Origin of the sequence: Salipiger bermudensis (genome assembly GCF_017309175.1) — a bacterium.
Taxonomy (GTDB): domain Bacteria; phylum Pseudomonadota; class Alphaproteobacteria; order Rhodobacterales; family Rhodobacteraceae; genus Salipiger; species Salipiger bermudensis.
Window position 1 is genome coordinate 53,157 of sequence record NZ_JAEKJV010000016.1, and the last position, 56,032, is coordinate 109,188.

Annotated in this window: 54 protein-coding genes (2 of these 54 only partly in view); 40 read left to right on the forward strand and 14 right to left on the reverse strand. The window is 66.5% G+C overall.

Going from position 1 to position 56,032, the window contains the following annotated elements:
- Positions 1 to 919 carry the 5' portion of a hypothetical protein gene (locus JF542_RS18875; protein WP_207076982.1) on the reverse strand. It extends 125 nt beyond the left edge of the window, so 919 of the gene's 1,044 nt are visible here — the first part of the coding sequence; its start codon is at positions 917 to 919; its stop codon lies off the left edge, out of view.
- Between the two features lie 135 nt (positions 920 to 1,054).
- Between JF542_RS18875 and motA the strand changes: the two genes are divergently transcribed.
- From motA to repC, 6 genes are all read left to right on the forward strand, one after another.
- On the forward strand, positions 1,055 to 1,921 hold the full coding sequence (gene motA, locus JF542_RS18880; protein ID WP_040546128.1) for a flagellar motor stator protein MotA: 867 nt from the start codon (positions 1,055 to 1,057) through the stop codon (positions 1,919 to 1,921).
- A complete protein-coding gene (locus tag JF542_RS18885; protein WP_007803931.1) occupies positions 1,918 to 2,187 on the forward strand; it encodes a hypothetical protein in 270 nt (89 codons plus the stop codon). The genes motA and JF542_RS18885 overlap by 4 nt, the downstream gene beginning before the upstream one ends.
- On the forward strand, positions 2,177 to 2,605 hold the full coding sequence (locus JF542_RS18890; RefSeq protein ID WP_007803929.1) for a flagellar export protein FliJ: 429 nt from the start codon (positions 2,177 to 2,179) through the stop codon (positions 2,603 to 2,605). Before JF542_RS18885 ends, JF542_RS18890 begins: the two co-directional genes overlap by 11 nt.
- 157 nt (positions 2,606 to 2,762) lie before the next feature.
- The gene (repA, locus tag JF542_RS18895) at positions 2,763 to 3,938 is read left to right on the forward strand and encodes a plasmid partitioning protein RepA (protein ID WP_207076983.1); all 1,176 of its coding nucleotides are present in this window, start codon (positions 2,763 to 2,765) and stop codon (positions 3,936 to 3,938) included.
- Positions 3,938 to 4,885, forward strand: a complete 948-nt coding sequence (gene repB, locus JF542_RS18900; RefSeq protein ID WP_207076984.1) for a plasmid partitioning protein RepB — start codon at positions 3,938 to 3,940, stop codon at positions 4,883 to 4,885. Before repA ends, repB begins: the two co-directional genes overlap by 1 nt.
- Before the next feature lie 192 nt (positions 4,886 to 5,077).
- Entirely contained in the window at positions 5,078 to 6,244 is a 1,167-nt protein-coding gene (repC, locus tag JF542_RS18905; protein WP_207076985.1) for a plasmid replication protein RepC, read from the forward strand.
- Between the two features lie 55 nt (positions 6,245 to 6,299).
- On the opposite strand, the gene fliI is transcribed toward repC, so the two are convergent.
- Positions 6,300 to 7,646: a flagellar protein export ATPase FliI gene (gene fliI / locus JF542_RS18910; protein WP_207076986.1), complete on the reverse strand. Its 1,347-nt coding sequence runs from the start codon at positions 7,644 to 7,646 to the stop codon at positions 6,300 to 6,302.
- A gap of 66 nt (positions 7,647 to 7,712) precedes the next feature.
- On the opposite strand from fliI, the gene flgB reads away from it, so the two are divergent.
- The 9 genes from flgB to JF542_RS18955 are packed head-to-tail and all read left to right on the forward strand — an operon-like array spanning position 7,713 to position 14,894.
- Positions 7,713 to 8,114, forward strand: a complete 402-nt coding sequence (flgB, locus tag JF542_RS18915) for a flagellar basal body rod protein FlgB (protein ID WP_207076987.1) — start codon at positions 7,713 to 7,715, stop codon at positions 8,112 to 8,114.
- Positions 8,115 to 8,125: 11 nt separating this feature from the next.
- Positions 8,126 to 8,536 carry a flagellar basal body rod protein FlgC gene (gene flgC / locus JF542_RS18920; protein WP_007803917.1) on the forward strand — a complete coding sequence of 137 codons (411 nt, stop codon included), beginning with the start codon at positions 8,126 to 8,128 and terminating at the stop codon, positions 8,534 to 8,536.
- 12 nt (positions 8,537 to 8,548) lie between these two features.
- A complete protein-coding gene (fliE, locus tag JF542_RS18925; RefSeq protein WP_207076988.1) occupies positions 8,549 to 8,878 on the forward strand; it encodes a flagellar hook-basal body complex protein FliE in 330 nt (109 codons plus the stop codon).
- Positions 8,879 to 8,895: 17 nt separating this feature from the next.
- Complete coding sequence (locus tag JF542_RS18930; protein ID WP_007803913.1) at positions 8,896 to 9,165, forward strand: flagellar biosynthetic protein FliQ; 270 nt, start codon at positions 8,896 to 8,898, stop codon at positions 9,163 to 9,165.
- Entirely contained in the window at positions 9,165 to 9,989 is an 825-nt protein-coding gene (locus tag JF542_RS18935; protein ID WP_207076989.1) for a lytic transglycosylase domain-containing protein, read from the forward strand. The genes JF542_RS18930 and JF542_RS18935 overlap by 1 nt, the downstream gene beginning before the upstream one ends.
- On the forward strand, positions 9,989 to 12,082 hold the full coding sequence (gene flhA / locus JF542_RS18940) for a flagellar biosynthesis protein FlhA (protein WP_207076990.1): 2,094 nt from the start codon (positions 9,989 to 9,991) through the stop codon (positions 12,080 to 12,082). Before JF542_RS18935 ends, flhA begins: the two co-directional genes overlap by 1 nt.
- 1 nt (position 12,083) lies before the next feature.
- The gene (locus tag JF542_RS18945; RefSeq protein WP_207076991.1) at positions 12,084 to 12,839 is read left to right on the forward strand and encodes a flagellar biosynthetic protein FliR; all 756 of its coding nucleotides are present in this window, start codon (positions 12,084 to 12,086) and stop codon (positions 12,837 to 12,839) included.
- 3 nt (positions 12,840 to 12,842) lie between these two features.
- Positions 12,843 to 13,970 (forward strand): flagellar biosynthesis protein FlhB, encoded by a 1,128-nt coding sequence (gene flhB, locus JF542_RS18950; RefSeq protein ID WP_207076992.1) that lies wholly within the window; start codon positions 12,843 to 12,845, stop codon positions 13,968 to 13,970.
- Positions 13,971 to 14,003: 33 nt separating this feature from the next.
- Positions 14,004 to 14,894, forward strand: coding sequence for an alpha/beta fold hydrolase (locus JF542_RS18955; RefSeq protein ID WP_207076993.1), 891 nt, complete (start codon positions 14,004 to 14,006; stop codon positions 14,892 to 14,894).
- 4 nt (positions 14,895 to 14,898) lie between these two features.
- Here JF542_RS18955 and JF542_RS18960 read toward each other — a convergent pair whose 3' ends face one another.
- Positions 14,899 to 15,801: a LysR family transcriptional regulator gene (locus JF542_RS18960; RefSeq protein WP_207076994.1), complete on the reverse strand. Its 903-nt coding sequence runs from the start codon at positions 15,799 to 15,801 to the stop codon at positions 14,899 to 14,901.
- Between the two features lie 60 nt (positions 15,802 to 15,861).
- Between JF542_RS18960 and JF542_RS18965 the strand changes: the two genes are divergently transcribed.
- The 3 genes from JF542_RS18965 (at position 15,862) to JF542_RS18975 (ending at position 19,424) form a co-directional block, all read left to right on the forward strand.
- The gene (locus JF542_RS18965; protein ID WP_207076995.1) at positions 15,862 to 18,702 is read left to right on the forward strand and encodes an FAD-binding and (Fe-S)-binding domain-containing protein; all 2,841 of its coding nucleotides are present in this window, start codon (positions 15,862 to 15,864) and stop codon (positions 18,700 to 18,702) included.
- A gap of 109 nt (positions 18,703 to 18,811) precedes the next feature.
- Positions 18,812 to 19,039 carry an AbrB/MazE/SpoVT family DNA-binding domain-containing protein gene (locus tag JF542_RS18970; RefSeq protein WP_007803897.1) on the forward strand — a complete coding sequence of 76 codons (228 nt, stop codon included), beginning with the start codon at positions 18,812 to 18,814 and terminating at the stop codon, positions 19,037 to 19,039.
- Positions 19,029 to 19,424 (forward strand): PIN domain-containing protein, encoded by a 396-nt coding sequence (locus JF542_RS18975; protein ID WP_207076996.1) that lies wholly within the window; start codon positions 19,029 to 19,031, stop codon positions 19,422 to 19,424. The genes JF542_RS18970 and JF542_RS18975 overlap by 11 nt, the downstream gene beginning before the upstream one ends.
- 15 nt (positions 19,425 to 19,439) lie before the next feature.
- On the opposite strand, the gene JF542_RS18980 is transcribed toward JF542_RS18975, so the two are convergent.
- A complete protein-coding gene (locus JF542_RS18980; RefSeq protein WP_242533835.1) occupies positions 19,440 to 20,195 on the reverse strand; it encodes an IclR family transcriptional regulator in 756 nt (251 codons plus the stop codon).
- Positions 20,196 to 20,344: 149 nt separating this feature from the next.
- Between JF542_RS18980 and JF542_RS18985 the strand changes: the two genes are divergently transcribed.
- From JF542_RS18985 to JF542_RS19020, 8 genes are all read left to right on the forward strand, one after another.
- A complete protein-coding gene (locus tag JF542_RS18985; protein ID WP_224888112.1) occupies positions 20,345 to 21,865 on the forward strand; it encodes an ABC transporter substrate-binding protein in 1,521 nt (506 codons plus the stop codon).
- Between the two features lie 95 nt (positions 21,866 to 21,960).
- Complete coding sequence (locus JF542_RS18990) at positions 21,961 to 22,878, forward strand: ABC transporter permease (protein WP_207076998.1); 918 nt, start codon at positions 21,961 to 21,963, stop codon at positions 22,876 to 22,878.
- 1 nt (position 22,879) lies between these two features.
- Positions 22,880 to 23,776 carry an ABC transporter permease gene (locus JF542_RS18995; RefSeq protein WP_007804114.1) on the forward strand — a complete coding sequence of 299 codons (897 nt, stop codon included), beginning with the start codon at positions 22,880 to 22,882 and terminating at the stop codon, positions 23,774 to 23,776.
- Between the two features lie 3 nt (positions 23,777 to 23,779).
- Positions 23,780 to 24,775 (forward strand): ABC transporter ATP-binding protein, encoded by a 996-nt coding sequence (locus tag JF542_RS19000; protein ID WP_207076999.1) that lies wholly within the window; start codon positions 23,780 to 23,782, stop codon positions 24,773 to 24,775.
- The gene (locus JF542_RS19005; RefSeq protein WP_007804110.1) at positions 24,772 to 25,755 is read left to right on the forward strand and encodes an ABC transporter ATP-binding protein; all 984 of its coding nucleotides are present in this window, start codon (positions 24,772 to 24,774) and stop codon (positions 25,753 to 25,755) included. The genes JF542_RS19000 and JF542_RS19005 overlap by 4 nt, the downstream gene beginning before the upstream one ends.
- Positions 25,752 to 27,317, forward strand: a complete 1,566-nt coding sequence (locus tag JF542_RS19010; protein WP_207077000.1) for a gamma-glutamyltransferase — start codon at positions 25,752 to 25,754, stop codon at positions 27,315 to 27,317. The genes JF542_RS19005 and JF542_RS19010 overlap by 4 nt, the downstream gene beginning before the upstream one ends.
- Positions 27,314 to 28,705: a M20 family metallopeptidase gene (locus tag JF542_RS19015; RefSeq protein ID WP_207077001.1), complete on the forward strand. Its 1,392-nt coding sequence runs from the start codon at positions 27,314 to 27,316 to the stop codon at positions 28,703 to 28,705. The genes JF542_RS19010 and JF542_RS19015 overlap by 4 nt, the downstream gene beginning before the upstream one ends.
- Positions 28,706 to 28,830: 125 nt before the next feature.
- Positions 28,831 to 29,655, forward strand: coding sequence for an SH3 domain-containing protein (locus JF542_RS19020; RefSeq protein ID WP_207077002.1), 825 nt, complete (start codon positions 28,831 to 28,833; stop codon positions 29,653 to 29,655).
- A 143-nt stretch (positions 29,656 to 29,798) separates the two neighbouring features.
- On the opposite strand, the gene JF542_RS19025 is transcribed toward JF542_RS19020, so the two are convergent.
- Genes JF542_RS19025 through JF542_RS19045 form a run of 5 tightly spaced genes read right to left on the reverse strand, consistent with a single transcriptional unit; the run spans position 29,799 to position 35,472 of the window.
- Entirely contained in the window at positions 29,799 to 30,734 is a 936-nt protein-coding gene (locus tag JF542_RS19025; protein WP_007804103.1) for an ABC transporter substrate-binding protein, read from the reverse strand.
- Positions 30,735 to 30,782: 48 nt separating this feature from the next.
- The gene (locus JF542_RS19030) at positions 30,783 to 31,790 is read right to left on the reverse strand and encodes an ABC transporter permease (RefSeq protein ID WP_007804101.1); all 1,008 of its coding nucleotides are present in this window, start codon (positions 31,788 to 31,790) and stop codon (positions 30,783 to 30,785) included.
- Positions 31,787 to 33,292, reverse strand: coding sequence for a sugar ABC transporter ATP-binding protein (locus JF542_RS19035; protein ID WP_207077003.1), 1,506 nt, complete (start codon positions 33,290 to 33,292; stop codon positions 31,787 to 31,789). The genes JF542_RS19030 and JF542_RS19035 overlap by 4 nt, the downstream gene beginning before the upstream one ends.
- Entirely contained in the window at positions 33,285 to 34,409 is a 1,125-nt protein-coding gene (locus JF542_RS19040) for a Gfo/Idh/MocA family protein (RefSeq protein ID WP_207077004.1), read from the reverse strand. The genes JF542_RS19035 and JF542_RS19040 overlap by 8 nt, the downstream gene beginning before the upstream one ends.
- A gap of 4 nt (positions 34,410 to 34,413) precedes the next feature.
- Positions 34,414 to 35,472, reverse strand: coding sequence for a sugar phosphate isomerase/epimerase family protein (locus JF542_RS19045; RefSeq protein WP_007804095.1), 1,059 nt, complete (start codon positions 35,470 to 35,472; stop codon positions 34,414 to 34,416).
- Positions 35,473 to 35,594: 122 nt separating this feature from the next.
- Here JF542_RS19045 and JF542_RS19050 point away from each other — a divergent pair, with 122 nt between their 5' ends.
- Positions 35,595 to 36,611, forward strand: a complete 1,017-nt coding sequence (locus tag JF542_RS19050) for a LacI family DNA-binding transcriptional regulator (protein ID WP_207077005.1) — start codon at positions 35,595 to 35,597, stop codon at positions 36,609 to 36,611.
- Positions 36,612 to 36,719: 108 nt separating this feature from the next.
- Here JF542_RS19050 and JF542_RS19055 read toward each other — a convergent pair whose 3' ends face one another.
- Together JF542_RS19055 and JF542_RS19060 are read right to left on the reverse strand one after the other, a co-directional pair.
- Complete coding sequence (locus JF542_RS19055) at positions 36,720 to 39,143, reverse strand: sensor histidine kinase (RefSeq protein ID WP_207077006.1); 2,424 nt, start codon at positions 39,141 to 39,143, stop codon at positions 36,720 to 36,722.
- A complete protein-coding gene (locus JF542_RS19060) occupies positions 39,124 to 39,798 on the reverse strand; it encodes a response regulator transcription factor (RefSeq protein WP_040546119.1) in 675 nt (224 codons plus the stop codon). The genes JF542_RS19055 and JF542_RS19060 overlap by 20 nt, the downstream gene beginning before the upstream one ends.
- A gap of 157 nt (positions 39,799 to 39,955) precedes the next feature.
- Between JF542_RS19060 and JF542_RS19065 the strand changes: the two genes are divergently transcribed.
- The 4 genes from JF542_RS19065 (at position 39,956) to JF542_RS19080 (ending at position 44,097) form a co-directional block, all read left to right on the forward strand.
- The gene (locus JF542_RS19065; protein WP_207077007.1) at positions 39,956 to 40,927 is read left to right on the forward strand and encodes a Bug family tripartite tricarboxylate transporter substrate binding protein; all 972 of its coding nucleotides are present in this window, start codon (positions 39,956 to 39,958) and stop codon (positions 40,925 to 40,927) included.
- A 139-nt stretch (positions 40,928 to 41,066) separates the two neighbouring features.
- Positions 41,067 to 41,546, forward strand: a complete 480-nt coding sequence (locus tag JF542_RS19070; RefSeq protein WP_207077008.1) for a tripartite tricarboxylate transporter TctB family protein — start codon at positions 41,067 to 41,069, stop codon at positions 41,544 to 41,546.
- Positions 41,546 to 43,063 carry a tripartite tricarboxylate transporter permease gene (locus tag JF542_RS19075; protein WP_007804083.1) on the forward strand — a complete coding sequence of 506 codons (1,518 nt, stop codon included), beginning with the start codon at positions 41,546 to 41,548 and terminating at the stop codon, positions 43,061 to 43,063. Before JF542_RS19070 ends, JF542_RS19075 begins: the two co-directional genes overlap by 1 nt.
- Before the next feature lie 8 nt (positions 43,064 to 43,071).
- Positions 43,072 to 44,097, forward strand: a complete 1,026-nt coding sequence (locus tag JF542_RS19080; RefSeq protein ID WP_207077009.1) for an AbrB family transcriptional regulator — start codon at positions 43,072 to 43,074, stop codon at positions 44,095 to 44,097.
- Positions 44,098 to 44,565: 468 nt separating this feature from the next.
- Here the strand turns inward: JF542_RS19080 and JF542_RS19085 are convergent, their stop codons facing one another.
- On the reverse strand, positions 44,566 to 45,543 hold the full coding sequence (locus JF542_RS19085) for a penicillin acylase family protein (protein ID WP_242533836.1): 978 nt from the start codon (positions 45,541 to 45,543) through the stop codon (positions 44,566 to 44,568).
- 42 nt (positions 45,544 to 45,585) lie between these two features.
- Between JF542_RS19085 and JF542_RS19090 the strand changes: the two genes are divergently transcribed.
- The 6 genes from JF542_RS19090 (at position 45,586) to JF542_RS19115 (ending at position 50,765) form a co-directional block, all read left to right on the forward strand.
- Entirely contained in the window at positions 45,586 to 45,969 is a 384-nt protein-coding gene (locus JF542_RS19090) for a GntR family transcriptional regulator (protein ID WP_207077011.1), read from the forward strand.
- A gap of 415 nt (positions 45,970 to 46,384) precedes the next feature.
- Complete coding sequence (locus JF542_RS19095; protein WP_207077012.1) at positions 46,385 to 47,374, forward strand: TRAP transporter substrate-binding protein; 990 nt, start codon at positions 46,385 to 46,387, stop codon at positions 47,372 to 47,374.
- Positions 47,371 to 47,745 carry a cupin domain-containing protein gene (locus JF542_RS19100; protein WP_207077013.1) on the forward strand — a complete coding sequence of 125 codons (375 nt, stop codon included), beginning with the start codon at positions 47,371 to 47,373 and terminating at the stop codon, positions 47,743 to 47,745. The genes JF542_RS19095 and JF542_RS19100 overlap by 4 nt, the downstream gene beginning before the upstream one ends.
- A complete protein-coding gene (locus JF542_RS19105; RefSeq protein ID WP_207077014.1) occupies positions 47,742 to 48,215 on the forward strand; it encodes a TRAP transporter small permease in 474 nt (157 codons plus the stop codon). Before JF542_RS19100 ends, JF542_RS19105 begins: the two co-directional genes overlap by 4 nt.
- Positions 48,212 to 49,495 (forward strand): TRAP transporter large permease, encoded by a 1,284-nt coding sequence (locus tag JF542_RS19110; protein ID WP_207077015.1) that lies wholly within the window; start codon positions 48,212 to 48,214, stop codon positions 49,493 to 49,495. The genes JF542_RS19105 and JF542_RS19110 overlap by 4 nt, the downstream gene beginning before the upstream one ends.
- Before the next feature lie 25 nt (positions 49,496 to 49,520).
- Positions 49,521 to 50,765, forward strand: coding sequence for a Zn-dependent hydrolase (locus JF542_RS19115; protein ID WP_207077016.1), 1,245 nt, complete (start codon positions 49,521 to 49,523; stop codon positions 50,763 to 50,765).
- Positions 50,766 to 50,837: 72 nt separating this feature from the next.
- Here the strand turns inward: JF542_RS19115 and JF542_RS19120 are convergent, their stop codons facing one another.
- On the reverse strand, positions 50,838 to 51,770 hold the full coding sequence (locus JF542_RS19120; protein WP_207077017.1) for a LysR family transcriptional regulator: 933 nt from the start codon (positions 51,768 to 51,770) through the stop codon (positions 50,838 to 50,840).
- Positions 51,771 to 51,937: 167 nt separating this feature from the next.
- Here JF542_RS19120 and JF542_RS19125 point away from each other — a divergent pair, with 167 nt between their 5' ends.
- Entirely contained in the window at positions 51,938 to 52,282 is a 345-nt protein-coding gene (locus JF542_RS19125) for a RidA family protein (RefSeq protein ID WP_207077018.1), read from the forward strand.
- Between the two features lie 267 nt (positions 52,283 to 52,549).
- Here JF542_RS19125 and JF542_RS19130 read toward each other — a convergent pair whose 3' ends face one another.
- Positions 52,550 to 53,245, reverse strand: a complete 696-nt coding sequence (locus JF542_RS19130) for a TetR family transcriptional regulator (protein ID WP_242533837.1) — start codon at positions 53,243 to 53,245, stop codon at positions 52,550 to 52,552.
- Between the two features lie 133 nt (positions 53,246 to 53,378).
- Between JF542_RS19130 and JF542_RS19135 the strand changes: the two genes are divergently transcribed.
- Both JF542_RS19135 and JF542_RS19140 read left to right on the forward strand, forming a co-directional pair.
- Positions 53,379 to 55,478 carry a hydantoinase/oxoprolinase family protein gene (locus JF542_RS19135; RefSeq protein WP_242533838.1) on the forward strand — a complete coding sequence of 700 codons (2,100 nt, stop codon included), beginning with the start codon at positions 53,379 to 53,381 and terminating at the stop codon, positions 55,476 to 55,478.
- On the forward strand, positions 55,475 to 56,032 hold the start of the coding sequence (locus tag JF542_RS19140) for a hydantoinase B/oxoprolinase family protein (RefSeq protein ID WP_207077019.1). 1,020 nt of this gene lie beyond the right edge of the window; the window shows 558 of its 1,578 coding nt (coding positions 1-558); the start codon lies at positions 55,475 to 55,477; the stop codon falls past the right edge of the window. The genes JF542_RS19135 and JF542_RS19140 overlap by 4 nt, the downstream gene beginning before the upstream one ends.

Genomic DNA, 56,032 nt, shown 5'->3' on the forward strand with positions numbered 1-56,032 from the left:
GCACCGGGGTGAGGAACCGCCGACGCTTGCGCACCGGCGCCTTGAGCTCCGCCTCCGGCACCGGCTCCGGTTCGGGGATCACCGCGCCCGGAGCGACAAACACCCCCTGCGCCGTGATGGTGACCTCAGCCACCCGCGCCGCGCCCGAGAAGCGGGCCCGCAGACCGGCGGGGAACCGTTCCTCGGGAATGTCGATCACCAGAGGCTCGCCCGGCTGCCACCCCTCGACGGCCTTGCGCGGCAGAACGAACCGCGACAGGTCATCGCGAAAGCCGACCTCCTGAACCAGACGGGTGCAGGTCTTGATGTCGACAAGCTCTGGCGCCAGCGCCAGACGGACACCGCGGCGCCCGATCCGCAACTCGCCTTCGGCAAAGAAGCATTCGACTTCCGAGATCGCCTCGGCCGGGACATAGCCCTGCGGGATCTCGGGCGCCTTCGGCCTGGGCTGCCGCTTTGCGCGCACCTCGGAGAGATGCAGCCGCGGGCGCCAGAAGAACGGCTCGGAACTGCGCGCCGGGCTCTTCTGGACGGCCGCGCGTGCGGCCTCCTTCTCGCGGCGTTCACGCGCCTTGCGGTCCTTCTCGAAGTGGTAGTTGATCAGGTAGTCTGCGGCCATCTCGGCGAGATCGTCCTCATCCTCGACCAATGCGAGCAGTTTCTGCTCGTCCGAGAACAAGACGCGGCGGGTCGGGTAGCCCTCGACCGCCGGCACCACGGCGAACTCGCCGGGCCCGCGATCCAGCAAGGCGCCGGCCTTGCGCAGGACCGTGCGGCCTTCCTCGCGATGGTGGAGCAGCATCTCGCAGGTGCCGGCATCATCCAGACACAGCACCAGACCGACCTCCTCGGGCCAGTCCTCGAACACACTGCCGAGGTCGGAAGCATCGAAAAAGTAAGCCAGCTTCTCGGCGATCATGGTCTGCTGTCCCAACTGTCCTTATAATTGCCAATCTATCCTTGTTTATACTTGAAAGAAAGTCAAATTTACTTATGAATTGACATAGATTGCCGGTGTGCCGGCATGGTGACCACAGAGCAGAGACCGCACCCGATGACGATGATACTGGGACTTGCCCTTGTGTTCGGCCTTGTTTTTGGAGGCTTCATGCTCTCCGGCGGCAAGATGGACATTGTCCTGCACGCCCTGCCCTTCGAAGGCATGATGATCGGCGGCGCGGCGATCGGGGCGTTCGTCATCGCCAACAGCGTCGACGTGATCAAGAAATCCGCGGGCGGCATCGTCAAGGTGCTGAAGGGCCCGCGTTGGAAGGCCAAGGATTACGGCGACCTGCTCAACCTGATGTACGAGCTCACCCGCATCTACAAGGCCAAGGGCATCCTGGCGCTCGACAGCCATATCGAGTCGCCGTCCGACAGCGACATCTTCAACCGCTACCCGCGCATCGCGGCGGATCACTTCGCCATCGACCTGATCCGCGACAGCTTCCGCATGCTGTCGATGCAGTTCGACGACAAGTACGCGACCGAGGACGTGATCAACCGCAAGATCAAGAAGCACCATCACGAGTCGCTGGCCTCGGTGCACGCGATCCAGCAGGTCGCCGACGGCCTGCCGGCGATCGGCATCGTTGCCGCCGTGCTCGGGGTGATCAAGACCATGTCCTCGATCGATCAGCCCCCCGAGATCCTCGGCAAGATGATCGGCGGCGCGCTGGTCGGCACCTTCCTCGGCGTGTTCCTGGCCTATTGCATGGTGCAGCCGATCTCGGGCCGGCTGAAGCAGATCGAAGAAGAGGACGGCGCCTTCTACATGATCATCCGCGACATCTTTGTCGCCATGGTCGCGGACCATCCGCCCAGCATCTGCGTCGAGATCGGCCGCGGCAATATTCCGACCCGGATGCAGCCCGATTTCTACGAGGTCGAGGCGGCGCAGAAAGAGTTGCCGGCGGCATGATCCGCCGGGCCCCCCTGCCCTGCCTGCTGGTCTTCGCCGGGATCGCCTCGGCGGCGGACGCCCCCGAGCCGGAAGCGAGCGACGAAGAAGAGACGAGCTTTACCTCCGCCGCGATCGGCGGTCGCTTCGATGCCCTGCCGCCGTCGGAATACGGCTTTCCCGTCGAGATCCTCGCAAGGATGCGCATTCGTCTGGGCGGCGAGCCGCCCGCACCGGAACCGGTGGTCGAGCAGACGCCGGAGCCCGAGCCCTCCGATGGCCACTGACGCCGCCCGGCGCCGCCTCAAGGCGCTCGACGTGATGGAGCGTCTCAAGCGGCTCGACACCGAGCGCGAGGCCCGCAGCACCGCCCAGCTGCGCGACCGGATGAACCGGCTCGATTCGGAAAAACAGGCTCTATTGCACCGTCTTTCTGGTGAATCGCGGATCGACGGCCTCGAGGGTGCCCCCTATCTGGGCCGGTTTATTCGCTCGATCCGTGCCGAGGTCGACCGGATTTCGCACGAAGCCTCCAAGCTCGCGCCCGAGGTTGCCGCCGCCGAGGACCGGCTGCGCGCCGCCTTGGCGGAACAGAAAACCTATGAAATTCTGAGGCTTAAACGTCTCACCGAAGAGCGCGACGCACAGAAGAAGCGCGAAGCGAAGGATCTCGACGAGCTGTCGCTCCTGCGCTGGAAGCGCTGAGACCCCTGTCTGGGAGCTAGTGTCTAACGGTTTTGCAGACACTAGATCTTGCAGAAAAATCTTGCCCGAATCCGTAAACGAAGGCATTCAATTACGGAGAAAAGCCAACAATACTAAAATAAGCGTAACAAACGCTTATGGCACGAGGGCAGAATTGATGACACGACAGGACCGGATCGACCTTCTTGTGGGCGATCACGCGGCCAGATTGTCGGAACGGCTGCAAGCGCACCGCGCCCAGCTGTTTCCCCCGCACGCGCGCAAGGAGCTGCGCAAGTTCACCTCCGGCGAGGTCGCGGCCCTGCTTGGCGTCAAGGATGCCTACCTGCGCAAGCTGCATCTCGACGGCAAGGGCCCCGAGGTCGAGATCCGCGGCAATGGCCGCCGGTTCTACGCGCCCTCCGACATCGCCGAGCTGCGCAAGTTCCTCGAGAAAGGCGCCAAGGCGCCGGGCACGTACCTGCCGGGGCGGCGCGAGGACGACCATCTTCAGGTCATCACGGTGATCAACTTCAAGGGCGGCTCGGGCAAGACCACGACAGCCGCCCATCTTGCACAGAAGGCCGCGCTTGACGGTTACCGCGTGCTGGCCATCGATCTCGACCCGCAGGCCTCGCTTTCGGCCCTGCACGGCTACCAGCCCGAGTTCGACATGCTCGACGGTGGCACGCTTTACGACGCGATCCGCTACGACGATCCGGTCGCCATGTCAGACGTGATCCAGAAGACCTATTTCCACGACCTCGACATCGTGCCGGGCAATCTCGACCTGATGGAGTTCGAGCATGAAACACCGCGCGCGCTGGCCGAGCGCTCGGGCGAGATGTTCTTCACCCGCGTCGGCGACAAGCTCGCCGAGGTGCAGGACGATTACGACCTCGTCATCATGGACTGCCCGCCGCAGCTGGGCTTCCTGACCATGTCGGCTCTGTCGGCCGCGACCGCCGTGCTCGTCACCGTGCACCCGCAGATGCTCGACGTCATGTCGATGTGCCAGTTCCTGCTGATGACCTCGAACCTTCTGGGCGTGGTCAGCGAAGCCGGCGGCGACATGAGCTATGACTGGATGCGCTATGTCGTGACCCGCTACGAGCCGGGCGACGGTCCGCAGAACCAGATGGTCAGCTTCATGCGCTCTATGTTCGGCGAATATGTGCTGAACCACCCGGTGCTGAAATCGACCGCGATCTCCGACGCCGGCATCACCAAGCAGACACTCTACGAGGTGGAAAAAAGCCAGTTCACCCGCTCGACCTATGAGCGGGCGATGGAGAGCCTCGATTCCGCGAATGGCGAGATCCTCGATCTCGTTCAGAAAAGCTGGGGGCGCTGATGGCACGCAAGGATCTTCTCAAGAGCCTGATGGGAGATGCGCCCGCACCGGCGGCAGAGGCATCCGACCCTGCCGCGCCGCGTCAGGCCCGCTACCAGAAAGGGGCCATCGGCGCGGTCAGCCAGTCCATCGCGCAGCTTAAGAGCCGGGCGATGGTCGAGGTCCCCGCGAACCAGATCGAGGATGGCGGCTTGCAAGACCGTCTCGGCGAGGATCCGGCCGAGCATGAACGGCTCAAGGCGTCGCTGGCGGAGTACGGCCAGCAGGTGCCGGTGCTTCTACGCCATATCGAGGGCAGCGACGACCGCTTCCAGGTTGTCTATGGCCGCCGCCGGGTCGCCGCGCTGCGCGATCTCGGCCTGCCGGTCAAGGCGATGGTCCGCGAGCTGTCGGACCGGGACCTGATCATCGCGCAGGGGCAGGAAAACGCCGCCCGGCGGGATCTCAGCTTCATCGAGAAAGCCAACTTCGCGCGCCAGATGCGCGACGAGGGCTTCGAGCGCAAGATCATCTGCGACGCGCTGCATATCGACAAGACCGTGATCAGCCGAATGCTGAGCGTGGCCGACACCGTGCCGCAGGTGCTGATCGAGGCCATCGGACCGGCGCCCTCCGCCGGGCGCGACCGCTGGCGCAAGCTGGCCGACCAGCTGACCGCGGGCGGGTTCTCCCCGGACCGTGTCGCCGGCGCCCTGACCGGCGAAAGCTCGGACGCGCGGTTCGAAGATGCGCTGCGCATCGTCAGCCGCCGGTCCGCGAAGCTTGCCCCTGCCCCGGCTCCCGATCGCGAGCTACGTGGCGAGAGCGGTCGCATCGGGCGGGCGAAGAAAACCGGTAAGAAAACGGTGCTGACCTTTGATGCCGCCGAAGCCCAGGGCTTCGAGGACTGGCTCATCGACAACATCGAAGAGATTCACCGCAACTGGCGCAGCCAGACCGGCGAATAAGGGCGCAAGCCCCAAGACATCGAGCAGAAACAAGGAGGCACGACACGGCAGGACCAAAGAAAAAGCCCCTCAGGACATAACATCCCAAGAGGCCTGATCTCGTTTTCGCACCTCGAATCTAGCCCCTTTTGTTGACAGCTGTCAACGCCGTGTGAGTCCGGCGGCCGGAAAAGTTTTGCCCAGTGAAACGATATGCAGAGACTGACAACGACGTCCTTCGGGCGGCGGCCGCTATCGGCAGCCCAGCTGGAGGCGGTGACCCGGCTCGACCGCCCTGCCCCGGTCGCTTCCATGGACAAATGGGAACTTCTGACGCAACTGACCGCCGCGCGCGAGAGCTACGAGCTTTCGGACCGGACACTGCGGGTTCTCGCGGTGCTGCTTGGCGTGCATCGCGAGCGCGAGCTGACCGACGGGGCGCCGCTGATCGTCTACGCCTCGAACGCCACGCTTTGCGAACGCGCCCACGGAATGCCCGAAAGCACCCTGCGGCGGCACCTCGCAGCGCTGGTGGCAAGCGGCCTCATCGCCCGCCACGACAGCCCCAACGGCAAGCGCTACCAGCGCCGTGATGCCTCGGGCGCCGTTGTGCGTGCTTACGGGTTCGACCTCCGGCCCCTGCTCCTGCGCGCCGGAGAGATCGCCCACCACGCCCGCGCCGCCGAGATCCGCAGCAACGAGATCGCCCTGCTGCGAGAAGAGGTTGTCTTGCTGATCCGCGATGCCTCCGAGCTGGCGCAGCTTGGCCATACCTCCGAGCTCGACGAAGGGCTCGATGCCATTGAAGACGCCGTGATCCTCGCCAAGCGCCAGTTGCGTCGCAAGCTTGGTCTTGAGGATCTCTCGACGATCCGTGACCGCCTGCAGCCGCTGGTCGCCACGCTTGTGGAAAAGCTCACTCCAGAGGTCGAACCGACCGACCCCGTGACGCCTGAACTGATCGCCTCGGACAGCCAAAATGAGCGGCACATACAGGTTTCAGATAAAACTCTTATTGATCTGAAAGAGCGCGTTCCCGAGCCTCACAAGGCACAGTCGGTACAGAAGGCGCTGAACCCGATCCTCACCGCCTGCCCCGATGTCCTGCCATATGCTGAGAAGCGCGTGAGCGACTGGACGAGCTTTGTCCAATTGATGGCCCGTATCGCCCCGATGACCGGGATCGACCCGTCGACATGGCAAGAGGCCTGCCGGGCTATGGGTCCGGAGAATGCCGCGACAACACTCGCGGGTATCGTTCAGAATGTTGGGACGATCCGCTCGCCGGGGGCGTATCTGCGAAGCCTGTCGCGGAAAGCCCGGGAGGGAAGTTTCACGCCGGATGCGATGATCTCGAGCCTTCAGAGGAAAGCCGCGTGAGCGGGGTGACGGGGGCCGAGTTGACAGCTGTCAACTTCACGGCCCCCTCCAGATCTCATTCCGTCGGAACGGAGATACCGGCCTCGGTCAGGCAGGCATGGATGCGGGCGAAGGTCTCGTTCGGTTCCATCGCGTCCCGCTTGCTCTGGCGCAGAAGATCTTCGAGCGGCTGGAACAGCTTGATCGCGGCGTCGACCTCGGCATCGCTGCCGGGCCGATAAGCGCCGATGCGGATCAGCTCTTCCATGTCGGCATAGCGCGCCATGGCGCGGCGGGCGGCGCGGTAGATCGCGTATTCCTCGGGGCCGTGACAGTCCGGCAGCATCCGCGAAATCGAACGCAGCAGGTTCACCGCCGGAAAACGGCCCGTTTCCGCGATGCGCCGGTCGAGCACGATGTGGCCATCCATGATGCCGCGCACCGCATCGGCGATGGGATCGTCCATATCGTCACCATCGACGAGAACGGTGTAGAGCGCGGTGATGTCGCCGCCCTCGCCGCTGCCCGGTCCGGCACGCTCCATCATCCGCGGAAGCTCTGCAAACGTGGTCGGCGGGTAGCCCTTGGCGGTGGGCGGCTCGCCGCCAGCAAGGCCGATCTCGCGCTGTGCCATGGCGAAGCGCGTGACGCTGTCGAGCAGCAGCAGAACCTGCTTGCCCTGATCGCGGAAATGCTCGGCAACGGTGGTGGCGGTCCAGGCAGCCTGCCGGCGCATCAGCGGCGGTTCGTCACCGGTCGAGACCACGACGACGGCGCGGGCCAGGCCCTCTTCTCCAAGATCGTCCTGCAGGAAGTCCTGCACCTCGCGGCCACGTTCGCCGACCAGCCCCACGACAATCACATCCGCCTGGGCGTTGCGTGCCAGCATCGCCATCATCGTCGACTTGCCGACCCCAGAGCCGGAGAACACGCCCATGCGCTGGCCACGGCAGAGCGGTGCGAACACGTCCATCACCTTGAGGCGTGTTGCCAGCCGATCGCCCACGCGGCGGCGGGTGAAGGCCGGGGGCGGGGCGGCGCGCAGTGGGCGCGGCCTGTCGCCCTCGGGCAGGCGACCCTTGCCGTCGAGCGGTTGCCCGAGCGCGTTCACCACGCGGCCGATCCAGGCGTCATCGGGGCGCAGCTCGGCGCCGGACTGGGTGACGGCCACTGGATCGCCGGTGCGCACGCCATCCCAGCTTCCGAAGGGCAGGAGCCTTGTCCCGCTTTCGTCGATGCCCACCACCTCGGCCAGAACCGGGCCATTGGCACCTTGGACGACGCAATGCGCGCCGATGCCCACGGCGCGCTCAAGACCCGAGACGGTGAGCACCAGCCCAAGCGCCGACGTGACCTGCCCGGTTATGCTTGCCCGTTCTATGGTCCGCGTAAGGCTAGAAAGCTCTGAAAAGGCTGTATGCATGGTTCTATCCATTGCTAAGCAAGATTTAATCATGCTATCTTTGATTGAGACAAAAGGAAACTGTTCATGAAGCTTGGTGGAATGTCCTTTTTTCAGCTGGCCTCGCAGCGCATGACATGGCTGGGAGCCCGTCAGGCTGTGATCTCTGAAAACGTCGCGAATGCCGATACGCCGGACTACAAGGCGAAGAAGGTCAGCGGGTTCGGCGCCATGCTCGAGAACGCCGACGCGATGCAGGGGCTCAAGGTCACCGACACGCGGCACATCACGAGCAGCGGCGAGACGCCGAACGGCGTGCGCGTGACCGCGGATGAGGACGCCTGGGAGGGCAGCATCGACGGCAATACCGTGGCGCTCGAACAGCAGACCATCGACGCGGCAGAAGTTGCCGGCAGCTACCGGCTCGCGGCCGAGCTTTACCGCCGTGGACACAGCCTGCTGACCATCGCGGTCACCGGCGTCAGATAAGAGGGCAGGGCATGGACACGCTCAAGACAGTTCTTTCCGTCGCCGCAAGCGGCATGCGCGCTCAGGGCGAGCGGCTCAAGGTGGTGTCGGAGAACGTCGCCAATGCCAGCTCGACCGGCAACAGCAACGGCGAGGATCCGTACCGCCGCAAGATCATCTCGTTCCAGGAGATGGTCGACCGCGACAGTGGTGCTTCGATGGTCGAGGTCGATGGCGTGCGTCGCGACGATGCCGATTTCCAGCTGAACTACGACCCCTCGCACCCGGCCGCCGATGAGGATGGCTTCGTGAAGGTGTCGAACGTCAACACCATCCTCGAGATGAGCAACATGCGCGAAGCATCGCGCAGCTACCAGGCCAACCTGAACATGTTCGAGACCGGGCGGAGCATGCGCTCGCAGCTTCTCGATCTGCTGAAATAAGACTGAAGATCCATGGCGACCGATACCAACTCCTTCCTTTCGATCAATGCCGCATCGGGGGCCTACCGGGCCTCGCAGGACATGACGGCCGCGCCCGTCGCCAACCTCGGTTCCGATGAGAGCAAGCCGAGCTTTGCCGACATGGTGGCGCAGGCCGGCTCGGACGCGGTGCAGACGATCCGCGAAGCTGAGGTGACGGCGCAGACCGGGCTGCGCGGCAATGCCGATACCCAGGCGGTGGTCGAGGCCACGCTCGAGCTCGACTCGACGGTCAAGACTGCGGTGGCGGTGCGCGACAAGCTGGTCGAGGCCTACCAGGAAATCATCCGCATGCCGATCTGATCGGAGGGGAGGCGGTCGTGACCGAAAGCGATACCTACACGATCCTGTCCGACGCCTTCCTCGCCGTGCTCTACGGTTCCGGCCCGATCATGGCCATCGCGCTGGTGGTGGGGCTGATCATCGCGTTCTTCCAGGCCCTGACCCAGGTGCAGGAAATGACCCTGACCTTCGTGCCCAAGATCGTCGCGATCTTCATCGGTCTGCTGGCCTTCACACCGCTGATGTACACCGTGGTCAAGCGGCTCTCGGACCGTGCCTTCGACCTGATCGTGAGCGGCGGTCTGTGATGCGCGCGCTGCGGATTCTTCTGACGGTTCTGGCGCTGATTGCAGGGCAGGGGGCCCTGGCCGACTGGAGCAATTTCTACCGCCCCTCCGAGCGCGTCTCGCAGGCGCCGCAGGCGATGGGGCCGCGCTCTACCGGCAACCCGGCGGGGGTCTGCATTCACGAGATCCTGCGCGCCCAGCTGCGTCACCAGATCCCGGGCAATCTTCTTCTTGGCATCGGGCTTCAGGAAAGCGGCATGATGCACGAGGGAGAGTTGACGATCTGGCCCTGGGTCGCCAATGCCGATGGTGACGGGCGCTTCTTCGAGACGCCGCAATCGGCGGCGAGCTGGGTGCGCGCGCGGCAGTCAGCCGGGGTCGAGTCCATCGATGTTGGCTGCATGCAGGTGAATCTGCGCTGGCACCCGGATGCCTTTCTCCAACTCGAAGAGGGGTTCGACCCAGCGCGCAACGTCGACTACGCGGCGCGGTTTCTGGTGCAGCTCTATGAAAAGACCGGCGACTGGATCAAGGCGGCCGGGCATTACCACTCGGCCACCGAGGTGCATCAGGGCGTCTATCTCGACCGGCTGAAACAGAATGTCTCCATCGCCAACGAGCGACTCGACATCTTCCGCCAGCTTGCGGCCTCGGGCAGCGGCGGCGGGGCAGGGGGGCTCGGTCTTGCCGCGGTGGCGGCGGTCACCTCCGAGCCGCTTCCCTCGGGCCATTTCTGGACCTCCGACATGACCCTCCGTTCCGGCGCCGCCAACAGCGGCGCCCGCAGCCTGTTCGGGCGCGAGACGCTCTCGCCGGTGCTGCCAGCCTTCCGAAAGATGTTCTGATGTCGATGTCCGATCCTTCCACGAATTCCCTTCCGGGCTGGCTGGGCCGGGGCCACGGCAACCGCGACATCGGCTTCGCCATCGCGGTGACGCTGATCCTCGCGGTGCTGTTCGTGCCGCTTCCTGCGGCAGTGCTCGATTTCGGGCTGGCGGTCTCGCTCTCGGTGTCGGTGCTCGTGCTGATGGTGGCTTTGTGGATTCCCAAGCCACTGGAATTCAACAGTTTTCCGACCCTCTTGCTCGTCGTCACCATGCTGCGCCTGTCGCTCAACGTGGCCTCGACACGGCTGATCCTGTCGGAAGGGCATACCGGCCCCAGCGCCGCCGGCGGGGTGATCGAGGGCTTCTCGCGCTTCATCGTCTCGGGCAATTTCATCATCGGGATCGTGGTCTTCGCGATCCTCGTGGTGATCAACTTCGTGGTGATCACCAAGGGCTCGACCCGGATCGCCGAGGTCTCGGCCCGCTTCTCGCTCGACTCGATGCCCGGCAAGCAGATGGCCATCGACGCCGATCTCGGCGCCGGCATCATCGACGAGGAGCAGGCGCGCTCCCGCCGCAAGGAGCTCGAGGACGAGAGCGGCTTCTTCGGGGCGATGGACGGTGCCTCGAAATTCGTCCGCGGTGACGCGGTGGCGGGTCTCATCATCACCCTGATCAACGTTATCGGTGGCATCCTCATCGGCGTGGCGCAGCACGGGCTGTCGCTTTCCGAGGCGGCGGATTTCTACACCGTTCTGACCATCGGCGACGGGCTCGTGACGCAGGTGCCGGCGCTGATCGTGTCGCTGGCTGCGGGCCTCATCGTCACCAAGGGCGGCACCGAGGGCGCCGCGAACGAGGCGGTGCTGGGGCAACTCTCGAAGTTCCCCAAGGCGCTGTTCATGGCGTCGGTCCTGCTTTTCGGCATTGGCCTCCTGCCGGGCTTCCCGAGCCTGATCTTTACCGCGCTGGCGGCGATCATGACCTTCCTCGGAATGATGGTGATGCGCCAGGCCGAAGCGGCGCGGGTCAGCGCCGACCGGGTCGAGGCGGCCAAGCAGCGGGCCGAGACCGCCGCCCCCGAGGACAACATCAAGGACACCCTCAAGCTTGACGGTCTGCGGCTCGAGCTGGGGCAGTCTCTCGTGCCGCTGATCTCGAACAGCGACGCAGCGCTGGCGGGCAAGATCAAGAGCCTGCGCAACCTGTTTGCCCGTGAGTTCGGCTTCGTGCTGCCCTCGGTGCGGATCAAGGACGAGCCGATGCTGCCGGGCCAGACCTATGCCATCATGGTGCAGGGGGTCGAGGTGGCGCGCGGCGAGATCCGCCCGAACGGGCTCATGGTGGTCAATCCCGGCGAGTGCGGCCTGTCGGGCGAGCGCGGCAAGGACCCGACCTTCGGGCTCGAGGCGCTCTGGGTCGATCCCGAGACCGGCGCCCGGGCCGAGGCCATGGGCCTGACGGTGGTCGATCCCGAAAGCGTCATCATCACCCACCTGACCGAGGTGGTGAAGGAGCACCTGCCCGAGCTGATGACCTACGGCGCGACGCAGACCCTGATCGAGGGGCTCGACCGCGAGTACCAGAAGCTGGTCAGCGACATCCCCGGCAACGCGCCGATGGTGCTGGTGCAGCACGTGCTGCAGACCCTGCTGGCCGAGCGCGTCTCGGTCCGCAACCTGCCGCTGATCGTCGAATCCATCGCCGAGGCCAAGCGCACCACATCGAGTGTGACACAGATCACCGAGGCGGTGCGGCGGCGGCTGTCGAACCAGATCTGCAAGTCGCTGGTCGATGACAACGGCTTCATCTCGGTGATCTCGATGTCGCCCGCATGGGAGAAGGAATTCCTCGAGGCGCTGCGGGTCAACGGCGACGAGCGCAACTTCGTGATGTCGCCGCAGCGGGTGCAGGAATTCGTGCTGCAGGCCCGCCGCGAGATCCAGAAATTCGCCGAACAGGACCAGTGGCCGGCGCTGCTTGTCAGCCCCGAGGTGCGCAGCTTCGTGCGCTCCATGCTCGAGCGCGTCAGCCCGATGACCGTGGTGCTGTCGCACAACGAAATCCACCGCAAGACCGCGCTGCGCACCGTGGCGACCGTGGGCCAGTAGGGTGAACCTCGCGGCGCTCCTCACCGTCGAGTTCCTCGGCGTGGCGCTGGTCTTCGCCCGCATCGGCGGGATGCTGATGTTCGTGCCGGCGCTTGGCGAGACCGTCATCCCGGTGCGCCACCGGCTGGCCTTTGGGGTGCTGCTGTCGCTGGCGCTCTACCCGGCGGTGCCGCAGGGGCCGGTCTCGCTCGACGCGCCGGGGCCGCTGGTCGGAGCGCTGGCCATCGAGCTGACGCTGGGGCTGTGGATCGGCGTCACCGCCCGCATCCTGCTCAGCGCACTGGAATTCGCGGGCTACCAGATCGGGCTGGTTTCGGGCCTGTCGAACGCGTTCTCGCCCAGCCTTGGCTCGTTCCAAGGCTCGACGCTGATCTCGACCGGGCTGATGCTGGGCGGCGTGGCGATGATCTTTGCCACGGACCTGCATCACCTGATCATCGGCGCCATGGTCAGCAGCTACGACCTGTTCCCGCCGGGCCAGATCCTGCCTTCGGATCTGGCCCAGCAGATCGTCAAGGCGGTGTCGCAGAGCTTCTATCTCGGCCTGTCGATCGTGGCGCCGTTCTACGTCATGGGGCTGCTGGTCAATCTCGGCATGGGGCTTGTGGCGCGTATGATGCCGTCTTTGCCGGTGTTCTTCGTCGCGGCCCCGGTGCTGATCATGGCGGGTCTTCTGGTGCTGGTCATGGCCACGCCGGTGATGCTGCGCGAATTCGCCGAACGGTTCGGCGAATGGCTTGGCCTGCTGGTGTTCTAGACCATGGCGGATCAGGACGAGGACAAGGACAACAAGACCGAAGAGCCAACAGAGCGAAAGCTCCGAAAGGCGCGCGAGAAAGGCGACGTTGCCTCCTCCAAGGAGGCTGGAAACGTCATGGCGGTGCTGTCGCTTTTCGCGATCACCGCCTTCGTGCTGCCGTCGGTCTCGGCGCCGTTGGCGGGGGTGTTCCGCAACGTGCTCGAGAGCGCCGGACAGATTCATGTCGGCACCGATCTGAGCGGGTTGCGCGATCTGGGCGCGGTGAGCTGGAAGGTGCTGCGCGGCGTGGGCATTCTGCTCGGGCCGCTGATGGCGCTGATGGTGATCGGCGCTCTGGCGGGTGTCGCGCTGCAGGGCGAGGTGGTCGTGGCCTCCGAGCGTCTGAAGCCGAAATGGTCCAAGATCTCACCGATCTCGGGCTTCAAGCGCCTGTTCTCGCTCGCCGCCTTCGTCGAGTTCTTCAAGAGCGTTACCAAGGTGCTGCTGGTCGGTGTGATCGCGGGCTGGGTGGTGCTGAACGCGGTGGGGCAGATCTGGCAGACGCAAGGCCTCGTGCCCGAGATGGTGACCGATTTCATTCGCGCCGAGGCGGCGCGGATGCTGCTCATCACGCTGGCACTGGTGAGCGTGATCGCGGTGGCCGACATTCTGTGGAAGCGCTTCGATCACCGCCGCAAGCAGCGCATGTCGATGAAAGAGATCAAGGACGAGGTCAAGGAGACCGAGGGCGATCCGCTGATCCGATCCAAGCGCATGAACATCCGCCGGGAGCGGGCGCGACAGCGCCTCGCGCAGGCGGTGCCGCGCGCCACGGTGGTGCTGACCAACCCGACCCATTTCGCGGTGGCTCTGAAATACGAGAACGGCGTCGACATGGCGCCGGTCTGCGTGGCCAAGGGGGCCGACCTGCTGGCGGCGCGGATCCGTGAGCTGGCCAAGGAGAACGAGATCCCCATGGTCGAGAACCGGCCCTTGGCGCGCGCCCTGCATGACGTGGCCGAGCTCGACCGCCCGATCCCGGTCGAGCATTGGGAGGCGGTCGCCGCGATCATCGGCTACATCATGGATCTCGAGCGCAACATCCGGCGGACCCCGCCGGAGGGCTCGAGCCTGCGTGAAGACGCGTAGGGCAGGGCGGCAGGTAGGACCGGGAGAGGGCAGATGACGGACGGCACGATCGAGGCGGCGCAGGACTGTGTCTGGGAGGTGGACGGGCTGCGGTTTGCCGGGCGCGTATGGGGGCCGGCGGACGGCACGCCGGTGCTGGCCCTGCATGGTTGGATGGATCACGCCGACAGCTTTCAGGAGCTGGCGCCGAGGCTCGCTGGCTGCCGCGTGGTGGCGCTTGATCTGAGCGGGCAGGGGCTCAGCGGCCATCGTGCGGCGCATGCCACCTACAACATCTGGGATGACCTGCCGCAGATCGCCGAGCTGCTCGACCTGCTGGGCTGGCAGGACTGCGTCCTGCTCGGCCATTCGCGCGGTGCCAATATCGCGGGGCTGTTCGCGGCGGCGCAGCCAGACCGGGTGCGGGCGCTGATCGCGCTCGACTCGCTGGCGCCCGAGACCGATCCCGACGAGACCATCGTCAGCACGCTCAGGGCCTTCATCGAGCAGACCCGCAAGCAGAAGGTCCGTCCGCCACGTCTCTTTGCCTCTCCCGAGGCCTATATCGAGCGTCGCGCGGGGCAGGGCAACGCCCGCCGCACGTCCGAGGCGCTGGCGGCGCGGGCGCTCGAGCCGCATCCCGAAGGGGTGCGGATGCGCGGCGACCCCCGGCTCTTCGCGCGCTCGGCGGTGAAGCTGAAACAGGCGGATGTGGAGGCCGTGATGCGGGCGTGGCGCTGCCCGGTGCTGAACATCTGGGCCACGGACGGCATCAAGAGCAAGCGCCCGGCTGTGGCGCAGCTCGCGGCGCGGGCGGAGGCGCTGGTGGCGAGGTATGAGACCGCCGAGATCGCCGGCGACCACCATTTCCACCTCGACCCCGGCGCAGCGGGGGCGATCGCCGAGGTGGTGCGCGCGTTTCTCGACCGGCTCGGTTGTCGCTGACCGGTCACCCGAGGAAGAGCGCTCGGAAGCGCTCGGCGGTGGGGGACAGCGCCCGGCGCGCCGGGCTCAGCAGGTAGAGCTTGCGCTCAAGTACCAGGTCGCTGACCGGCACGAAGACGATGCCCGGGTCGTTGAACAGCCCCACCGCGTTGCGCGGCAGCAGCGCCACGCCAATGCCTGCGCGCACGAGGCAGAGCTGGGCGATGGTGGAATGGCTGCGCAGGGGGCCTGTCTTCAGCGTCTCTGGCAGGCCGGGATGCGCGGCAAGCAGGCGCGACGAGCCGGTCTCGGTGCCAAGGTGAATGAGTTCCTGCGGGTCGATATCGGCCAGTCGCACCGGTGCGCGCTTGCGCGCCAGCGGGTGATCGGCACGGCAGGCGAGGCCGAAGGGATCGGCTGCGATCTCGGTCTGGACGAGATCGGGCGAGCTGCGGGCGCGACCGGCCACCGCCAGATCGAGCCGCCCGTCGGCGACCATGGCGGCCAGCGTCTCGGCGACGTCGTCATGCAGGGTGAGGATGACCCGCGGATGCTCGGCGCGGAAGGCTGCTATGGCCGGGGCGATGAGCGGGGTGATCGCCGAGGGCGCGGCGCCGAGGCGCAGCGCGCCGTGCAAACCGCGCGCCTGCGCCCGCAGCCGGGTCAGGGACTGGTCGAGCGCATCGAGCAGTGGCGCGGTGTCCTTCAGGAAATCCAGCCCCAGCGGCGTCGGCACCGGCGGGCGGCTGCGCCGGTCGAACAGAGATCCGCCGGCGATCTCTTCGATCTGCCGCACCGTCTCGGTCAGTGCCGAGGGCACCACGCCCAGCCGGTCGGCGGCGCGGGCAAAGCTGCCCTCGGCCCAGATCGCGTGGATCGCCCGCAGGTGCCGCAGATTGAAATTCGTATTTTCTGCATCAATCTTCATATCTTTCAATTTTAAAGAACGCCACGCTTCGGTCAATATGCGCCCGCACAGGAGACCCGCATGACCGCCACCGACAGCCGCTTCGCCGACGCCATCGCCAAACTTCCCGCCGCCCTGCGCGCCGCGGGCTTCAGGGGAGAGGTCGAGCGCGACAGCGCCCTGCGCGCGGCCATGTCGACCGACAACTCGGTCTATCGCATCCTGCCCGACCTGATCGTGGCGCCGCGCGATGCCGAGGACGTGGTGACGGCCATGTCGGTGTTTGAGCTTCCCGAGTTCGCGCATCTCGCGCTCACCGCGCGCGGCGGGGGCACCGGCACCAACGGGCAGAGCCTCAACCGGGGCGTCATTCTCGACATGCGCCGCCACATGCACCGGCTGCTCGAGGTCGATCCCGAAGGCCAGTGGGCCGATGTCGAGCCCGGTATCGTGCTTGACGACCTCAACGCGCAGCTGCGCCCGAGGGGCCTGTTCTTCGCGCCAGAGACCTCGACCTCGACGCGCTGCGTGGTGGGGGGCATGGTCTCGACCGACGCCTCGGGCAAGGGCTCGCGGATCTATGGCAAGACCTCGGACAACCTCGTCGGCGTCGAGATCGCGCGGGGGCAGGGGCTGGTCTCGAGCTTTGACGCCGCACCGGGCTGGGCGCAACCAATGCTGGAGGCCGCCGAGCGCGCGGCGCGGGCGGGGCGGGCGGCTTTCATCGCCAACACACCGCGGCTCAACCGCCGCTTTACCGGCTACGATCTCGAACGCGCCTGTCCCGAAGACGGCGGCTTCGACTGGTGGCGGCTGTTCCCCGGCTCCGAGGGCACGCTGGGGCCGATCACCCGCATCCGGGTGAAGCTCCGTCCGCTGCCGAAGGAAAAGCGCCTCGTGGTGGCGGGCTTCGCCAGCTTCCGCGACTCGCTCGCCGCGGCGCTGCCGCTGATGCAGGACGATCCCACCGCCATCGAGGTGATGGACGAACGGGTGCAAGCACTGGCCAGCGAGGCGGGGCTCCTGGGGCGTCTGCCCGAGGCGCTGCGTCCCAAGGGCGGCGAGGCGCTTGCCTATACCTTCGTGGAGTTCAACGGCGACAGCGCCGAGGCGCTCGAGGCCGGGCTTGCCGCCTGCGAGGCGCGGCTGCGCGGTCTGCCGAGCATCCGGGCAGTGCACGTGGCCTCGGGCGCCGACGAGATCCGCGAGCTGTGGGCGATCCGCTCGGCGGGCGTCGGGCTGCTCGGCAAGGTCGAGGGGCGGGCGCGGCCGGTGGCCTTCGTCGAGGATTGCGTGGTGCCCCCCGAGGAGCTGCCGGCCTTCCTTGACGGCTTTCTCGAGATCCTCACCCGGCATGGGCTGAGCTTTGGCATTTACGGCCATGTCGACGTGGGTTGCCTGCACATCCGACCGGCGCTCGACATCGACGCCGAGGAAGACCGCGCCCGGCTGGTCGAGGTCTCGGACGAGATCTATGCGCTGGTGAATCGCCATGGCGGCATCTTCTGGGGCGAGCACGGCAAGGGCGTGCGCGGGGCCTATCTCGAGGGCTGGATCGGGCCCGAGGCCTATACCGCGCTGCAGGGCGTGAAGGCGGCCTTCGACCCGGCGGGCCGGTACAACCCGGGCAAACTGGTGGCCACCGACACGCCGGTGATGGGCATCGCGACGACGCCGTTCCGCCCGTTCAACGCGCCCGAGGGCGACGCGCTGGAAAAGGCCTTCCGCTGCAACGGTAACGCGCAGTGCCTGAGCTATGCGGCGACCACGCCAATGTGCCCCTCGTTCAAGGCGACCGAGGACTTGCGTCATTCGCCCAAGGGCCGGGCCGACGCGATGCGGGCGTGGCAGGAGGGCAAGCGGACCGGCGTGCAGACCGTCGAGGAGGCCGACCTGCTCGGCACGCTCGACACCTGCCTCGGCTGCAAGGCCTGCGCCTCGACCTGCCCGGTGCAGGTCGACATCCCTTCGATGCGTGCGGCGGTCTATGCCGATGTCTACGCCCGCAAGGCGCGCCCGCTGACCGACCGCGCCATGCTTCTGGCCGAGCGGCTGAGCCCGTGGCTGCTGCGCGCGGCACCGCTGACGCGGCCGTTCTGGCCGCTGGCGCGCAGGATCACCGAGCGCGTGCTTGGCGTCACCGACCTGCCGGGCAGTCTCGCCCGGCCGCTGCCGCGCGCGGCGCGGATCTCGGTGCGGGAGCTCGAGAGCGAGACCTTGCCGGAGCGCACCGTGCTGGTCTGGATGGACTGGTTCTCGGCGCTTTATGACGAGGCGACCCAGCGCGACGTGCTGCGCGGGCTCACTGCGCTCGGCTATGCGCCGCGCTTCGTCGAGATGCTGCCGGCGGGCAAGGTGGCGGGCGATCTGGGCGATGCGGCGGGTTTCCGGGCGATGGCCGACCGGCTTTCGGACGCGCTGCGGAAGGGGGCTGCCACCGGCGCCCCGATGATCGGGCTCGACCCGGCCTTCGTGATGGCGTTGCGGCAGGACTACCGCAAGGCGGGGCTCGACGTTCCCGCGCTGCTGCTGCCGCAGGAGTTCCTCGCGTCGGAAGTGCGCTCGGGCGTGCGCCTGCCGCAGGCGAAGGGTGGGGGGCTCAGCCTGTTTACCCATTGCACCGAGAGCACCGGTGCGCCGGCGGCCCGCAAGGACTGGCAGGCGGTCTTCGCCGGGATCGGGCTCGAGATCGAGACGCCCGCGACCGGCTGCTGCGGCATGGCGGGCATGTTCGGTCACAAGGACCGCCATCAGGAGATGTCGCGCAAGCTCTTCGACCTGTCCTGGGCCGGGCCCGTGGCCGAGGCCGAGGAGGCGGCGGCGACCGGCTTTTCCTGTCGCTGCCAGAGCGAACGGCTCGGCGGCAAGGCGCTGCGCCATCCGCTGGGGCTGATCGCCGACCGGTTGGGTGATCCCGGCTGATCGGCGGCTACCTCAGGCCCGGGTCCCGTCGATTCCTGCCGGGCGGTTGCCATATTGCCCCGTTGGATATACATATGGTGGAGTATATCCAACTCCGGAGGAGGCCGCCATGCAGGTCGCGAAATGGGGCAACTCGCTTGCCGTGAGGCTGCCCGCCGAGCTGGTCCGCAAGCTTGGGCTGAAAGAAGGCGACGAGATCGACCTCACCGCCGGTGACGACGGTTTCGCGGTGACGCGCCACGCGCGCCCCGACGAGGTGCTGGCCGGGCTGCGGCGGTTCCGTGGCCGGCTTTCGGCGCAGGATCGGCTGAGTCGCGACGCCGCGCATGAGCGCTGAGTTTCTCGACACCAACGTCATCCTCTACCTGCTCGACGACGGACCGAAGGCGGACCGCGCCGAGGCTCTGCTGCTGCGCGCGCCGCGGATCAGCGTGCAGGTGCTGAACGAGGCGCTGGTGAACTGCCGTCGCAAGGCCGGGATGGACTGGGATGAGGCCGGCGCCTTCCTGTCTGGAATCGAAGAGCTGTGCGAGGTCGAGGATCTCACGCCGCGCACCCACGCGGTTGGCCGCGCCCTGGCCGAGCGCTACCGGCTCTCGGTCTACGACTCGATGATCGTCGCCGCGGCGCTGCTGGCGGGATGCACGGTGCTGCATTCCGAGGACATGCAGTCCGGCCTGCTGATCGAAGGGCAGCTTCGGATCACGAACCCCTTCCTCTGACCCGCCGGAGGGCTGTCAGCCCTGGATACTGGCAGTGGTGTCGAGCAGGACCGGCAGGATCTCGTGCCGCACGCGGTCGAAATCGTAGGTCAGGCTCGACAGCGACACCTGCACGGCGGCATCGGCGCGGCCATCGGTGCCGATGATCGGCACCGCCAGACTGATCTCGTTCAGCAGGACCTGCGCTTCGGTGATGGTGTAGCCGTTGCGTCTCGCGGCAATCACGTCATCTTCGACGACCGCGCGGTCGGTGATCGTGAGCGGCGTCGCGGCAGGCAGGGGCCAGGTGGCGCAGGCCTCGCGGTACTCTGCTTCGCTCCGCGTCGCGAGCATCACCCGTCCCGACGCGGTGGCCAGCGCCGGCACCCGACGTCCGACGATGCTCGCGGCAAAGTGGGTGCGGTGATTGGGCAGGCGCAGGGCATAGATGATGTGATCTCCCGACATCTGCGCCAGGTTTACCGTCTCGCCGACCGTGCGGCTGAATTCGATCAGCTTTGGCAGGGCACGGGAGATCAGCGGATCCGACCAGTAGTAGACATAGGCCAGCTCGAGCCAGGCGTGGCTCGGGCGGTAGCGCCGCGTGTCGGGGTCGCGGTCGAGCATCCCTTCGACATGCAGCGTGTGCGCCAAGCGCTGCACCGCGCTCTTCTCGAGCCCGGTGCGTTCGACCAGCTCGGTGAGCGTCAGGGAGACATGGGCTTCGTCGAAGGCACGCAGCAGGCGCAGCCCCTTTGCGAGCGTTCCGACGTGGAGAGAGTTCTGCTTCATTTGCAACCGCTGCCTTCATCAACCGGCGCGCTTCCCGCTTTTGGTGAAGAGGGGGCTTGACGACAGCCATGCCTGTCCGGCTAAGATGATTAAATAATAATCTAATGTATCAAATAATGATACACAAATGTCAACCAACGGGAGTTAAAATGAATAGAAGACCTCTGGACCGCTCCGCGATCCTCGCCCTTACGCTGGCGATGACCACCGCAATGCCTGCCTTCGCGGACAAGGCTTCCGGCACACTGAACGTGGCCTTCACCAAGGAGCTGGAGAACGTCGACAGCTACTTCAACTCGTCGCGCGAAGGCGTGGTGATGCAGCGCGCCGTCTGGGACGGCCTGATCTATCGCGACCCCGAAACCAACGAATACGTCGGCAACCTTGCCGAGAGCTGGGAGTGGATCGACGACACCACGCTCGAGTTCAAGCTGCGCGAGGGCGTGACCTTCCACAATGGCGAGGCGTTCAACGCTGACGACGTGGTCTACACGGTGAACTTCGTCGCCAAGGAAGAGAACGGCGTGAAGACCCAGCGCAACGTCAACTGGATGGAGTCGGCCGAGAAGATCGACGACTACACGGTGCGCATCAAGCTCAAGGAGAAGTTCCCCGCGGCGATCGAGTTCCTCTCGGGTCCCGTCTCGATGTACCCCAACGAGTACTACGCCGAGGCCGGCCCGTCGGGCATGGGCCTGAAGCCCGTCGGCACCGGCCCCTACAAGGTGCTCGACGTGGTGCCGGGCCAGCACTTCGTGCTCGAGGCCAATGAGAACTACCACGACAGCCCCAAGGGCCAGCCGAAGATCGAAAAGATCGACATCCGCACCATTCCCGACGTCAACACGCAGATGGCCGAGCTGTTCTCGGGCTCGCTCGACCTGATCTGGCAGGTGCCGGCGGACCAGGCCGAGAAGCTGGGCGAGATGGGGCAGTTCACCGTCGCCAACGAGTCGACCATGCGCGTGGGCTACCTGCAGATGGACAGCGCGGGACGCTCGGGCGACACCCCGTTCACCGACCCGCTGGTGCGCAAGGCCGTGAACCACGCCATCAACCGTCAGGAACTGGTGGACGCGCTGCTTCAGGGCTCGTCCAAGGTTGTCTACACGCCCTGCTTCCCGAGCCAGTTCGGCTGCATCCAGGACGTGACCGAATACGAGTACGATCCCGAGAAGGCCAAGGAACTGCTGGCCGAGGCGGGCTATCCGGATGGCTTCAGCACCGAGTTCTACGCCTATCGCGACCGTCAGTACGCCGAGGCAATCGCGTCGTACCTGAACGCCGTGGGCATCGATACCGACTTCAAGATGCTGCAGTATTCGGCGCTGCGCGAGCTCAACATGGATGGCAAGGTGCCGCTGTCGTTCCAGACCTGGGGCAGCTACTCGATCAACGACGCCTCGGCCATGGTCAGCCAGTTCTTCAAGCACGGCTCGCTCGACAGCACCCGCGACGAAGAGGTGCTCGAGTGGCTCAACGTGGCCGATAGCTCGACCGACCCGGACGAGCGCATCGAGTACTACACCAAGGCCATCCAGAAGATCGCCGACGAGGCGTTCTGGGCCCCGATGTTCACGTACAACACCAACTACGTGTTCTCGGACACTGTCAGCTACACGCCCACGCCCGATGAAGTGCTGCGCTTCGTCGACATGAGCTGGAACTGATCCAACACGGGTGAGGGGCACGGCCTCTCACCCGCTTCCCAGACCACCGAGATACCAGACGCACGGGCCATGCGGTCCGGCGCGAGAGGGTTCGCATGCTTCCATTCATTCTGAAACGGCTGGGGCTGGCGCTGCTTGTCGCCTTCACCGTCAGTTTCATCAGCTTTTCCCTGCTTTTCCTCTCGGGCGATCCGGCCGCCGCGCTGGCGGGCGAGACCGCAAGCGGCGAGGACATCGAGGCGATCCGCCGCATCTATGGCTTCGACCGACCGATGCTGGTGCAATACGGCGACTGGCTGTTCTCGGCCCTGCGCGGCGATTTCGGCGAGAGCTACTACTTCAAGCTCCCGGTTGCGAGCCTGATCGCGGAACGGCTTCAGGTCACCATGACGCTGGGCGTCTGCGGCATCCTCTTCGCGCTTCTGACCGCGGTGCCGCTCGGCGTGGTGGCGGCGATCCGTCCCAACTCGCTGATCGACCGCGTGGCGCTGTTCCTGTCGGTCGCCGGGCAGGCGATGCCGTCGTTCTGGTTCGGCCTGATACTGATCGTGGTCTTTGCCATCCAGCTCGGCCTGCTGCCGCCCTCGGGCGCCGCGACATGGCGGCATTTCATCATGCCCACCATCGTGCTGGGCTACTACGCCATGCCAGCCATCATGCGCCTGACCCGCGCGGGGATGCTCGACGTGCTGGGCTCGGACTACATCCGCACCGCGCGCGCCAAGGGCGCCGGCGAGACGCGGGTGCTCTTCAAGCACGCGCTGCGCAACGCCATCATCCCGGTGGTCAGCCTCGCGGCGGTGCAGATGGGCTTCATGCTTGGCGGCTCGATCGTGGTCGAGTCGGTCTTTGCTCTGCACGGCGCGGGCTACCTCGCGTGGGAGAGCATCGCGCGCAACGACCTGCCCACGGTGCAGGCGCTGATCCTCGTCTTCTCGATGTTCTACATCGTCTTCACCTTCCTTGCCGACGTGCTCAACGCGTGGCTGGACCCCAGAATGCGGAGCGCCTGACGTGACCGACGCCACCGATCCCCTCTTTCGCGAAATCGAAGGCCCGTCGCCGCGGCAGATGCTCAAGGCGCGCGCCCTGAAACACAAGGCGCTGATCTTCGGCATGACCGTGGTCCTGCTGCTGGTGCTGGTTGCGCTGCTGGCGCCGGTTCTGGCGCCGCACGACCCCTACGAGCAGAGCCTGATGAACCGCATGGTCAAGCCGGTCTTCATGGGCGGCACGTGGGAACACCCGCTGGGCACCGACCACCTTGGCCGGGACTACCTGTCGCGGCTGATCTACGGTGCCCGCGTGTCGCTGCTGATCGGCGCCGTTGCGGCGCTGATCTCGGGCGTCATCGGCACCGCCATGGGCGTCGCCGCCGGCTATTTCGGCGGCAAGGTCGATGCCGTGGTGACCTTCCTGATCAACGTCCGCCTCGCCATGCCGGTGGTGCTGGTGGCGCTGGCGGTGGTCGCCATCCTCGGCGGCTCGCTGACGGTGGTGATCTGCGTGCTGGGTCTGCTGCTCTGGGACCGCTTCGCCGTGGTCATGCGGGCCTCGACCCTGCAGGTGCGCCGGCGCGACTACGTTGCCGCCGCGCAGGTCATCGGCGCCTCGACCCCGCGCATCGTGCTGACCGAGATCATGCCCAACATCTTCAACAACCTGATCGTCGTGGTCACGCTCGAGATGGCGCATGCCATCCTGCTCGAGGCGGCGCTGAGCTTCCTTGGCCTGGGCGTGCAGCCGCCGACCCCGTCCTGGGGCCTGATGGTGTCGGAGGGCAAGAACATGATGCTGTTCGAGCCGTGGCTGGTGCTGATCCCCGGCGCGGTGCTCTTCGTGCTGGTGCTGGCGATCAACCTGATGGGCGACGGTCTGCGCGACGTCACCGCCCCCGAAGGCAGGAGCTGAGCCATGAGTGACACGATCCTTTCCATGAAGAACCTGACCCTCGACATTCCCATGGGCAGCGGCACGCTGCACGCGGTGCGGGGCATCGACTTCGACCTCAAGCGTGGCGAGACGCTGTCGATCGTCGGCGAGAGTGGCTCGGGCAAGTCGCTGACCTCGCTGGCGGTGATGGGGCTGCTCGGCAAGTCCATCAAGCGGCAGGCCGACGAGATGCGCTTCGAGGATGTCGATCTGCTGAAAGCCAACCGCCGGGTGATGCGCACGCTGCGCGGCAACCGGATGGCGATGATCTTTCAGGAGCCGATGACCTCGCTCAACCCGGCCTACACCATCGGGGACCAGCTGGCCGAAACGCTCAGGCTGCACCGCAAGGTGAGCAACGCGCAGGCCCGCGCCCGCGCCATCGAGCTGCTCGAGAAGGTCGGCATCACCGCCGCCGAAAGCCGGCTGAGCCAGTATCCGCACCAGCTTTCGGGCGGGTTGCGGCAGCGCGTGATGATCGCGCTGGCGCTGATGTGCGAGCCCGACCTGCTGATCGCGGACGAGCCGACCACGGCGCTCGACGTGACCATTCAGGCGCAGATCCTGCGCCTGCTGGTCGATCTCACCCGCGAGATGAACATGGCGATGATCCTCATCACCCACGATCTTGGCGTGGTGGCGCGCGTCGCCGACAAGGTGGCGGTGATGTATGCCGGCGAGCTGGTCGAGACCGGCCCCTCGACCGAGGTCTTCGCAAGGCCCAGCCATCCCTACACCCGCGGCCTGCTGCGCTGCATCCCGCAGCCCGGCAAGACCGAGCGCGGCGCACCGCTCGGCACCATTCCGGGCATCGTGCCCTCGCTGATCGGCGAGGTCACGGGCTGCGCCTTCCGCACCCGCTGCCCGCACGCCCGGCCCGAGTGCCGTGCGCCGATCCCTGAGCGCGGCGACGCCACCCACGCGTTCCGCTGCATCCATCCCGACGGGGCGCTGTCGCAAGAAGGAGAGGTCGCATGAGCGATATCCTGACCCTCGAAGGGGTGAAGAAGACCTACAGCGTCAAGCAGGGCCTGTTCGGCACCCGCAAGCCGCTGACCGCGGTCAACGACGTGACCCTTTCGATGCGCAAGGGCGAGGTGCTGGGGCTCGTGGGCGAGTCGGGCTGCGGCAAGTCCACACTGGCCAAGCTGCTGCTGGGGCTCGAACAGCCCACCGCCGGCAAGGTGCTGGTCGAAGGCGACGACATGGCGGGCCTCGACCGCCGCGCGCTGGCCGGGCGGTTGCAGCCGATCTTCCAGGATCCCTATTCCTCGCTCAACCCGCGCAAGTCGATCTACGATCTGATCTCGCTTCCGCTTCGGGTGCACAAGATCGGGGATGCCGCCAGCCAGCAGAAGGCGGTGCGCGAGATCCTCGACGTGGTGGGCTTGCCGCAGCGGGTGATCAACACCTATCCCAGCCAGATGTCGGGCGGGCAGCGGCAGCGCGTGGCCATCGCCCGCGCGCTGGTCATGCGCCCCGAGATCGTGATCTGCGACGAGCCGACCTCGGCGCTCGACGTGTCGGTGCAAAGCCAGATCCTCAACCTTCTGGGCGATCTGCGGCGCGAGTTCGGCCTGACCTACCTGTTCATCTCGCATGACCTCGCGGTGGTCGAGCACCTCGCGACGCGGGTGGCGGTGATGTATCTCGGCCGCATCGTCGAAGAGGCGCCGGTGGCCGATCTCTTCGAGCGGCCGCGCCATCCCTATACCCGCGCGCTGCTGAGCTCTGTGCTCACCCCCGATCCGACGCAGGGCGTGCCCGAGACCTCGCTCGGCAGCGACTACCCGAACCCGATCGATCCGCCCTCGGGCTGCGCCTTCCACCCGCGCTGCCCGCACGCGACAGAGCACTGCAAGGCGGTCGCGCCGCGCCCGCTCGAGACCGAGGCCGGCCGGGTCGAGTGCCACCTGCACGACCCCGAGAGCCCGATGTTCGAAAGGAGCGCCGCATGAGCGCCTTGTCGAAGACGCAGGAGACCCGAAAGCACGTCATCGAGACCGCGGGCGGCGTGGTCGCGGCGCAACATCGCCTTGCCGCCGAAGCCGGGGCCGAGGTGCTGCGCGCCGGTGGCGACGCGGTCGACGCGGCTGTGGCGACCTCGTTTGCCATCGGGGTGCTCGAGCCGTGGATGAGCGGACCGGCCGGCGGCGGGGCGGCGGTGCACTGGCGCGCCGATACCGGCGAGGCGGTGGCGATCAATTTCGGGATGCGCTCGCCGCGCGGGCTGAAGGTCGCCGATTACCCGCTGAGCGGCGAGGGCAAGGCTGGCGACCTGTTCCCGTGGGAGCGGGTGGTCGAGGACCGCAATGTCGAGGGCGCGAAGGCCATCGCGGTGCCCGGCACCGTCGACGGCCTCGGGCAGGCCCATGCCCGCTGGGGCCGGATGCCCTGGGCCGAGCTGCTCTCGCCGGCTGTCGCATTCGCCCGCGAGGGCATGCTGGTCGACTGGTATGCGGCGCTGCTGATCGCCTCGACCGCGCGCAACCTTGCCAAGGATCCCGACGCCGCGGCGCTGTTTCTCGATGACGGCGTCTGGCCCAAGGGCAGCGGCTGGACCGCGATCCCCGACAACCGCCTCGACCAGAGCGCCATGGCCGACACGCTCGAGGCGCTGGCCGCCGGCGGGCCGCGCGCCTTCTACGAGGGCGACGTGGGCCGCGCCTTGGCGCAGGACGTGCAGGCCAAGGGCGGCAGCCTCGCCGCTGAGGATCTTGCCGGCTACCGCGCCTGGGTGGGGGCGGCGCAGCCGGTGTCCTATCGCGACGCGCTGTTCCACGTCATGCCCGGCCTCACCGCAGGCCCGACCTTTGCGCGGGTGATGGAGCAGCTCTCCGACGCCGACCTGTCGCATCCCGCGTCCGCCTATCCCGCCTATGCCCGCGCGCTCGCCACCGCCTATGCCGAACGGCTGGGCAAGATGGGCGATACCGGCGAGGTGCCCGAGGCGCCGGGCTGCACCACGCATTTCTCCGTCGTCGACCGCGACGGCAACATGGTGGCCAACACCCAGACCCTGCTGTCGATCTTCGGCAGCCGCGTGGTCTCGCCCGCCACCGGGCTGCTAATGAACAACGGCATCATGTGGTTCGACCCCGAGCAGGGCAAGCCCAACTCGCTGGCCCCTGACAAGGCCTGCCTGATGAATGTCTGCCCGGTGCTGGGCGCCGCAGGCGAACGCCGCGTCGCGCTTGGCGCGTCGGGCGGGCGCAAGATCGTCTCCGCCGTGTCGCAGCTGGCCTCCTTCGTGGTCGATGGCGGCATGGGTATCGGCGAGGCCTTCCACACGCCGCGCATCGACGTCTCGGGCGGCACCGGCATCGTTGCCGACGAGATGCTTTCCCAAGACGTGCTGAGCGCACTCGGCGCCGTCATGCCGGTCCAGACCACCCGCCGCACCGTGCTGCCCTATGCCTTTGCCTGCCCCGCAGGCGTGATGCGCGACGGCGCGACCAACACCGGATGCACCGAAATCATGTCGCCCTGGGGCGACGCAGCCCTCGAGGACGACCAATGACCCGCGACGCCGCCATCTCCCATGTCACCGACTATTTCGACGCGGGAACCTTCCAGTCGGACCTTGCGGGCCTCGTGGCCTTCCGCACCGAGAGCCAGAACCCGGCGCAGGAGGCGCGCGACGAGTCGCTGCGCTACCTCAAGGAGGCAATGCTGCCCCGGCTCGAGGCGCTCGGCTTCGCCTGCGAGATCATCGACAACCCCGATCCGCGCGGCGGGCCGCTGCTGCTGGGCGAGCGGGTCGAGGCCGAGGGCCTGCCGATGGTGCTGACCTATGGCCACGGCGACGCGGTGCTGGGGCAGGAGGGCATGTGGCGCGAGGGCCTCACGCCGTGGGAGATCGTCGAGGAGGGCGAGCGGCTCTACGGGCGTGGCACCGCCGACAACAAGGGCCAGCACCTCGTAAACATCGCCGCGCTCGAGGCGGTGCTGGCGACGCGCGGAAGCCTCGGCTTCAACACCCGCATCGTCATCGAGATGAGCGAGGAGGTCGGCTCGGTGGGCCTGCCCGAGGTGTTCGAGACCTACAAGGACAGGCTCACCGCCGATGTGCTGATCGCCTCCGACGGGCCGCGCCTGCAGCCCGAGGTGCCGACCATGTTCATGGGCTCGCGCGGGGGCACGACCTTCGATCTCGTGGTCGAGACCCACGAGGGCGCGCATCACTCCGGCAACTGGGGCGGGCTGCTCGCCGATCCGGCGATGATCCTTGCCCATGCGCTGGCCTGCATCACCGACGCGCGCGGCCAGATCAAGGTGCCGGAATGGCGCCCTGACAGCCTCACCGACAGCGTCCGCGCGGCGCTGCGCGACCTGCCGGTGGCGGGCGGCGAGGGGCCGGCGGTGGACCCGGACTGGGGCGAGGAGAGCCTGACACCGGCGGAGCGGGTCTTTGGCTGGAACAGCTTTGCCGTGCTGGCGATGGTCTCGGGCGTGCCCGAGGCGCCGGTCAACGCGATCTCGGGCTGGGCGCGGGCGACCTGCCAGCTGCGCTACGTGGTCGGCACCGACCCGGAAGAGGTGATCCCCGCGCTGCGCCGCCATCTCGATGCGCATGGCTTCGAGCGGGTGCAGATCCGCGCCCATGACCGGGGCTTCTTCGCCGCCACCCGGCTCGATCCCGAGCACCCTTGGGCGCAGTTCGTGGGCGCCTCGATCCGCAAGACGGCGGGCGAGTTGCACGTGCTGCCCAACCTCGCCGGCTCGCTGCCCAATGACAGCTTCACCGATATCCTCGAGGTGCCGACGATCTGGGTGCCGCATTCCTATCGCGGCTGCTCGCAGCATGCGCCGAACGAGCACATCCTGAAGCCGGTGTCGCGCGATGCGCTGCGGGTCATGGCCGGGGTGTTCTGGGATGTCGGGGCAGGGGGCACGCCCGCCAGCTGAGGACAGGACGTCTCGCAACAGAGCTTTTCAAAGACATCGGGGATCGCGGTGCGCCGGGCGTGCCGCGATCCCTTGCACTTTCTTGCGCAGGGTGCTGCTCTGGCCGGTGAAAGAGGAGCGCTCAGATGACCCTGTTCCCGATCCGGGCGGCGATGGCCGCCCTGCTGCTTTCCGTGTCGATGCCGCAGCCCGCGGTGGCGTTCGAACCCGGATACGCCGCCACGCTCGACGACCGCCATCTCGACCTGCGCCGGGCGCCGGGCTTCGACAGCCGGGTGATCGGCCGGCCTGGCCCGGGCACGATGCTCCGCGTGCGCGCGGTGCGCGGTGGCTGGGTGCAGCTCGTGGATCTTGGCGGGATCTATCCGTCTGGCTGGGTAGAGGCCACCACCCTCGCGGGGCTTGGTTGGGTCGATGCCACCCGGGCCGCCGGGACGGGCGAGGGGATGAAGCTCACCCGCGGCACCGACGCCGAGGGCCGGCCCACCGGCCGACGGTCTTTCATGAACGCGCCGTTCGGGGCGTCTCAGGAGACGCGGCCGTCGCCAGTCCCGTCGCCCACGCTGCCGCGCCCCTGGCCCACAGTGCCGGGCAGCGGGCGGCAAGAGCCTCTGAGCACGGATGTCGCACGCTTCGACTGCCGGAGCGGCAATGGCGCGGGGCAGGGTCTTGCGGGATGCACGCTGCGCCTGAGCGTCGCTCTGGAGATCCCCGAAGCCTATGCGCCCTTCCTGACGGAGGAGGTCGCGCTGGTCTGCGAGGCGAGCCTTTCCTACGAGAGCCTCGGCGCCGAAGAGCGCCGCACGATCTGGCAGCAGGACGGGATGCGACTGCCGGTTCGCGACGGCACCAGCGGCGGCGACGTGATGCTTCGCTTCGACTTTTCGCTGGAGCCGGACCCGGTGCTTTCGGCAGAGGTCGAAAGCGTCGACTGCCAGCCCCGTCGGTAGTCTTGCCCTTCGACCTCGGAGCAAGAAGCCGCGCTGCGCCTTCTTCAATTCAATGACCGAACAGACTGAAAGCGCCTCCGCGATATCCCGCGGGGGCGCCTGACCATGTCCAAGGGCGCCCCGCTTTCCGGGGCGCAGGCCTCTCAGTAGGGGCTGTCTTCGAAGTAGAAGTCGTCGGCGTTCTCGGGCGTGATCAGCTCCGAGGCGATGATGAACTCGCCGCTCATCGGGGCGGCACCGGTGACGCCGACGGCGGTCATCTCGATGGCGGTGGAGATCATTGCCGGCGGGTAGGTGACGTTGACCGGCACCGTCTCGTCGCCGTTGCGGATGCGGTCGACCATCTCCTTCATGCCGGCGCCGCCGACCACGATCATCTCGTCGGTGCGGCCGGCCTGTTCGATGGCGGCCAGCGCGCCCACGGCCATGTCGTCATCCGCCGCCCAGACCGCGTCGATCTCGGGGAAGCGCGACAGCCAGTCCTGCATCAGGGTGAACGCGGTGTCACGGTTCCAGTTGCCGTGATCCATCGCCAGCACCTCAAGGCCGGAGCCGTCGATTGCCGCCTCGAAGCCCTCGACCCGCTCGTTGTCGACGGTGGAAGGGATGCCGCGCATCACCACGACCTTGCCGCCATCCTCGAGCGCACCGGCGAAATACTCGCCCGCGGTGCGGCCGAAGCTGTCGTTGTCACCGGCGACGTAGAGCGTCTCGATGCCCTCCACGGCGAGGCCGCGATCGACCACGGTGACCCAGGTGCCGCTCTCGGCGATGCGCTGGATCGGACCGGTCAGCGGCTCGGATTCGAACGGCAGCACGACGAGCGCGTCGATGCCGCGGGTCGCCACCATGTCCTCGAGATCCGAGACCTGGGTGGCCGAGTCCGGCGTGGTGGTCAGCACGAAGCTGTGCTCGGGGTAGACCTCCTGAAGGCGCTCGACGGTGCGCTCGGCATGGTAGTTCAGCGCCCCGGCCCAGCCGTGGGTCGCGGCCGGGATCGAGATCCCGATGGTCTCGGCCTGCGCCGAGCAGGCCAGTGCGCCGATCAGCGCGGTGGTTGCGAAAAAGGTCTTCGTCATCTGGTAGTACCTCCCATGGAAAAGACGACGTTGCAGTCAGGCGGTCTCTCAGCGGTCGCTGGCGCTCTTGCGCTGCATGACCACCGCGAGGATGATGACAGCCCCCTGGATCGCTCCGTTCAGGTAGGGGCTCACGAAATCGGTGAGGTTGAGGATGTTGCCGATCAGGCTCAGGATCAGGACGCCCACGACGGTGCCCCAGACCCGGCCGAAGCCGCCCTTCAGAAGCGTGCCGCCGATGATCACCGCGGCGATCGCCTCGAGCTCCCAGAGCAGGCCGGTGGAGGCCGAGGCCGAGCCGAGGCGCGGCACGTACATCACCACGGCGAAGCCCACCAGCAGGCCGAGCAGGGCATAGGTGGCCAGCCGCACCTTGAGCACCGCGATCGAGGAGTAGCGCGCGACGCGCTCGTTCGAGCCGATGGCGGCGCAGTGGCGGCCGAAGGCGGTGTGGCGCATGACGATCTCGCCGATGATCGCCACCACGGCGAAGGCGATGATCGGCCAGCTGATGCCGGCGATGCCGCCGTAATAGACCGGGCGGTAGAGCTCGCGCATCTCGAAGCCGAGGCTCAGCGTGCCGCCATCGGCCAGCCACGTGATCAGCGAGCGGTAGATGCCCATGGTGCCCAGCGTCACGATGAAGGCCTCGATGCCGACCCGCGTGATCAGCACGCCATTGATGATCCCGGCGATCAGCCCGGCGGCCAGCGCCAGCGCGACCCCCAGAAGGATCACCGGCAGGGTGACGCCCATGCTCTCGGTCAGCGTGTTCATGGTCAGGATCATCAGGCCCGCCACGAAGGCGGCCATCGAGCCAACCGACAGGTCGAGCCCGCCGGCGGTGATCACGAATGTCATGCCCACCGCGATGATGCCGATGAAGGCCGAGCGTGCCAGTACGTTGGTGATGTTGGCGTAGCTCAGGAAGTTGGAGTTCAGCGCCATGCCGATCAGGATCAGCGCGATGAGCGCAACGACGGGGCCGATCACCTGAAGGTTGATCTTGCGGCCCGCGCCTTGCGAATTGGTTTTCGATGCCGTCGCCATGGTCATGCCACCGCCTCTTTACTGGTCTCCCCGAGGCCCATCGCCAGACGGACGATGGACCCCTCGTTCACGTCGTCTCCCTCGAGCGCGCCGACCACGCGCCCGTCATGCATGACCAGCGCCCGCGAGACGATGCCGATCAGCTCGGGCATCTCGGAGGAGATCACGATGATGGCGTGGCCCTCGGCGGCGAGCCGAGAGATCAGGCCGTAGATCTGCTGCTTGGTGCCGATGTCGATGCCGCGCGTCGGCTCGTCGATCAGGATCACCTGCGGCTTGCTGAGCAGGGTCTTGGCGAGCAGCAGCTTCTGCTGGTTGCCGCCCGAGAGGTTGCCAACCGGCATGCCGCGCTCGGGGATGCGGATGGCGAACTCCTCGATGGCGCGGTCGAGCGCGGCCTCCTCGGCCTTGCGGTCGATCAGCACCTTGCCGAAGCGGTCGAGCAGCGCCAGCGTCAGGTTCTCACGCGCGCCCTTGTCGAGCAGCAGCCCGGCGTTCTTGCGGTCTTCGGTGAGATAGACCAGCCCGCGTTCCATCGCGGTGCGCACCTCGCCTGCAGGCAGCTCCTCGCCCATCAGTCGCACCTGTCCCGTGCGCGGGCGCAGCCCGGCGATGGCCTCGGCCAGCTCGGTGCGGCCCGAGCCCACCAGCCCGCCGATCCCCAGCACCTCGCCCCGGCGCAGGGTCAGGCTGGCATCCTCGATGAGGCCCGGCACCGAGAGCCCCTCGACCTCGAGCATGACCTCGTCCTGCGGCACCGCCTTGGCCGGGTAGAGATCCGACAGCTCGCGGCCCACCATGGCGGCGGCCATTTCGTCCTCTGATATATCGGCGACCATCTCCGAGCGCACCATGGCGCCGTCGCGCAGCACCGTGACCCGGTCGCAGACGCGCTTGACCTCCGAAAGCTTGTGCGAGGTGTAGAGGATCGCCACGCCCTCATCGCGCAGGCGCTCGATCTGGCGGAACAGGATCTCGCAGTCGCGCTCGGTCAGCACGGCGGTGGGCTCGTCCATGATCAGGACCCGAAGGTCGCGGGACAGCGCCTTGGCGATCTCGACCATCTGCTTCGAGGGCACCGAGATCTGCGACACCTGCGCCGATGGGTCGACGTTGCATTCGAGCCGCTCGAGCAGCTCGCTGGTGCGGGCGCGCATCGCCTTGTGATCGAGGCGCCAGCCGCGTTTCAGCTCGCGCCCAAGAAAGACGTTCTGGTCGACACCGAGATGCTCCGCGAGGTTGAACTCCTGGTGGATCATCACGATCCCCAGCGCCTCGGCATCGTCGGAGCTCTGGAAGCTGATCGGCTTGCCGTGCCACAGCGTCTCGCCGGCGGTGGCGTCGTAGTAGCCGGCGATGATCTTCATCGTGGTCGACTTGCCGGCGCCGTTCTCGCCGATCAGGGCATGGATCTCGCCGGGACGAAGCTCAAAATCCACCCCGTGAAGGACCTGAACCGGCCCGAAGGACTTGTCGACGCCGCGCAGGGCGAGGATCGGGTCAGCCATGGCCCACCTCCACCCAGGCGCTGTCGGCCTCCGCCGAGCGGATGCAGGCATCGATGAACTCGAGCCCCTCGACCCCGTCGCGGATGCCCGGGAGAAGGGTCTCGTGCGGCTGCCCGGCCTGCCTCGCGCGGATCGCCTCGGCGGCCTCGGCGTAGATGTTGGCAAAGCCCTCGAGATAGCCCTCGGGATGGCCCGGCGGCACGCGGCTGCCGGCCATGGTCTCGGCGCCGCGACGCAGCTTGCGCGCCGGCTCTCCGAGCTTGGTGAACCACAGGGTCTCGGGCGTCTCGTGGGCCCATTCGATCCCGGCGATCTCGCCGTAGATGCGCAGCTTGAGCCCGTTCTCGGTGCCCGGCGCGACCTGGCTGCACCAGAGCGATCCCTTGGCGCCAGAGGCGTAGCGCATCATGATCTGGGCGTTGTCATCCACCGCGCGGCCCGGCACGAAGCTGGTCAGATCCGCCGCCAGCCGCTCCGGCGCCATGCCGCTGACGAAGCGGGCGAGCTGGAAGGCGTGGGTGCCGATATCGCCGATCGAGCCGCCGGCGCCGGCCTTCTTCGGATCGCCGCGCCAAGCCGCCTGCTTGCTGTCGCTGGGCCGTGCCAGCCAGTCCTGCGCATATTCCACCTGCACCAGCCGGATCGGCCCGAGATCGCCACGCGCGATCATCTCGCGCGCCAGTCGCAGTTGCGGATAGGCCGAGTAATTGTGGGTCAGCACGAAGAGCGCGCGGGCCTCTTCGGCGATCTGCGCCAGCGCGTGGGCGTCCTCGAGCGTCGAGGTCATCGGCTTGTCGCAGATGACGTGGATGCCAGCCTCGAGGAACGCCTTGGCGGCGGGAAAGTGCACGTGGTTGGGCGTGCAGATCGACACCGCCTCGATGCCGTCGGGGCGGGCCGCTTCCTCGCGCGCCATGACAGCGAAATCGTCATAGGTCCGCTCCGGCGCGATGCCGATCTCTGCGGCGCTCTCGGCGTTGCGCTCGGGCGTGGTCGAGAGCGCGCCGGCGATCAGCGCAAAGCGGTTGTCGAGCCGTGCCGCGATGCGGTGCACATTGCCGATCATCGCGCCTTTGCCGCCGCCGACCATGCCGAGCCTGATGGGAGTGTGGGTCATGGTGTCAGCCCTCCAGCCCGAGCATCCGCAGGTTCGCGGCCTGGTCCGTGCCTGACGCCGCGAAATCGTCGAACGCGTGCTCGGTGACGCGAATGATGTGATCCTTGACGAACTGCGCGCCTTCGCGGGCGCCGTCCTCGGGGTGCTTAAGGGCGCATTCCCACTCGACCACCGCCCAGCCGTCGAAATCCATGGCCGCGAGCTTGGCGAAGATCGCCTTGAAATCGACCTGCCCGTCGCCGGGGCTGCGGAAGCGGCCCGCTCGGTCGACCCAGGACTGGAAGCCGCCATAGACGCCCTGCCGCCCCGTGGGGCGGAACTCGGCGTCCTTGACGTGGAACATGCCGATGCGTTCGGCATAGATGTCGAGATGGGCGATGTAGTCGAGCTGCTGCAGGAGGTAGTGGCTCGGATCGTAGAGCATCATCGCCGCCGGATGCTGGTCGACCCGGTCGAGGAACATCTCGAAGCTGGCGCCGTCATGCAGGTCTTCGCCGGGATGGATCTCGTAGCAGATCTTCACGCCCTTCTCGGCAGCATGGTCGAGGATCGGCCGCCAGCGCTTGGCCAGTTCATCGAACGCCGCTTCGACAAGGCCTGCCGGGCGCTGCGGCCACGGGTAGAGATAGGGCCAGGCCAGCGCGCCCGAGAACGCCGCCATCCGGTCAATGCCGAGATTGGCCGAGGCGTCGATGGTCTTGAGCACCTGCTCGACCGCCCATTCCTGCCGCGCCTTCGGGTTGCCGTGCAGCGCGGCGGGGGCAAAGCCGTCGAAGGCCTCGTCATAGGCGGGGTGGACCGCCACGAGCTGGCCCTGGATATGGGCCGAGAGCTCGCTGATCGCGACGCCGTTTGCGGTCGCCGTGCCGGCGAGCTCCTGGCAGTAGTCGCGCGACGTGGCCGCCAGGTCGAGATCCATCAGGCCGGCCTCGCCGGTCGGGACCTGAACGCCGAGATAGCCGCAGCCCGCGGCCCATTTGGTGATGTTGTCGAAGCTGTCGAACGGCGCATCGCTGCCAACGAATTGCGCAAGAAACAGGCCGGGGCCTTTCAGTGTTCGCATGTGCCCTCCCAGGTCGCCGATAGTAGATGTAATCGGTTACATATAGTGCTGACACACTCTGAAAAGGTTTTCAATACCGTTTGAAAGTCGTATTGTCGCATTTGAATGAGAGGAGACCGCCGTTGAGAGATCCCGAACAGGCCCCGCGCATCCACGACGTTGCCAAGCTTGCCGGGGTGTCGGTGGCGACCGTGAGCCGCGTCTTGTCGAACCCGTCCATCGTTGCCGAGCGTACGCGCCTTGCGGTCGAAAAGGCCGTGGCCGAAACCGGTTACACCGTCAACGTCATGGCGCGGAACCTGCGCCAGCAGCAGGTGGGCGGCGTGCTGGCTCTGGTCCCGAACCTCGCCAATCCGTTCTTCTCCTCGATCCTCGCGGGGATTGCCGACGCGCTGCGCGAGGAGGGACTGAGCCTGCTTGTTCTCGACACGAGGCGCGCCGACACCGGATCTCCGACGGGGGGGATCCGCTCTTACCTGACGCGGTCGCGGGCCGACGGGCTGATCGTGCTCGACGGGAGTCTCGATCCGGCGCTGTTCAGCCAGCCATCCTGCCCGCCGGTGGTGCAGGCCTGCGAGTGGATCGACGGACTGGCGGGGCCGCGCGTGCTGGCCGACAACGCGGCAGGCGCCCGGTTCGCGGTCGAGCATCTTCTGGGGCTCGGTCACCGGCGGATCATGCACGTGACCGGCCCGTCCGAGAACACGCTGTCGCAATCCCGTGCAGCGGGCGTGGCGCAGGCGTTGGGGCCACTGGGGCTGGCGCCCGTGGCACGCATGGAGGGCGCCTTCACGCTGGCCTCGGGCCACGCGGCGGCGGCGGCGCTGATGGCCGAGCCCGAGCGTCCGACGGCGGTGTTCTGCGACAACGACGAGATGGCGATCGGGCTGATGGCGGGTCTGCAGGCGCGCGGGCTGCGGGTGCCCGACGATGTCTCCATTGTGGGCTTCGACAATATCGAGATGGCGGCCTACGCGAATGTACCGCTCACCACGGTCCGGCAGAAGCGGGCGCATCTGGGGCGCCGCGCTGCCGAAATGCTGCTTGCACATCGCGCGGCGCCGAAGCTCGAGGAGGAGCTCATCCTTCCGGTCGAGCTGGTGATCCGACAGAGCACCGCGCCGCTGCCGGTGGCGTGACGCCCTCCGCTCGGAGCCCCGATCCCGTCCGACAGTGACACGCCGGCCCGTTGCAGGCGTCGCGACCGCGCTTGTTCCGGCAACCGTCGAGCTGTGCCGGGCTTCGTGTCACGGGCCGTATTGCTGCTCCCGCGTCGCATCCCAGCTGCGCAGGAACTCGGCGCGCTTGATCTCGTCGAGGAACGTGAGCAGGCCCGGTCCCAGCCGGATCGGCAGGAAGCTCCCCGTTGTTCTGGCGAGCAACTGCGCCGCCGGCGAGAGATCCTCCATCGGCGGGGCGAGGGGGATCAGCACGGTGTCGCGGTCGATCAGCTGCTGTCCTTGGGGGGACAGGAGGAAGGTCACGAAGGCCTCGGCCACCTCGGGGTTCCCGGCGGTCTTGGGGACGAAAACGCTGCGCGACATGACGAGGTTGTAGTCGTCGAGGAAATGCACGCCGATATTGTCATGCGCCACTGACAGGTTCAGCGCGTAGGAGCCGATCACGTTCAGCGCCATGGCCAAATCTCCGCGCCCGGTGGCCTCGACCATGTCGGCGGTGCAGCAATAGCTGCGCATGTTGGCGCGGCCCAGAACCTCGGTCAGGCGCTGCGCCTGCACGCTCTGGATGGTGTCCTGCGTGGCGAAGAGATAGCCGATGCCCGAGCGTCGCAGATCGTAGCCGCCGATCTTGCCGCGCAGCTCGTTCTCGCGATCGCGGATGAAGCTCGACAGGTCGCGATGGCTGGTCGGCAGCTCGTCCCGCGAAAGCAGGTCGCGGTTGAAGAGGATGGCGGCGGGCTCGAAGGTGAAGCCGAAGAGCTCCGAGCGCCATTGCGCCCAGCCGGGCGGCTGCAGCGGCTCGGGGATGCGCAATCGGCGGGCGAGGCCGCGGTTCACCAGATCGACCTGCAGGTCCATGGCGGAGGAAATCGCCAGATCCGGCGCCTCGCCCGGAGCGACGTCGAGCAGGGCGCGGTGCAGGTCGACGGTCTGGAACTCGCGGTAGGCGACGGTCAAGCCGGGGGTGCGCGCCTCGAAGGCCGAAATCAGCGGCGCCATGGCGACCCGGTCGGTCGACGCCCAGATCGTCAGCTCCTCGGCCGCGGCGCCCCGCGGGCCAGCCACGACCGTCAGGCAGGCCAGAAGCAGCGCGAGAAGGCGCGGGAAGGCGATCGTTGCCCGCAGCCCGCCAAGCGCCGAGCTGCCCAGTTCGAGCCGCGCGCCGTGGCCTTCGGCGACCGAGCGCACGATGGCGAGCCCCAGTCCCGAGCCGGCGGTCTTGCGGTTGATCGAGGTGAAGCGCTCGGTCGCCAGCCCTCGGTCCGCCGGCGCGATGCCGGGGCCCGCGTCCGAGACGGTAAGACGGATCGCGCTGTCATCGCCGTCAAGCTCGATGACGATGGTGTTGTCCGGACCGCCATGGCGCACGGCGTTGTCGATGAGGTTACGCAGCGCCTCGCGGATCGAGATCGCATCGCCCCGGATCGGCGCGGTGCCGCCGGGCAGCCCGGTCTCCTCGAGCGAGATCGTCGCCGCCCGCAGCCGGCGCTCGCGCAGCAGTTCGGCCAGCGTGTCGCGCACCAGCTTGCGCAGGTCCACGGGCTCGAGCCGGGCATCGTCGGAGCGGTGGATCACCATCGCGTTGGCAAGCAGCTGGTTGGTCAGGTGGACGGTACGCTCGGCCTGCTGCTCGGCCTTGCCGAGGCGGCCGCGCATACGCTCGGGGTCCTCGGCATCGACCGCGAGGGCAAGTTGGCCCTGTAGCGCCGAGAGCGAGGTGCGGGTCTGATGTGCAACGTCTGCAATGAAGCTCTCGGTCAGCGCCCGACTGCGGCCAAGCTGGGCGATGAAGCTGTTGATGGCCCGGAACAGGTCCGAAATCTCCTGCGGCGGGTCGCCCTCGATGGGCGACAGGTCGCGGGGCCTGCGTGCCAGCAGCGTGTCTGCGATCGCCCCGAGAGGCGCCAGCGACGTGCGGATCGCCAGCCAGACGAAGGCCAGCCCGATCAGCGATACGCCGCCAAGCCCGGTGATCCCGTAGAGAAACAGCGTATCGCGCTGCGCCTTGCGGGCGCCGAGCGTCTGGCCGATCTGCACGAAGACCCATTCACGGCCGCTGGCGGAGGTCAGCTGCCGCCCCTGCAGGATGAAGCGGAAGCCCTCGTCGAGCTTCGCATCGTAGAACACCGGCTCGGCCGAGGGCCGCAGATCGTCGGGAACCGGAAGGTCGGGCGTGCCGGTGATCTCGCCATAACCGGGCGAAAACACGCGGTAGGTGATGCGGTCGTCGGCGGCGAGGGCGAGGATGTCCATCGCCGATTGCGGCAGGTCCACGGTGGGGCCGTCGGAATTGTACGAGACCCGCTCGAGCACCGACAGCGCCGCCCCGGCCAGCAGAAGGTCATAGGTGCGGTTCGAGGCGGCGCGGGCGTAGTTCCACAACAGCACCGAGATCAGCAGCAGCAGCAGCATGAAGCCCGCCGCCATGCTTGCGAGCAGGCGGCGCTTCAGCGAATGGCCGCGGCGCGGCTCAGTCGTCGTCGCTGACATAGGCCATGTATCCCAGCCCGCGGGCGGTCTTGATCACCAGAGGTGTGCCGCCGAGCTTGCGGCGCAGCCGCGTGACGAGCTGTTCGACGGCGTTGAGACTGGGGGTCTCCTCAAAGGTGTAGAGCTTGTCGGCCACCTCTTCCTTGGTCAGCATGCGCCCCAGGTTGTCGAGCATGATCTCGAGCAGCTGCACCTCGCGCGCACGCAGCTCGAGCAGGACGCCGTCCACATGGGCCTGTTTGGCGGCGCGGTCGAAGCGGAACGGGCCGGCGGCGAAGACGTTGCTCGACGCCCCGGCGCGGCGCCGTGCCAACACCCGGCAGCGGGCCGAGAGTTCGCGGAAATCGAACGGCTTGACCATGTAGTCGTCTGCCCCCGCATCGAGCCCCACGACCCGGTCGTCGATCTCGCTGCGGGCGGTCAGCACGATGACCGGCGTCGCATCCCCGCGCGATCGCATCGAGCGCAGCACCTCGTAGCCGCTGCGGCCGGGCAGGTTGATGTCGAGGAGCACGAGATCGAAGGAAGAGAAGCGCAGCAGGTCGTTGGCCTCTTCGCCGTTGGACTCGCGGTCGACGGAATGACCCTCGCCGCGAAGGCGATCGAGGATCGTCTCGGCCAGTTCGTCATTGTCTTCCACAAGCAGCATTCTCATGGCCGCTTTCCTACCCCGTTGCCGCGGGCCGGAGAAGCGCCAACCGTGCTGCCCTGCGACATGTCAGCGTCCTGTCAGTTTGGCGTCAGCATCGCCACAGCAATCGTGACGCATAAGGTGCGTCGCCCGATGGGCACCGATTTCTTGGGAGGATCACATGACCATCACTCGTCTTTCGACCGCGTTTCTCTGCGCCCTGACGCTGGGCGCTCCGGCCTACGCCCAGAGCGCAATCGACAACCCCGAATGCGTCGCCCCGGCCAACCCTGGCGGCGGCTTCGACCTGACCTGCCGCGTGGCGCAGACCGGCCTTCAGCCGCACGTCTCCGAGCCTGTGCAGGTCACCTTCATGCCCGGCGGCATCGGCGCAGTGGCGTTCAACCAGTTCAACACCAACCGCACCGATGACGGCTCGGCCATCGTTGCGTTCTCGACCGGCTCGCTGCTGAACATCATCCTCGGCAAGTACGGCGCGTTCGACGAGACCGACGTGCGCTGGCTGGCCACCGCGGGCGCCGATTTCGGTGCCGTCGTGGTGCGCGCCGACAGCGAGTTCGAGACCCTCTCCGACGTCATGGATGCGCTCAGCACCAACCCGGGCGACGTGGTCGTCGGCGCCGGTGGTTCGGTCGGTTCGCAGGACTGGATGAAGGGCGCGCTGCTGATGCGCGAGGCCGGCGGCACGCCGATGCAGATGCGCTACGTGGCGTTCGACGGTGGCGGCGATGCCATCGCCTCGCTGCTCGGTGGCTCGATCGAGGTCTATACCGGCGACGTGGGCGAGATGGTCCCCTATCTCGACAGCGGCGACATGCGCATCCTCGCGACGCTGTCGCCCGAGCGCCTCGACGCGCCGTTCGACGAGATCCCGACCGCCAAGGAGCTGGGCTACGACGTCGAATGGACGATCATGCGCGGCTTCTACACGGGCAAGGACGTGTCCGAAGCGGACTACCAGAAATGGGTCGATGCGTTCGATGCGGCCTACGCCACCGACGCCTTCGCCACGGTTCAGGCCGAGCGCGGCCTGCTGCCGCTCAACATGTCCGGCGACGAGCTGACCAGCTCGATCAATACGACGATGGACGAGCTTCGTACCATCGCGACCGAAGCGGGCCTCATCCAGTAACGCCCGCTTTCTCCCCGCAAGGCCGCCTCCTCCCACTCCGGGAGGCGGCCTTCGCGGCGCTCCGGGCCGTGATGCCCGGCCTATCCCCGAATTCCCCGACATTCCGACCCCCCGAAATCCCGAACCAAGGAGGCTCTCCATGGCTGACCGCATCTTCGCGGCGGTGCTTCTGGCGGTGACCATCGGTTATGCGGTGATCGCCTTCACCGTCATCCGGGCTCCGTTCCAGTACGACCCGCTCGGCCCCGAAAGCTGGCCGCGCATCCTCTCCATCGTCGCCATTCTGTGCCTGCTCTACATCCTGTGGAAACCCGACGCGATCGGCTTCGACATGACCAGGCAGGTCTGGTTCCGACTCGGCGCCGCCGTGGTGCTTCTGCTGGCCTACTCGGATCTCTACGAGCCGCTTGGCTTCATTCTGTCGACCATCTTCTTCGCCACCATCATGGCGCTGATGCTGGGGGCGCCGCGCCTGCGCGCGGTGGGCTTCGGCATTGCCGCCGGGGTGTTCGGCTGGCTGCTCTGCGTCACCCTGATGGACCTCAACCTGCCGGAAGGCGCGCTTTACGAAGCGGTCGTCGACAGCTTCCAGCAAACCGAAGAAGAAGGAGCCAGCTGATGGACGCGGTTCTCTCCGGTCTGGCGACGGGCTTCTCCGTCGCGCTCGACCCGTTCAACCTCATGCTGGTGCTGGTGGGCTGCTTCGTCGGCACCCTGATCGGCGCCCTGCCGGGCCTTGGCCCGATCAACGGTGTGGCGATCCTGCTGCCCATCGCCTACGGGCTCGGCTTCCAGCCCGAGGCGGCGCTGATCCTGCTCGCCGGGATCTACTACGGTGCCGAGTATGGCGGCCGGATCTCGTCGATCCTGCTCAACGTGCCCGGCGATGCCGGCGCGGTGATGACCACGCTCGACGGCAACCCGCTGGCCCGCGCCGGCCAGGCCGGCCGGGCGCTGTCGCTCTCGGCGGTGGCCTCCTTCGTCGGCGGCACCTTCGCGGTGATCCTGATGTCGCTCTTCGCGCCCGCGCTGGCCGGCTTCGCCGTCACCTTCGGCCCCGCCGATTACGTGGCGCTGATGGTCTTCGCCTTCGCTTCGCTGGCCTCGCTTGTCGGCAAGAGCACCGTCAAGACCCTGCTCGGTGCCACCATCGGCCTGATGCTCGCCACCATCGGCATCGACGCCAACACCGGCGTGCCGCGCTACACCTTCGGCATACCCGACATTCTCGCCGGGATCGACTTCCTGATCGTCGTGGTCGGCCTGTTCGGCATGGCCGAGCTGCTGACCCTCGTCGAGCAGCAAGCCCGCGGCACGCTCAAGTCGCTGCCCGTGGACCGCAGCTTCGTCACCATGGCGGACCTCGCCAAGAGCAAGTGGACCATCGCCCGCAGCTCGGTGATCGGCTTCTTCATCGGCATCCTGCCCGGCACCGGCGCCTCGGTGGCCTCGGCGGTGGCCTATGGCACTGAAAAGCGAATCTCGGACACCGAAGGGACCTTCGGCAAGGGCGACGTGCGCGGCCTCGCGGCGCCGGAAGCGGCCAACAACGCGGCCGCAGGCGGCTCGATGGTGCCGATGCTGACGCTTGGCATCCCGGGCTCGGGCACCACCGCGATCCTGCTCGGCGCGCTGCTGATGTTCAACATCCAGCCCGGCCCGACCATGTTCACGCAGCGCCCGGAAGTGGCCTGGGGCCTCGTGGCGTCGATGTATATCGGCAACGTCGCGCTGCTGGTCATCAACCTGCCGCTGGTGGGACTCTTCGCCCGCATGTTGACGATCCCGCAGCACTACCTCACGCCGCTGATCGCGGTGCTGGCCTTCATCGGCATCTATACCATCGTCGGCAACCCGCACGACCTGTTCATGATCACCATGCTCGGCGTGTTCGGCTGGTTCCTGCGCAAGCTCGACTTCTCGCTCGCGCCGATCATCCTCGGCTTCGTGCTGGGCGGCCTGTTCGAGGACAACCTGCGCCGGGCCCTGTCGATCTCGGGCGGCGACTGGAGCATCCTCGTGTCGAACTGGAAGAGTATCCTCCTCTACGTGCTTGCGCTCTTCGTTGTGGTGCTTCCGATCTGGCTCGCGCGGCGCGCACGCGGTAACGCAATGCAGGACGCGGAATCGCACTAGGACCCGCCATGCAGGTGCCAGACAACATGAAGACAGCGGGGCTCACGGGCCTCGCGGCCCTCGGAGGGGCGGCGATCGCCGCCCTTCTCGGCGTTCCGGCAGGGGCGCTTATCGGGGCGATGCTCGCGGTGGCGCTGATGGCCGGGCTCGGCCACGCGGTCACCGTGCCGGTCATCGCGCGAGACCTCGCCTTCCTCGTGATCGGCATCTCGCTCGGCGCGGGCATCGATGCCTCGGTGCTGCCGCACCTGCCGGGCTGGTCGATCAGCCTGCTCGGGCTCGCGGTGGCGCTGGTGGCCACCATGGCGGCCAGCACCTTCCTGCTGCAGAGGGTGTTCGCCATCGACTGGCAGACCGCGGTTCTTGCGAGCGCGCCCGGCACCATGTCGAACGCGGTGGCGATCGCGGTCGAGGGCAAGGGAGATGCGTCGGCGGTGATGATCCTACAGCTGATGCGGCTGGTGATCCTCGTCACGCTGGTGCCGCCCCTTGCGGCGGTGCTGGGCGCACCGGATGCGGCGGCGGGGGGCGAGCGCCCGGTGATGCCATTGCTGGCGCTTGCTGGGCTGCTTGTGGTGGGGCTGCCGCTGGGTCGCTTCGTGGGCCGGCGCGGCATCTCGGCCGCCTGCCTGCTGACCGGGATCCTGTTGAGCGGCGTCGGGCACGGCGCCGGGCTGATTCACGGGGCGGCGCCGTCGTGGATGGTCTTTCTCGGCTTCACCATGACCGGCGCGGTGCTTGGGACGCGGATCAGCAAGGTCGATCTGCGCTCGGCGTTGAAGCTTGCCGGGGCAGGCACGGTGGTGGTCGGTATGGCGCTTGGCATGGCGCTGGTGTTCGCGCTGATCACGCAGGCGCTGACCGGGTTCCCGCTGGGCCAGATCCTCATCGCCTATGCGCCCGGCGGGGTCGAGGCCATGGCCGCGATCGGTTTGGCCCTTGGCTACGATCCGGCCTTCGTGGCGGCGCATCATTTCGCGCGGATCCTGATCCTGCTGGCGCTGGTCCCGGCCTTCCTGCGGCGCGGCGCGTGAGCGCCTGACACGCGGCGGATGGCTGCCCCCGGCGACCACGGTCGGCGGTCAACCGCTTCGGCGGGCGCTCGTGTTGCAAACTAGCGAAAGTGTCACTTGCCCGGCAAGTCAGAGGGCCAGAGTCCGAGGAACTGGCACAAATCCCTCGCGCCGAGACGAGTGAACTGCTCCATCGATTTGATCGCGTCATCCACCAATGAGCTGCCGAAGACCGCGTCAGGCCGATGCCGCAGCGAAGATGGCGCCGTTGAAGAGCCGCACGGGTTCCGTTCGAAACGCGGAACACGCCAATGGAGAGCGCCTTTCACGCACTCAAAGTCGAGCGCGTGCATCACCCGGTCTGAGTGACAAAGGGCGAGGTATGGAGTGTTTCCGGGCGCTCGTGGAGGATGCGGGCGGTTGTCATCGCCCTTTGGCGAAGGTTTGGGTGGCGGCAGCCAGCTCGCCACCGTCACCATCGCTTCTGCCTCAGGACGCCAGTTTCCCGCTCCCCTCCGGCTGGCGCTCGAGCGATGCCTGCTGCTCGATCAGGGGCCAGTCATAGAGCATCGGGATCATCTGTCCCTCGGCCCAGATGCCATGCTGGTCCTGCCCGTGGGGGTGCGTCGTATCCGCAGCGGTGCCGTGGCAGGCAATCCAACGCCAGGCGGACCAGTCGGAGAGGTCGAAGGCATAGCGTGCGATGGCGGCATAGCGCGCCGCCAGACCCTGCGCCGGGATGATGCCGGTCGCGCAAACGGTGTCGTTGTCGCCCCCAATCGCGGCCGTCGCCAAGTCAAGCGTCCCGGCCGACTCGGGAAAGACCCGTGCCAAGGGATGCGCGATCACCGGGCGGTGCACCTCGCCCCATGGCGGGGCCTCGCGCTCGGTCAGAATATCCTGCAGCGCCGCTTCGGTGAGGCCTGCCCAGTCGGTGCCATGTAGCAGCGTGGTGTCTCCCGAGCGCAGCAGACCGGGCAGCACCCACCAGGTCTGTGTGAGCATGTCGCCGGGGCCAATCATGTCGGCGGCGGGGCCTTCGGGGCGGGCAAGACCGGCCACCTCCGCGAGGCGCTTCGACATCGCAAGCCGCAAGCGCGCGTATAGCGTTGGCGTGATCGCGGCCTTCTCCATCACGCCGTCCCAGTCGAGCAACTGCTGGCAGAGCGCCGCCGTCTCGCCGGACTGTCGCTGGTGGCGGAAGAGATGATCGCGGAAGAGATGCGCGGCGGCGCTGCTCTGGTCCATCATGATCGGGCTCATGGTCTCGATCGACAGCGACTCGAGCGCGTCGAGCCGGGCGGCGATCCGCTTGGCGCGATGGATCGTGACCTGCTCAGGCGCATTCTGCCCGCGCACATGGACGGTGTCTCCCTGGATCTCGGTGTCGTGCCAGGTGCCCTCGTGCAGGTAGCGGCGGCCCGCCTCCTCGAAGCGTTCGATGAAGAGATCTTGGATTTTGGACATGGCGTGGGTCACACACCACGCCACGCGCGCATTGTGACCCACATGAGGGAAGCCCGGCCCGCGTCCGAGAATGCGAACGCGGACGACACTGCCGCGCTGGAGGAGATCATCGACCGGAACGAGGCGGCCTTCCGCGAGGAAGACTGGGATGCGGCCTCGGGGTGCAATCAGGAATTCCACTTCAAGATCGTGAACATTGCCCGGATGGAGATCCTCGGCGGGATGTTGAGCGCGCTCTGGCTTCAGACCGGCCCAGTGGTCTCGAGCTTCTACCAGCGCGGCGGGCGGTCGATGGTGGACGAGCATTATGCGATCGTTGCGGCCATCAAGGCCGGTGATGCCGACGCGGCGGCGCGCGTCATGAAGCGCGACGTGGCGGGCTCGGTCGAGGGCATCGTCGCGTACCTGCGCGAGCTGGCCCAGTAGCCAAGTCTTTCGCGACGCGCCGGGTCCGCCCAGTCAAACGAGGCGCTCCCTGTGGAGACCATGCGCATAGATTGAGGTGTCGACGCCGCCCGTGGCTTCCCAACGACGGACGACTGAACTCTGGAAATTTTCTACTCTTGCAATGCCTCGCGGGAGGGCCGAACGAATTGTCTTCGTTTGGGAATCCGCTTAAGGCAGCCCTTCAATCATCGGTGCCCGGATCTTCCAAACTACCGCGATCCGACCGGCGAGAGAATTCTCGCCTGAACGGTCTTCGCAATCCCGGTGTCCGATGTTGGACCCTTTCACCCGAGTGCATAAGAAGAGACTTTGCCAATCATAGCGCTGTGCTATTTGCGCCCGTTTTGGGTTCAGTATTTCTTCGCCTCAAACAAAACTCAACAGGAGAGACGACATGAGAACCCCCACCTGTCTACTCAAGGGCGGGATGCTTGCAGCCTGTCTGACTGCATTCGCACCGGTTGCCGCACTGGCTGATGACGTGTCCATTCGGCTTGGCCACGTCCTGCCTGAAAGCCACAGCTGGCACATCGCCACCTCCGGTTTCGCTGAGGAAGTGGCCGAGCGCACCGATGGTCGCGTCGCGATCGAGGTGTTCCCCTCGGGCCAGCTTGGCACTGAGAAGGAAGTGATCGAGGGCCTGCAGTTCGGGTCGGTGCAGGCCGGTCTGATCGGGTCGGGGTCGTTCCAGGGGATCGAGCCGCGCATGGGGATCATCGAGATGCCCTATGCCTGGGGGGCCCGCGAGCAGGCCTTTACCGCGCTTGACGGCGATCTGGGTGTCGCGCTGGCCGACCTGCTGGACGGCAAAGGCATCAAGGTGCTTGGGTGGTGGGAAAACGGTTTCCGCAACATCACCAACAACGTGCGCCCGATTGAGACGCCGGAAGACCTTGCCGGTCTGAAGATCCGCGTGACGCCGGACAAGGTTCGGCTGGCCACCTTTGAAGGTCTTGGTGCCGAGCCTGCGCCGCTGTCGTTTGGCGAGCTCTATTCCGCGCTGCAACAAGGCCTGTTCGACGCACAGGAAAACCCGCTTTCGATCATCCATTCGGCATCGTTCTTTGAGGTGCAGAAATACGTCTCGCTCTCCGAGCACATCTGGGGCGCGGCGACACTGACCATGTCGAACGCGACCTGGAACAAGATCTCGCCCGAGGATCAGGAGATCGTCATGGACGCCGCCACCACCTGGGGCCTGAAGCAGCGTGACATGGTTGCCGCCGCGAACGACGAGCTGATTGCCCAGCTGGAAGAAGAGGGCATGGCGTTCAACGAAGTCGACAAAGCCGCCTTTATCGAGGCGGTCGAGCCGATCTGGGAAAGCCAGAAGGATGTCTATGGCGAAGAGCTTCTGACGATCCTCGACCAGTACCGTAAATGACCCTGCGGCCTGAAACAGCAGAAGTTGCATCGGTGGAGCCGGTGCAACTTTACGACTTCTCGCAGAAGGTGCTGTTTTCGCCTGCGGCGCGTGGCGAGGGCTATATCAAGCTCTCCGTGACGACAGGCAAGAAGGGCGCGACATCGATCGCGCACAGTCATCCTCGCGACGAGGTGACGCTCACGCTCAGGGGCGAGGCGATCCTGCGGGCCGGGGGCGCGGAATACCACATGACCGAGGGCACCGCAGTGCGCCTGCCGCCGGGACTGGATCACACGGTTGAGGTGATTTCCGACGAATGGGTCGTCGTGGCGGCCTATTGCGATGAATGCACGCTGTGCCGTGGCTCGGAAGGGGTCTTGAAGCAATGAGACTTGCGAACGGGTCGCTGCGCGCGGCCAGCTTGATTGACCGGGCGGCGCGCTGGTGTGGCGCGATGCTGGTCGCCGGGTTTGCGGCGATGGTCGTCTACGTCGTCATCTCGCGTTACCTGTTCTCCTCGACCCCACGCTGGGCCGAGGAGCTGCCTCGGCTGGCGCTGGTCTGGCTGACCTTCGTGGGCGCGATCTCGGGCTTCGTGCGCGGCACGCATTTCCGCGCCGGGTTGCTTGACCTGGTGGCGATGCCCGCGCCGCTGCGCAAGGGGCTTGCCGTTCTCGCATGGCTGGCGAGTTTCGTGTTCCTCGCGGTGCTCATCTGGACCGGCTGGACACTCACCGGGATCACCTGGTCGCACGAGACCACCGCGCTTTCGCTACCGGTTGGCCTGTTCTACCTCTCGTTGCCGATTTGCTGCGGCCTTGCCCTCCTGGGGCTCATCCTGAAAGGCGGCCGGACATGAGCCTCGCCCTTGCACTTCTTCTCGTTGTCTTCGTGGTACTCGTGCTGCTGGATGCGCCTATCGCCGTTGCGCTCGGCCTGTCGTCGATGTTCTATCTGCTGATCGCCGATGCCGCGCCGATGATCGTGGTTGCGCAGCGCGCGGTCGCGGGGATCAACAGCTTCACGCTTCTCGCCATTCCGCTGTTCCTGCTGGCGGGACTTCTGATGGTTCATGGGGGGCTTGCACCTCGGATCATTGCGCTCTGCTCGGCGCTGATCGGGCGGAGGACCGGAGGCTTGGCGATGGTGATGATCATCGCCTGCATGATGTTTGGCTCGCTCTCGGGGTCGGGCGTGGCTGACGTGGTGGCCATCGGTACGATGATGCTGCCCGCGATGAAGGATCAGGGGTATGCGCCCGGGTTCTCGGCCTCGGCCCTGGGCTGCGCGGGATCGCTCGGCACCGTCATCCCGCCCTCGATCGTGCTGATCGTCTATGGCACCGCCACGAACAGTTCGATCGGGCAACTCTTCGTGGCCGCGATCCTGCCCGGCATCCTGCTCGGCCTTGGCCTGATGCTGGTGGCCTGGTGGATTTCCCGCCGCAATGGCTGGCAGGGCGGGGAGCCGTTTTCCTGGGGCGAACTTGGCCGCGCCGCCAAGGGCTCGATCCTGGCCATGCTGGCGCCGATCATCATCGTCGGCGGCATTCGTCTTGGCATCTTCACCCCGACCGAGGCCGCCGGGATCGGCGTTGCCTATGCGTTGTTCATCGGGGTCTTCGTCTATCGCGCGCTGTCACTGTCCACGCTGACACGGCTGCTGCGCGAAACCACCGAAATGACCGGCGTGATCCTTCTGGTCATCGCCTCAGCCTCTGTCTTCGGCTGGATCCTCGCCGCCGAACAGGTGCCGCAGATGGCCGTGAACGGCATCACCCAAGCCACCGAGAGCGCGACCGTCGCGCTTCTGATGATGATGGCGGTCCTGCTGATCCTCGGAACCTTCATGGAGAGCATCGCGATCATCCTGATCCTTGCGCCGGTGTTCCTCCCGATCCTTGGCCACTACGGCATCGACCCGGTCTATTTCGGCATCCTTCTGACCATCAACCTTGCCATCGGGGCCAATACCCCGCCTCTGGGGATCGACCTGATGGCCGCCTGCCGGGTTGGTGAGATCCCGCTCAGCGCGTCGTTCAAGTACCTGATCCCGTTTCTTGGCGTGATGGTCGGGGTGCTGCTGCTTCTCGTCCTCTTCCCCGCGCTGATCACCGATCTCCCCGGCATCCTGTTCTGATCCCGGCTCCGAAAGAAGGTTTCCCATGCCGATTACCCCCGATACCCGCGTCGACCTTGACCGTTTCTGGTCCACCATTGAGGCCTCCGGAGAGATCGGCAAAGGCCGCCCCGGCGGTCTGTCGCGCCTGACGCTCGGCGATGCCGACCGCGAGATGCGCGACCTGTTTCGCGCGTGGTGCGAAGAGGCGGGCCTGAGCGTCGAGGTGGACGCCGCAGGCAATGTCTTTGGCCGCCGCGACGGCACGGAGAACGACCTGCCGCCGATCCTGATCGGCAGTCATCTGGACACCCAGATCAATGGCGGGCGGTTCGACGGGATCGCCGGCGTGCTGGGCGGGCTGGAAGTGATCCGCAGCCTGAACGACGCGGGTCATGTTACCAAACGCCCGATCGTCGTGGTCGACTGGACGAATGAGGAAGGCGCGCGGTTTTCGCCACCAATGGTCGCCTCTGGCTGCTTCGTCGGCAAGTATGACATCCACTGGGTCCATGACCTTGTCGCCGATGACGGGGCGCGGTTCGGCGATGAGCTCGAGCGGATCGGCTACAAGGGCGCGAAGGCCTGCAAGGCGGGTGAGATCGACGCCTATTTCGAGCTTCATATCGAGCAGGGGCCGATCCTGGATGCCGAAAAGCGGCAAGTCGGCATCGTGACCGGCGGGTATCCGGTGCGGGGCATGCGGGCGTCTTTCGCCGGCCAGACCTCGCATACCGGGCCGACCCCGATGGATCTGCGCAAGAACGCGCTGGCCGCAGGCGCGCGCTGGCTGACCGCCGTGGATGACATCGGCTGGGACTTCGCGGTGCATGACGGCAAGGCGACGGCGGCGCGGCTCACAGCCTGGCCCAACAAGGCCGGCATCCTGTCGGACACGGCCGAGGCCGTCTGTGACGTACGCCACCCCGACCCGATCACCACCCGCGTTATGGCGGAAAAGATGCGCCGGGCGCTTTACGAATCCGCTGCCCGCTGTGGCTGTGAAGCGCGGATCGAGGACGAGTGGGAATGGGGCGGCGACATTTTCGATCAGGAGATGATCGACAGCATCCGGGATGAAGCGATCCGCATGGAGTTCAACTGGCGCGACATCGAAAGTCAGGCGGGCCACGACGCCTATTTCCTTGCCACCCATTGCCCGACGGCGATGATCTTCACGCCCTGCGAGAACGGCATCACTCACAACAACGAGGAAAACTGCACGCCCGAGAGCTTCGTGGCCGGACTGAACATCCTCCTGCACGCGGTCGTCAAGCGGGCCGACCGATGACCTAGCGCTGAGGGTCTTTGGATCCGGCGGAATGGCGCTTCGGGATCTGGCGGCGGCAAAGCTTGCCGCCGCTCAGACCATATCGGGGTAGAGCGCCAGCAGCTCTTCGATCGTCTGAACGAATTTCCGCTCTGACGCGGACAGTTTCTCGGCCGCGGCATGGACCAGGTAGACATCCGCCCCGATCGGCTCGTCGGTGATCTTCAGCGGCCAGAGTTCGCCGCGTCGGATGTCGTCCTGGGCGACGGCCAGGGGCAGGATACCGATGCCCATGCCGTTGACGATCATCCGCCGTACCTCCTCGGTGTTGGTGCTCAGCCCGTTGATCCGATTGCCGAGCCGTGTCCCTTCGCGCAGGACCGACATCGGCTCCAGCCCCATGCCCTCCGTGGCGCAGGCGAAGGAGATGAACGGCTCTTGCCGAAGGTCGCGCAGTTCCACCGTTTCCTTCCCGAACAGCGGATGCTCAGCGCCGCAAAACACTCGGAACTCCTCGCGGAAAAGACGGATCGACGGCAGATTGACCAGCGGCTTGGCCAGCAGGCAGAATCCCAACTGCACGTGGCCCTGCTGGATCATGCGAACGATGGTCTGGCTGTTTTGCACTTCGCTTTTGAAGATCACCGATGGGTGACGGTGGTGAAAAAGACGCATTGCCTCGTCGATCAGCGGCGACACCAGGTTCGAGATGATCTGGTAGCGGACCTGCCCGCGCTCCTCGGTCTCGGCGTCGCGTACCAGGAGTGAAATCCGCTCGGCGCTGTGAAAGATATCGCGGCATTCCTGGAAAATCTTGTCGCCGCGCGTTGTCAGCTCGAAATGGCGGCTGTCTCTGAAGACCAGTTGGCAATCGAGCTGGGCCTCGAGCTTTTGCAGGGCATTGCTGACAGAGGGTTGGCTGAGGCCGAGCCGCCGCGCGGCCTTCGTGATGCTCCGCTCCTCGGAGATCATGTAGAACACGCGCAGAAGGTTCCAGTTCAGGTCGGCTTGACTGATGCTGTCCATGCTGGCGGTTCCGGTGTCGTCGGGTGATATGGGAGGTACCTGTGCGTGTTTCAGTCCGAAAATAGCAAGGAGCTATCATAGAGATTGGCTGGTTCTATGCACAGCATCTGTGCGGACCTCTTGTGCGGGGATAAGATTGCCGAAGTTTTCATCAGAAAGAAAGTCACATGAGCATCACACGCCTTCACCCCGGCCCCCGTATGAGCCAGGCCGTCATCCACAATGGCACTGTCTATCTGGCCGGTCAGGTCGGCACGCCCGGCGCGGACGTGGCCAGCCAGACCCGGGATTGCCTCGACGCGATCGATGCGCTTCTGGAAGAGGCCGGCACGGACAAGTCCAAGCTGCTGCAGGTCATCATCTGGCTGGCAGACATGGCCGATTTTCAGGACATGAACGCGGTCTACGATGCTTGGGTCGATCCCGCCAACCCCGCGGCGCGCGCCTGTGGCGAAGCCAAGCTGGCCACGCCCGACTACAAGGTGGAGTTCATCGTCACCGCGGCGGTCTGATCGGCCTTCCAATCCGGAGGTTATGCGAGTCATGACCTCCGGCTATTTGCTCTTTGCCCGCTCCTGCGGCTTCCTTGCCAGAACCTTCGCGACGTCAGGACAGGGGAATGCCGCCAGCGCCCAAGAGCATCGTCCCGGTAGACCAAATAGCTGGAAAATCCAGCTTTCGGCGGTCCAAAGATGGGGAGCAGCGCATTTGCGACAAGCCCCGCGCCAAGCGCAGCCCTCCGAAGGTGCGTCGGTGTCGCGGGGTCAGAGCGTCGCCGGTCATCCCGGCGCTTCGGGCTGTGGTTCGGTCAGAAAACCCCGCACGGCCGTGTGGATGATCCAGCGCCGGCTGGCGAGATTTTCCTTCGAAAGCACGTCGGTTTCGAAGGTGATACCGAAGGTGTACTGCGTTGCGACCGTATACCAGCACAGCGAAGAGGCCACGAAATAGAGGTCAACTGGGTCGACACCTCGGCGAAACACGCCCTGCTCCATGCCCATGTCCAGCACCTTGCGATATATGCCCTTGAGGTTGTCGACGTTCAGCCCAGCCTTGTCGACGCGTCTCAGGAATTCGCCCTTGTTGAGGTTCTCGATGCCAACGAGCACCAGGAAGTCCGGATTGGCGATATAGTAGTCGAAGGTGTAGTCGACCACGCGTGCAAGCGCCTCGTGTGGGTCATCGGGAAGCTCCAGTGCGCTTTCACCGGCGCGGATTTGAGCGTAGGCACGGTCAAGCACCGTGCAGTAGAGCGTCTCGCGATTGCCGAAATGGCGATAAACTAGGGATTTGTTCACGCCCGCGCTCAGGGCGATCGCCTCCATCCGCGTGCCCTCCAATCCGTTCGCAACGAATTGAGCATGTGCCGCAGCGAGGATTCTCTGACGCGTCTCCTGGCTGCGTAGCTCGTTCAGGTTCGGCTTCGGCCCCTGTGCCTGGCCGGTTTCTCGTGCCTCGGCACCTGTCTTTTTCATGGGGACTGTCCGTTTTTTGCACAATGAAGGCCGAGCCTCGAAATTAATGCCCTCTTGGGCATGACGCAAGTTGACGATCCGCAGCGGTCTGGCGCTTTCTAACTGCAACGTTATCGTTACAGGAATATGGACTTTGCCTACAGATACCAGATTCCGCGTCGCTTCGGACGTGGGCGGAACCTTCACCGATAGCATCGCCTACGATTCGCAGACCCGCCGCATCAGCGTCTCAAAGGTTCCGACGACCCCCGCAAACCGTGCCCTCGGCACGGCGCAGGGGCTGAAGACGGCCCTGTCGCAGCAGGGGGCGACCGGGCGCGACGTGTCCTATCTTGGTCATGGCATGACAACCGCCACCAACGCGGTGATCCAGCGCAACGGCGCCCGCACTGCCTTTCTGACAAACAAGGGTTTCCGAGACATCCTTCAGATCGGGCGGCAGAATCGTCCCACCTTGTTCGACATCGAAGTAACGCGGCCCGAACCCCTTGTTCCAAGGGAGCTTTGCTTCACCGCCGACGGCCGCATGGACCAGACCGGCGCCGAGATCGTCCCCCTGAGCGAGGCCGATGTCCGCGCCGTCGCCGCCGAAATGAAGTCCGCCGGCGTTGAATCCGTTGCCGTGCTTTTCCTGCATTCCTACGCCAACCCGGCGCATGAACGCCGTGCCCGCGCGATCCTCGAAGAAGAGATGCCCGGCGTCGCGGTCTGCGCCTCCACCGACGTGAACTCCGAGTTTCGCGAGTACGAGCGCGCCAGCACCACCGTGCTGAACGCCTACCTGCGCCCGGTGATGGACACCTACCTCAGCACCCTGTCCGAGATCCTGATGGATGGGGAGCGCGGCCTTGCGCTGGCTGCCGATCGCCCGGTGATGGTCATGGATGCGGCCGGCGGGCTGATGAGCCTGGACAGTGCCCGCGAAAAGCCGGTGCACACGGTGCTTTCGGGGCCGGCGGGCGGCGTGGTCGCGGCGGCGCATGTTTCGTCTCTGGCCGGGATCGACGACATCATCACCATGGACATCGGCGGCACCTCCACCGACATCAGCCTGATCCGCCGGGGCCGGCCAGAGATCACCCGCACGGCTTCGCTCGAGACCGTGCCGATTCAGCTGCCTGTCATCGACATCAACGCCATCGGCGCGGGCGGTGGCTCCATCGCCTGGATCGACGAAGGCGGCGCCCTGCGTGTCGGCCCGATGAGCGCCGAGGCCCGTCCTGGTCCCGTGTGCTACGGGCACGGCGGTGACCGGGCCACCGTGACCGACGCGAACATCGTACTCGGCCGATTTGACGGCAGCTCGCGCCTTGGCGGTACCATGGAGATGGACGTGAGCGGTGCCGCCCGCGTTATCGAGCGAGATATCGCAAAGCCGCTGGGGCTGACGTTGGAAGAGGCCGCCGCGGGAATTCTGCGTGTCGCCCATGCCAACATCGTGCGCGGCATCCGCGTTGTCTCGGTCGAGCGTGGTTACGACCCGCGCGACTTTGCTCTGGTGCCTTTCGGCGGCGCAGGCCCGATGCACGGCAGCCCGGTAGCGGCCGACCTGCGCATCCCGCGCGTCATGGTTCCGCCCACCCCCGGTATCCTTTGCGCGATGGGGCAGTTGATCTCTGACCTGCGCCACGACTTCGTCGAGACGCACATCGCACTTTTCGACGATCTCGGCGCGGACGGCGCACTGGCTCATATCGAAAAGCTGAAGGCCACGGCGCGTGAACGGCTCGAAGCCGATGACGTTCCTGAGGCGCAGCGTTCATACGAGGTCAAGCTGGACCTGCGCTATGATGGCCAGAGCTTCGCCTTGCCGATCCCGGTCGACACCACGAAGCCCGGTTGGTGGGACGTCTTGCCCGCCGCCTTCAATGCCGCGCATGAGGCGCGCTTCGGCCATGCCGACCCGAGCGCCCCGCTCGAGGTGGTGGGGGTCAACGTCACCGGCATCGGTCATATCGAAAAGCCGGTGCTGCCGGAACTGGCGCGCGGCACCGAAACCCCGCCTGAGGGCGCGTTGATCAGCCGCCGCAAGATCTATTACGAGACCGCCGATGGCGCGACGCCGGGAGACTGGTACGAGGCCGGAGTCTGGGCACGTGATGCGCTGCTCGCGGACAATGTCATCGAAGGCCCTGCCGCCATCGAAGAAGTCTCGGCCACCCTCATTCTCTATCCCGGAGACCGCGCCACCGTGCTGGCGTCGGGCTCTCTCGTCGTGGAGGTCGCACAATGACTGATTTTGACCCGATCCGCCTTGAGGTTCTGCGCAACGCGCTCGAAGCGACCGCGCAGGAAATGGGCTCGGTGCTCAAGCACACGGCGTTCTCGCCCAACATCAAAGAGCGCATGGACGCCTCCTGCGCCATCTTCACCGCCGATGCCGAGCTGGTGGCACAGGCCGAGCATGTGCCGGTGCACCTCGGCTCGATGCTGCGCGCTGTGAAGCCGACACTGGAGCGCACCGGCGAGCTGGACGAGGGCGACGTGGTCATCGTCAACGATCCCTTCGTGGCCGGGGCGCACCTGCCCGACATAACATTGATTGCACCGGTCTTCATCGACAGCCGCCGCATCGCCTATGTCGCTAGCCGCGCGCACCACTCCGACGTAGGCGGTATGGAACCCGGGTCCATGCCCGGGCGCTCCATCGAAATCTTCCAGGAAGGCATCATCATTCCGCCGGTAAAACTATACCGCGCCGGTGTGCTGCAGGAGGACATCATGTCGATGACCCTCGCCAACGTGCGTACCTCCGCGGAGAGGCGCGGCGATCTCAACGCCCAGCTG

Coding starts and splice junctions, on each gene's coding strand:
- motA (WP_040546128.1), top strand. CDS start 1,055: ATGACGATGATACTGGGACTTGCCCTTGTGTTCGGCCTTGTTTTTGGA.
- JF542_RS18885 (WP_007803931.1), top strand. CDS start 1,918: ATGATCCGCCGGGCCCCCCTGCCCTGCCTGCTGGTCTTCGCCGGGATC.
- JF542_RS18890 (WP_007803929.1), top strand. CDS start 2,177: ATGGCCACTGACGCCGCCCGGCGCCGCCTCAAGGCGCTCGACGTGATG.
- repA (WP_207076983.1), top strand. CDS start 2,763: ATGACACGACAGGACCGGATCGACCTTCTTGTGGGCGATCACGCGGCC.
- repB (WP_207076984.1), top strand. CDS start 3,938: ATGGCACGCAAGGATCTTCTCAAGAGCCTGATGGGAGATGCGCCCGCA.
- repC (WP_207076985.1), top strand. CDS start 5,078: ATGCAGAGACTGACAACGACGTCCTTCGGGCGGCGGCCGCTATCGGCA.
- fliI (WP_207076986.1), bottom strand. CDS start 7,646: ATGCATACAGCCTTTTCAGAGCTTTCTAGCCTTACGCGGACCATAGAA.
- flgB (WP_207076987.1), top strand. CDS start 7,713: ATGAAGCTTGGTGGAATGTCCTTTTTTCAGCTGGCCTCGCAGCGCATG.
- flgC (WP_007803917.1), top strand. CDS start 8,126: ATGGACACGCTCAAGACAGTTCTTTCCGTCGCCGCAAGCGGCATGCGC.
- fliE (WP_207076988.1), top strand. CDS start 8,549: ATGGCGACCGATACCAACTCCTTCCTTTCGATCAATGCCGCATCGGGG.
- JF542_RS18935 (WP_207076989.1), top strand. CDS start 9,165: ATGCGCGCGCTGCGGATTCTTCTGACGGTTCTGGCGCTGATTGCAGGG.
- flhA (WP_207076990.1), top strand. CDS start 9,989: ATGTCGATGTCCGATCCTTCCACGAATTCCCTTCCGGGCTGGCTGGGC.
- flhB (WP_207076992.1), top strand. CDS start 12,843: ATGGCGGATCAGGACGAGGACAAGGACAACAAGACCGAAGAGCCAACA.
- JF542_RS18955 (WP_207076993.1), top strand. CDS start 14,004: ATGACGGACGGCACGATCGAGGCGGCGCAGGACTGTGTCTGGGAGGTG.
- JF542_RS18960 (WP_207076994.1), bottom strand. CDS start 15,801: ATGAAGATTGATGCAGAAAATACGAATTTCAATCTGCGGCACCTGCGG.
- JF542_RS18965 (WP_207076995.1), top strand. CDS start 15,862: ATGACCGCCACCGACAGCCGCTTCGCCGACGCCATCGCCAAACTTCCC.
- JF542_RS18970 (WP_007803897.1), top strand. CDS start 18,812: ATGCAGGTCGCGAAATGGGGCAACTCGCTTGCCGTGAGGCTGCCCGCC.
- JF542_RS18975 (WP_207076996.1), top strand. CDS start 19,029: ATGAGCGCTGAGTTTCTCGACACCAACGTCATCCTCTACCTGCTCGAC.
- JF542_RS18980 (WP_242533835.1), bottom strand. CDS start 20,195: ATGAAGCAGAACTCTCTCCACGTCGGAACGCTCGCAAAGGGGCTGCGC.
- JF542_RS18985 (WP_224888112.1), top strand. CDS start 20,345: ATGAATAGAAGACCTCTGGACCGCTCCGCGATCCTCGCCCTTACGCTG.
- JF542_RS18990 (WP_207076998.1), top strand. CDS start 21,961: ATGCTTCCATTCATTCTGAAACGGCTGGGGCTGGCGCTGCTTGTCGCC.
- JF542_RS19000 (WP_207076999.1), top strand. CDS start 23,780: ATGAGTGACACGATCCTTTCCATGAAGAACCTGACCCTCGACATTCCC.
- JF542_RS19005 (WP_007804110.1), top strand. CDS start 24,772: ATGAGCGATATCCTGACCCTCGAAGGGGTGAAGAAGACCTACAGCGTC.
- JF542_RS19010 (WP_207077000.1), top strand. CDS start 25,752: ATGAGCGCCTTGTCGAAGACGCAGGAGACCCGAAAGCACGTCATCGAG.
- JF542_RS19015 (WP_207077001.1), top strand. CDS start 27,314: ATGACCCGCGACGCCGCCATCTCCCATGTCACCGACTATTTCGACGCG.
- JF542_RS19020 (WP_207077002.1), top strand. CDS start 28,831: ATGACCCTGTTCCCGATCCGGGCGGCGATGGCCGCCCTGCTGCTTTCC.
- JF542_RS19025 (WP_007804103.1), bottom strand. CDS start 30,734: ATGACGAAGACCTTTTTCGCAACCACCGCGCTGATCGGCGCACTGGCC.
- JF542_RS19030 (WP_007804101.1), bottom strand. CDS start 31,790: ATGACCATGGCGACGGCATCGAAAACCAATTCGCAAGGCGCGGGCCGC.
- JF542_RS19035 (WP_207077003.1), bottom strand. CDS start 33,292: ATGGCTGACCCGATCCTCGCCCTGCGCGGCGTCGACAAGTCCTTCGGG.
- JF542_RS19040 (WP_207077004.1), bottom strand. CDS start 34,409: ATGACCCACACTCCCATCAGGCTCGGCATGGTCGGCGGCGGCAAAGGC.
- JF542_RS19045 (WP_007804095.1), bottom strand. CDS start 35,472: ATGCGAACACTGAAAGGCCCCGGCCTGTTTCTTGCGCAATTCGTTGGC.
- JF542_RS19055 (WP_207077006.1), bottom strand. CDS start 39,143: ATGTCAGCGACGACGACTGAGCCGCGCCGCGGCCATTCGCTGAAGCGC.
- JF542_RS19060 (WP_040546119.1), bottom strand. CDS start 39,798: ATGAGAATGCTGCTTGTGGAAGACAATGACGAACTGGCCGAGACGATC.
- JF542_RS19065 (WP_207077007.1), top strand. CDS start 39,956: ATGACCATCACTCGTCTTTCGACCGCGTTTCTCTGCGCCCTGACGCTG.
- JF542_RS19070 (WP_207077008.1), top strand. CDS start 41,067: ATGGCTGACCGCATCTTCGCGGCGGTGCTTCTGGCGGTGACCATCGGT.
- JF542_RS19075 (WP_007804083.1), top strand. CDS start 41,546: ATGGACGCGGTTCTCTCCGGTCTGGCGACGGGCTTCTCCGTCGCGCTC.
- JF542_RS19080 (WP_207077009.1), top strand. CDS start 43,072: ATGCAGGTGCCAGACAACATGAAGACAGCGGGGCTCACGGGCCTCGCG.
- JF542_RS19085 (WP_242533836.1), bottom strand. CDS start 45,543: ATGTCCAAAATCCAAGATCTCTTCATCGAACGCTTCGAGGAGGCGGGC.
- JF542_RS19090 (WP_207077011.1), top strand. CDS start 45,586: ATGAGGGAAGCCCGGCCCGCGTCCGAGAATGCGAACGCGGACGACACT.
- JF542_RS19095 (WP_207077012.1), top strand. CDS start 46,385: ATGAGAACCCCCACCTGTCTACTCAAGGGCGGGATGCTTGCAGCCTGT.
- JF542_RS19100 (WP_207077013.1), top strand. CDS start 47,371: ATGACCCTGCGGCCTGAAACAGCAGAAGTTGCATCGGTGGAGCCGGTG.
- JF542_RS19105 (WP_207077014.1), top strand. CDS start 47,742: ATGAGACTTGCGAACGGGTCGCTGCGCGCGGCCAGCTTGATTGACCGG.
- JF542_RS19110 (WP_207077015.1), top strand. CDS start 48,212: ATGAGCCTCGCCCTTGCACTTCTTCTCGTTGTCTTCGTGGTACTCGTG.
- JF542_RS19115 (WP_207077016.1), top strand. CDS start 49,521: ATGCCGATTACCCCCGATACCCGCGTCGACCTTGACCGTTTCTGGTCC.
- JF542_RS19120 (WP_207077017.1), bottom strand. CDS start 51,770: ATGGACAGCATCAGTCAAGCCGACCTGAACTGGAACCTTCTGCGCGTG.
- JF542_RS19125 (WP_207077018.1), top strand. CDS start 51,938: ATGAGCATCACACGCCTTCACCCCGGCCCCCGTATGAGCCAGGCCGTC.
- JF542_RS19130 (WP_242533837.1), bottom strand. CDS start 53,245: ATGAAAAAGACAGGTGCCGAGGCACGAGAAACCGGCCAGGCACAGGGG.